This window comes from Bacillus sp. SSR7 (assembly GCF_055902415.1).
Window position 1 is genome coordinate 1 of sequence record NZ_JBVVXV010000007.1, and the last position, 57,671, is coordinate 57,671.

The following is a 57,671-nucleotide window of genomic DNA, read 5'->3' on the forward strand; positions in this document are numbered from 1 at the left end:
AAACAAGAAGAGCAACAAAAAGCAGAAGAAAAACGTAAACAAGAAGAGCAACAAAGAGCAGAAGAAGAGAAGCGTAAGCAAGAAGAGCAACAAAGAGTAGCTGAAGAAAAACGCAAGCAAGAAGAGAAGAAGGCTCAGCAACAGCAGTCTATACAACAAGAGAGAACACAAAAACAAGAAAAACCAACACAAGCAACAGGTGGGAAACCAACAAGATCACAAATTTCAGTTGGTTCACATGTAGTTATTCAATTGGATAATGACTATAGTAAAACTGTAAGTGGTGTTGTGAAAGACATTTTGACACATAGTGAAACACATACGTACGGAATTAAAGTTCGCTTACAAGATGGACAAATTGGCCGTGTTCAAAGTGTTAAATAATGAAAAAGAGATTTGACTTCTTTATCAAATAAATAAAAGTTAAAAACCCGGTTCTTTCGTAAAAGAACCGGGTTTTTACGTGCGGAATTTGCGTTTTGTTGGTGCTACCACACCTCTATCAAGTATAGATGTTTTTATAATTTGAAAGACGAGGAAATGAACGTGGAGGGAGTATTGGAAGCATGTTTGAGAAGATTAAATGAATAGAAAAGGAAATGTTTTTTAATTCTGGGTTATGGACCTATCCTCTCGCTCTAATTAACTAAAAGAAGAACTTTCCCATACCCATTAGACTACTAAGCATTCCAATTCCATTCATGGTGTTTTTTCCTACTGTAAGTAAGTTTCCGAGCATTCCTGGCTGACCATAACTTCCGTTATTCCCCCATCCCATGGGACTTACCTGCCCTCCCCATCCTGGAGAGTTTCCGAAAACACCCCAGTTATTGGTACCGAAGTTAAAAGCTTTAGCTGGCGGCGATAGTAAAGCGGCAAGATGACCTTGTGCGAACATCCCTGCATGATTGAATGGTTGGGCCCAGGGGATGGGAGGTTTTTGATAATTAAAACTTGCATTGCCTGGTAATGGAGTCCAATTAGCAGGATGTCCTTGAGGCATCAACCCTGCATAATGGATTGGCTGCCCCCAAGAGAAGGAAGGGGGCTCGGGATTGAAACCTGTATAATTGGTTGGTGAATCCCAACCATATGGATAGACTCGATAACTCCAATACTCAGGAACCTTCAGACCATTTATTCCCTCAGCTTTCGTTATTTGGGGTTGTGAATATAATGATGACATGGAAATTTGGTTATTATATTGTTCCTCTTCTCCCTTTGAATTCAAATACCAATATTGGTGCATAAGCTTATTCCCCTCACTTTAAAAATGTAATGTTAGACTTAGCCTATGTGATATTCCTTTTTATGGATGGTTACATAACTAGATTTCCAAGCCTGTATTTAAATGTTTATTAAGGTGTAATTAATAAAAAAGATTTTAAAATGTTATGTTGAGAAAGTAGAATTGCTAAAAAGAGAATATCCATTCGAAGAGTTTGGCAAAATACTGCAAGGGTAATATATTCTCGTGCAAATATGCAAACGAGTTAAATAAATCAATGGAATTGATAATGAAGGGGCAAATAAATATATGAGTGAAACGTTACATAAAAGAAAACCACCATATGTAATGCTTGTAATCCTTTTTATTGGTGCATTTGTGTCATTTCTAAATAACTCGCTTTTAAATGTAGCCTTGCCATCAATAATGAAGGATTTAGACATTAAAGATTATTCAACGATCCAGTGGCTTTCTACAGGGTATATGCTTGTAAGTGGCATATTAATTCCGGCATCAGCATTTTTAATAACCCGCTTCTCCAATAGGAGTTTATTTATTACATCTATGGTGATTTTTATTCTTGGTACGGCCTTAGCGGCTTTAGCGCCGAACTTTAGTCTATTACTTACTGGCCGGATGATTCAAGCGGCAGGTTCTTCAGTCATGGGGCCTTTGTTAATGAATATTATGCTAGTAAGCTTTCCAAGAGAAAAAAGGGGAACGGCAATGGGGATTTTTGGATTAGTTATGATTACAGCTCCTGCAATTGGACCGACACTATCAGGTTATATTGTAGAGTATTATGATTGGCGTTTGCTGTTTGAAATGATTTTACCGTTAGCAATCATTAGCTTACTGTTAGGGATTTGGAAATCAGAGAATGTCATGAGACAAAACAAAAATGCAAAACTTGATTATCTCTCATTACTATTATCTTCTGTCGGTTTTGGCGGTTTATTATATGGGTTCAGTTCTGCAAGCTCCGATGGTTGGACGAATAAAGTTGTTGTAACAACCTTAACCATAGGCGCTATTGCCCTAATTGCTTTCATTATCCGTCAATTAAAAATGAATGAACCGTTATTAGATTTACGTGTTTATAAGTACCCCATGTTTGCGCTTGCATCTGTAATTGCAATTGTCAATGCAGTGGCCATGTTTTCGGGTATGATTTTGACACCAGCTTATGTACAAAACGTCCGCGGTATTTCACCGCTGAGCTCTGGGCTAATGATGCTTCCAGGTGCGGTAATAATGGGGGTTATGTCACCAATTACAGGTAAACTATTTGATAAATATGGCCCTCGGATTCTTGGGATAGTAGGACTTTCCATTACAGCTGTTTCAACTTATATGCTGGCAAACCTGCAAATCGACTCTAGTCACACACATATTATTCTTATTTACACACTGCGGATGTTTGGGATGGCAATGGTGATGATGCCACTTATGACCAATGGCCTTAATCAATTGCCAACTCGTTTAAATCCGCACGGTACAGCTGTTAATAATACAGCTCAACAAGTGTCCGGTTCAATTGGTACTGCTATTCTTGTTACGATTATGAATTCTGTAACAAAAACAAAAGCTGAAAGTTTAATGGCCCATGTAGATCCAACAACCTTCACAGAAGCTACGAAGGCAATGTTAACGCAGAAGGCTTTATTATCCGGAATTCAGCATTCATTCTATGTAGCACTTGGCATGAATGTTGTTGCGCTACTATTAGTTTTTTTCGTTAAACGTGTAGATACAAGCCCGGAAGCTGTTGAGAGGTTAAATCGGTAGAGTGAAATAAAACTCTTGATAATGATTCCTACAAGTTTTTTGCTGCTAAGAAACTGATAATTAAAACGGAAAAAGAACTGAAAGAAACAATGAAATAATTATATATAGCAAAAAGGATTTGATATTCATATCAGATCCTTTTTCATTCGTAACAGAGTATACTTGCTTATCGTATTTGTTTGAATTGACATTAGAAACTACTCGTTTTCCAAATACTACAATCTTTAGCTCTCAACTTCTCATAAACATTATAATAATACGCTTTATTTTAATGTAGTATTTTTTCTGGAAGTTAGAAATCTAATAGCAACAAACAACTTAGATTACCAACCTTATAAGTAATATCATAATCGTGAATAGTTAGGGAAAAGATAAAATAAGGTAATCAATTACATATCTTTATCCCAGGCGATTCATTGCTATCTTCTTTTTATTGAATGGGATATTTTATCCCGCTATTTGCCGGGCAGTAAGACCCCACCTCAAAATTCAGCGGAAGCAAAGAAGTTAGGTGGGGAATCAACTGCCCGTAAAAGTCCGATTGGTGAGGGCTGATAATCCGTGGGGGATGAACAAAACCCCACGGATTAAAGTTTCACTTTATTTCATGCTTTTTTGAAAGGGTGTTTTTAATGGATAAAAAAGTATCTGCCATTCCGCAGCCGAAAACATACGGACCGCTGGGGAATCTCCCATTAATCGATAAAGATAAACCGACCTTATCTTTTATCAAGATAGCGGAAGAGTATGGTCCTATTTTTCAAATTCAAACTTTAAGTGATACGATCATTGTCGTTTCTGGACATGAACTGGTAGCAGAAGTCTGTGATGAAACACGGTTCGATAAAAGTATAGATGGTGCTTTAGCAAAGGTTCGTGCCTTTGCTGGAGACGGATTATTTACAAGCGAGACTCACGAGCCTAACTGGAAAAAAGCTCATAATATTTTGATGCCTACATTCAGCCAAAGAGCAATGAAAGATTACCATGCTATGATGGTCGATATTGCCGTGCAACTCGTTCAAAAATGGGCAAGACTGAATCCGAATGAAAATGTAGATGTCCCAGGGGATATGACTCGCCTTACATTAGATACAATTGGTCTATGTGGTTTTAATTATCGATTTAATAGCTTTTATCGTGAGACCCCTCATCCTTTTATTACTAGTATGACCCGTGCTCTAGATGAGGCGATGCACCAATTACAGAGGCTGGATATAGAAGATAAACTCATGTGGAGAACGAAACGTCAATTTCAGCATGATATCCAATCTATGTTTTCTTTAGTAGATAATATTATTGCAGAACGTAAAAGTAGTGGAAATCAGGAAGAAAATGATTTACTTTCCCGTATGTTACATGTGAAGGATCCGGAAACGGGTGAAAAATTAGATGATGAAAATATTCGTTTTCAAATTATCACTTTTTTAATAGCTGGGCATGAAACAACAAGTGGATTGTTGTCTTTTGCAATCTATTTTTTATTAAAGAATCCAGATAAATTGAAAAAAGCCTATGAAGAAGTAGACCGGGTTTTGACAGATCCTACTCCAACATACCAACAAGTTATGAAACTTAAGTATATACGGATGATTTTAAATGAATCGTTACGTCTATGGCCTACTGCTCCGGCATTCAGTCTCTATGCAAAAGAAGATACAGTGATTGGTGGGAAATATCCAATTAAAAAAGGAGAAAATCGTATTTCTGTCCTTATTCCACAACTACATAGGGATAAAGATGCGTGGGGAGACAATGTGGAAGAATTCCAACCTGAACGATTTGAAGAGCTGGATAAGGTTCCTCACCATGCTTATAAGCCATTTGGAAATGGCCAGAGAGCATGTATCGGTATGCAGTTTGCACTTCATGAAGCCACACTCGTAATGGGAATGCTTCTTCAACATTTTGAATTCATCGATTATGAAGACTATAAGCTGGACGTAAAACAAACATTAACGCTAAAGCCTGGTGATTTTAAAATTAAGATTGTACCTCGAAATCAAACTATTAGCCATACTACTGTTCTTGCGCCTACAGAGGAGAAACTGAAAAACCATGAAACCAAGCAGCAAGTTCAGAAGACTCCTTCCATTATTGGAGCCGATAATCTTTCGCTGCTTGTTCTGTATGGATCGGATACAGGGGTAGCAGAAGGTATTGCAAGAGAACTAGCAGATACAGCTAGTTTAGAAGGTGTTCAAACGGAAGTGGCAGCTCTTAACGACCGAATTGGAGGTCTGCCAAAAGAAGGGGCGGTTCTTATTGTAACTTCTTCTTATAATGGAAAGCCGCCAAGTAATGCAGGGCAGTTTGTGCAATGGTTGGAGGAATTAAAACCGAATGAGCTAAAAGGTGTTCAATACGCAGTTTTTGGTTGTGGAGATCATAATTGGGCTAGTACCTATCAGCGAATTCCAAGATATATTGATGAGCAAATGGCCCAAAAAGGAGCAACAAGATTCTCTAAACGTGGAGAAGCGGATGCAAGCGGTGATTTTGAGGAACAACTCGAGCAATGGAAACAAAGTATGTGGTCTGATGCGATGAAGGCATTTGGATTGGAACTTAACAAAAATATGGAAAAAGAGCGCAGTACTTTGAGTCTGCAATTTGTCAGCCGTCTTGGAGGATCTCCTCTTGCGCGAACATATGAAGCAATTTATGCATCTATACTAGAAAATCGTGAACTTCAATCATCTAGCAGTGAAAGAAGCACACGACATATTGAAATATCCTTGCCAGAAGGAGCTACGTATCAAGAAGGAGACCACCTTGGGGTGCTGCCAATTAATAGTGAGAAAAATGTCAACCGAATTTTAAAACGCTTTGGATTAAACGGGAAGGATCAAGTCATACTGAGTGCAAGTGGACGAAGTGTAAATCACATACCTTTAGACAGTCCTGTTCGTTTATATGACCTTCTTAGTTATAGTGTTGAAGTGCAAGAAGCAGCTACTCGAGCACAAATACGAGAAATGGTGGCATTCACAGCATGCCCTCCTCATAAAAAGGAATTGGAATCATTACTGGAAGACGGAGTTTATCATGAACAAATATTAAAGAAACGTATTTCAATGTTAGATCTTCTTGAAAAGTATGAGGCTTGTGAAATCCGATTTGAACGCTTTTTAGAACTTCTTCCGGCGCTCAAACCGCGTTACTATTCTATTTCAAGTTCTCCACTTGTTGCACAGGATCGTCTGAGCATTACGGTTGGTGTTGTAAATGCGCCTGCATGGAGTGGGGAAGGGACATATGAAGGAGTCGCTTCTAATTATTTAGCTCAGCGTCATAATAAAGATGAGATTATCTGTTTCATTCGAACGCCACAATCAAACTTTCAATTACCTGAAAATCCAGAAACACCAATTATTATGGTTGGGCCAGGTACTGGAATTGCACCATTCCGTGGATTCCTGCAAGCGCGTCGCGTTCAAAAGCAAAAAGGTATGAACTTAGGACAAGCACATCTATACTTTGGTTGTCGTCATCCTGAAAAGGATTATCTCTATCGTACAGAACTAGAAAATGATGAAAGAGATGGACTAATCTCTTTACACACAGCTTTTTCTCGCTTAGAAGGACATCCTAAAACATATGTACAACATGTAATAAAAGAAGATAGAATCCATTTAATTTCGTTATTAGATAATGGAGCTCATCTTTATATATGTGGTGATGGAAGTAAAATGGCTCCTGACGTAGAAGATACCCTTTGTCAAGCCTATCAAGAAATTCATGAAGTCAGTGAACAAGAAGCAAGGAATTGGTTGGATCGTCTGCAAGATGAAGGGCGATATGGAAAAGATGTTTGGGCTGGTATATGAATGTTTCTTAATTAGATAACTAATATGTAACGAATGAACTTCTTTCGAATAAGTGAATAACTCATTTATAAAAATCCCGTATTTTCATGGAATACGGGATTTTCTTATTTTTAATAAGCTCAGCTGATACTGTAGAAAAATAGATGATTTATTTGACAATTAAAATGACCTGCTATAATATACATGCCATAGCATGTAATTAATAAAATGAATACATTCACTGTGAATAATTGACTGGTATGCTATACTCTTTTATATATTAATTTATAGAGGTGATATATGAACTTACATGATTTAATAGGCTATCTTGTTCATCGTACTGATGTGAAAATGACGAATTATTTTACGAAGAAATTAAAGCCTTTCGGAGTTACGCCAGAGCAGTGGGGAATTATTAGTGTTCTTTGTAGCCAAAGAGCCACTACTCAAAAAGAGTTAGCAGAAGCGATTGATAAAGATCAAACTACTGTCGTAAGAATGATACAGTCAATGGAGAGAAAAGGGATTGTAAAGAAGGCTTTGAATGATCAAGATAGGCGTTCACACAACCTGTTTTTAACTGAAAAAGGTGACGAGTTAAAGAAAACGATCTTGCCTGTCGTGACAGACGCTCACCATTTCGTGACGAGTAATTTGAGCGAGGAAGAGATTAAAGTATTACAATCATTATTAAACAAATTGTATGATACACGCTATTAATACTTGTTCCTTATTGATGCTACGCTATTCATAAGGAACAAACTTTGTTTTATGTATTATATATGCTATAGCATATATTGTTGGTTGTTTCGAGGGATGGGGGAGATAGCTTTATTTTGTATGATATTTGATTCAGGTTCATTTTTTTACCTAGTACCAGTCAAATTTTCGTATCATATATGCTATAGCATATAAATTTATCAAATAAATAAGAAAGATGTGATTGCTATTTTAATATTAATCAATGTAGTAAAAGTTGTATTGTTTCTGTTCTTTTTAATGACAGGAACGAAAATTATATCTGGGAAAATGGCAGATGAGTTTAAACGATTTGGTTTACCTTCGTTTTTTAATTTCTTAACCGGAGCTTTTGAGATTGTAGGAGCAATTGGAATGTTGATAGGAATTTGGATTCCAACAGTAGCTTTATTAGCAGGATTGTTGTTAGGCGGTACGATGCTTGCAGCTGCATTAACTCTTATCGTATTAGCGAGAGATCCCTTTAAGAAAGCGATACCTGCACTTGTTTTGTTTGTCCTTAGTTTAGGGATAAGTTGTTATCATATTTTTTAAACATAATCTAAAGCCGTTAAACTATATGCGTACAAGTTGCTATCATTTTGTAATTATTTTATAAAAGGGGTTGTGAAAATGCAGGTGAAATTTTAAATGAGTGCAGGAATAATAGAAGCACTCATTTAAGATATTATCTGCATTCGAATTGAAAAATATTGAAAATAGGAGTGAGCGAAGATGGCATATTTATTACAAGTTGATTTTCCGTTTGAAGGTCCTTTTGGTGAAGAAATGGAAAAAGCATTTTTTGATTTAGCAAAAAGTATTAACGAAGAAGAAGGGTTCCATTGGAAAATATGGACAGAGAATGAAGAAACGAAAGAAGCTGGAGGCATCTATGTATTTGAAGAAAAACAAGATGCTGAAACATACGCTGAAATGCACAAGAACAGACTTGAAGCAGCTGGTGTTAAAGATATTAGAGTAAGAATTTTTAACATTAATGAAAAGTTAACGGAACTGAATCGTGGGTATATTAAATAATTCCGACAGTCGGAGCAAGCTTAAAAAGGAGGGGATAATCCCCTTCTTTTTTACTCTTAAATTGATGGTGAGGGGACTCACACAAAAAAATCCTTCGCAAAATTTGCGAGAGAAAAGGAGAGATAAAGGTATTTTAACCTTATTTCTCTTTTTCTATATTCATTTATTTTCAGGTAAGGAGTTGATTAGTTATTACTATCTTATAAGAACGTGAAGAAGTGTTGATGCCGGCTAGAACTGTTGTAAAGGTTGAAGGGGGAATCCAAGGAAATAGCAGAGATGCGCATGTTGATTTGGCGCAGGGGTATTAATCCATCTTCTATGAAATTGTGGGATTATATAATCATTTATTATCCTGGAGATTTTAAAATAAAACCTACCTAATTATAGAAGTGATTTGAACGTAAGGAAATTGTAAGAAATGGATAAGAAAAAAGAAATTTTTATTGTATAGGATACAAATATAGAGAAGCGTAAAAGAGGGAGGGTAAATAGGATACATTTATACGAAAAACAAACTAGTAATAAGAGAATTCTATTGGTGGCAATTACTGAAAGAACAGCAACTAAAATAAATACTCACTACAGTTCCTGTAGGAAAGGGAGGAATCAATGGATAGGGTCTAGGAATCTATGAAATTAAACTTCTTAACGTTGTCTCGATATGGGGACATACAGGTGTTATTCCATGATTTGATACTTTTGCTGGAGGGGCATATGTTGAAGGCAATTTGAACAGTATGGGTAGAGGCGAGAATACTGGTCTTTTTAAAAGTGTTTTACTTGTTGAATTTAGACAGTAGGGATAAAGCTAGAATAGTAGTTTATGTGATGTTTGTAATTGAACAAATAAAAGATGAAATTGATTATTTATCTAAGGAGGCATTTTTTTATGGAAAATAAATTATCTGGGGTGTTAGCCGCTACCTTAGCTCTAACGATGAGCCTACCAACAGGAGCGATAGCGTCTTCTAGCAGTAAGACTCCGGTTGTATCTAGCCAAGAAGTTGCTAGCAAAGATTTGGAGAAGATTGCTGCAGAGAATGCTGCACTGCTCACGAAGTCCTATGAGACGACTAGCGTACAGTATGCGCTGATTGATAATGGTAAACTTATTTTGTCAGGACAGACAGGTAAGAACGACATAGAAGGGAAAGAACCACTAACCAAAGATACTCTATACGGAATTGGTTCAACCAGTAAAGTATATACGGCTGCTGCTGTTATGAAACTAGTAGACGAAGGAAAAGTTGATTTGGATGCTCCTGTTGCCCGCTATATTCCTGATTTCAAAATGAAAGATAAACGATATAAGCGTATTACACCGCGTATGCTGTTGAATCACTCCTCGGGTTTGCAAGGTTCGACGTTCAATAATGCATTTTCATTTAAAGATAATGATGCTTATGCCCATGATATCTTGTTGCAACAATTGTCCAACCAAAACTTGAAGGCAGACCCTGGTGAGTTCTCAGTATACTGTAATGACGGTTTTACACTGGCTGAGATCTTGGTAGAAAGAGTCAGTGGTATGAGTTTCACTAAATTTCTACATCAAAAGTTTACAGAGCCATTAGAACTGAATCATACGATAACATCGCAAGACAAATGGGAAGACGAAAAGCGGGCTGGACTGTATTCTCCGACATACCAGGGACAGCTTCCAAGTGAAATGGTGAATGTGATTGGTACGGGAGGAATCTCTTCTACTGCAGAAGATGTGGTGCGATTCTCACAAATATTTATGGGACAGGGAAAAGAAATTCTCTCTAATAAAGCGGTCAAGGCGATGGAACAAGAAGAATATAAAAAAGGAATGTGGCCGGGAGATAGCGGAAATATGTTCAACTATGGTCTTGGCTGGGATAGTGTGAAACTATACCCATTCAGTGAATATGGGATAAAAGCGTTGACTAAGGGTGGGGATACGATACTGCAACATGCTACATTGGTCGTGCTTCCGGAACAGAAGATGGCAGCAGCTGTATTGTCCTCCGGCGGCACCAGCATGACAAATCAACTGTTAGCAAACAAATTACTGCTAGCCAGGCTTAAAGAGAAAGGGACAATTAAGGATATAAAACCAGATAAATCCTTCGGCAAACCAGTCAAGGCTAAAGTACCTCAAGACGTGGTAAAAAAAGCGGGTTTTTATGGAAATAGCCGCAGCCATTTCAAAATAGAAATTACGAATAAGGGAGAACTATTTTTACCAACTAAACCGGAAGAAAAATATGTATATACGGCGGATGGCAGCTTTATAAATGAGATGGGTACCTCCAAGCTTAACTTTGTCACTGAGAAGAATGGAAAAGTTTATTTGAAAGAGAGCACATATGAATTATCGCCAGGATTGGGGCAAAATGTGCTGACTCACTATTTAGCCCAGAAATTAGAAAACAATGTGTTACCGAAGAAAACAGCTGCTACATGGGCGAAGCGTGAGGGTGGCAAGTTCTACCTCGTTAACGAAAAATTTAATTCTATGAACTATCTAGGACAACTAATGCCTCTTAACACACAAATTACAATCAAGGATGGGTATTGGGACGGCAAAAAAATTACAGGTCCGAATACGGCGACTCATCAAATTCAGATCCCTGTGATGAATGGGAGAGATACAAAGGAAGCCCATTTTTATACAGAGGATGGCACGGAATATATAGAGATGGCCAGCTTTTTATACGTCAGTGAATCTAATGTAAAATCCCTTGATACAGGTCAATTATCGAAAGTTACACTGCAAAAAAATGGGCATGCGAAATGGTTTACGATTCCGCAAGAGGCAGCAGGGAAAACGATGACTGTGGAGTTGCCATCAGGAAGTTCATTCGCGGTGTATGATGCGAATGGAGTATGCGTCAATTTTACTGTTGTTAGTGACAATAACAAAGTGAAACTACCAGAGAAAGGAAACGTTGTATTTGCTGGTGCACCGAATTCCGAATTTACAGTCGCATTGAACTAGCTACAACTCGGGTTAGACTTCAATAAAACAGTACGACATGGAAAAGAGACTTTATTTGTATCTTAAGTATTCCCTTAAATGATATTACACTTAAACTCTTAGCTTGATAGCAATGTGGCGCTACCCATTAAAAAAGAAATAGGAGTGGATATCCTATTTCTTTTTATTAATATAATAAAATGTAATAACTAAATCCAAAGTAATGATAATAATTAGAAGTAACAAGTGTATAAGCGCATCAGTTTTCCAGTTTAGTAAAGATTTGATAAAGAAATCCCACTCTGTTTCATGATCTACCCAATTTCGTTGCAGTCCTAACACCATTCCATTTATGAAATAGACAATGCTTAATAGAATCCTTCCAACAAATAAAGCAGCTACTTTTATATTCCACTTCTTTATCAATATTATATAAAGAAGTGGAAATAGTATAAGTACCCAAAAAACGATAATAAAAACTGTATTCATCAGTTTCTACTCCTTATGTGGATCATAAAGTTATGATCCCGTTAATTGTGGACTGACTAAAGCTTCGTTTTATCTCTCCGTCTCAAAAAACTCAATCCACTCTCCATCAGGACCAGCAAAGAATATGTAACGTGTTCCATCTGGTAATGTTTCAATTTCTTCTCCTAGTAAAAAGGTTACTTTATGTTTTTTTATTCTTTCGATTTCATCTTCTAATGAATCCACTTTAAAGCAAATGTGATGTACTTTTCCTTCTGCTGGAAGAGAAGAGTTGTAGCCTTCAATGAGTTCCAGTATCGTTTCCTTTGATTCTTCCACACCTAAAAAAGCGAGTTTTAAGTCTGGATTCGGGTGATCCATACGTTTAATGAGCTGTAAGCCGACTACTTCTTCATAAAATGAAATAGATGTTTCTAAGTTTGTAACCATAAGTCCGACGTGTTCGATTCTTCTAACTGGCATGTAGATTCCTTCTTTCTGAAAATTATATACAATATATTATTGAAAATTAAGAAAATAAGCAAGATAAAAACCTTACAAATTTTAGCGTGTTATATGGTATAGTGAGAAAGTATGTTTGGGGAGAAGGAAGGAGATTATACGATGAATACACCTACTCAAACTCCTTCATTATCAGAAACGATGAAAGAGTGGCATTATGCATTAGCGTATGAAATTAAACATTGGAAAACGATAGGTGGTAGTAAAATTTCTATCATGAATGGTCGTTTTTTATATACAGATTATGAAAGTACAGTATACGTATTTCAGCTTATTTCGGAAGTAAGCTTACCTGAAGGTTCACCAATTCGAATTGAGTTCGATGGTGAGGAAGCGACAGGAGAAGTATTATCTGTACATGGATTAGAAATAGAACTGAAATTAAATGATTATATACAAGGTGAAATAAGAGAAGCGGTTTTATACAGTGAACCGTGGCAATTGTTAGAGCAACTGCAAGAGCGATTGAAAGAAGCACGTAAAGATAAGCTAAAACGTAATCGTATAAAGCGTCTTGTTGATGGGACGAGCAGTCCGAAACATATGGAGAAGATGAAAAATCCGAAAAATGAATTGGCGTATCGCGCGTTTTATAATCCGACAACGTACGTATGGGGACCACCTGGAACAGGGAAGTCTTACAATTTATCACGTATTATTTCAGCTCATTATCAAAAAGGGAAATCGGTACTTGTGTTAGCCCATAGTAATGCGGCAGTGGACGTATTAATGAGTGAAGTAACGAAACAAATTGAAAAGAAAAAGAAATGGACACCTGGTGAAATTGTTCGTTACGGTTATAGTCAACATGAACATATACGAAATCATGAAACGTTACTTGCGTCGAAGTTAGTTGAAACGACGAACGGATCTTGGGGAGAAGAGAGACTCTATTTAGAAGAGACACGACAAGATCTTCGTGAAAAGATTTTATCGTATAAAGCAACATCTGCTGATAAGAAGCGTATACAAGAGATTGAAAGTGATCTTCGAAAGCAAAAAGCGAAAATTAAAGAAGTAGAAAAAGAATACATTGAAAATGCGAAAGTAATCGGCGCAACTTTATCGAAATGTGCCATTGATTCACTTATTTATGAGCGTACATTTGATTTAGTTGTCGTAGATGAAGTAAGTATGGCATATGTTCCGCAAATTGCATTAGCTGCTTCACTTGGAAAACGCATCGTCGTATGTGGTGATTTTTTACAGTTACCTCCAATTGCGATGGCGAATCATGAACTCGTTCGAAAATGGCTTGGGGAAGATATGTTCTACCATGCCGGGATTGTTGAGTCTGTCAATAAATCAGAAGCACATCCAAACCTGTTTATGTTGCAGGAACAAAGACGTATGCATGCGGATATATCTAAGTTTACAAACTCATTTATTTATAAAAATAGAGTTTATGACCATCCGTCTGTTTCAGAACGTAAAGAACTTGCGCAATTGCAACCTTTCGCAAATGAGGCGAGCGTTTTATTTGATACGAGTCTAATGGGTGCATTTTCGTTAAAAGACGCTGCTTCAGGATCTCGTTTTAACATTATGTCTGGTTTAGTAGCGATGCAAATGATGTTAATCGGATTGTTAGACGGTGTGCAATCAATTGGTATTGTGACACCTTACAGAGCGCAGTCACGATTCTTATCAACGTGTATTAGAGAAATGTTACAGAGAACGAAATATCAAAACATACCTGTTTTAGCGGCAACGGTTCATAAGTTCCAAGGTTCAGAAAGAGATATGATGATTTTTGATACAGTGGATAGTTATCCGCAAGAACGACCTGGCGTGTTATTCTTTGACCATAAAAACCATCGTCTCGTCAATGTAGCAGTGACAAGAGCGAGAGGGAAGTTCATTCAATTATCAGATTGCCATTATATGCGTAAAAATCTTTCAAGAAAACAAGCGTTGTCACAATTAACAGCTCATATAGAACGTCACGGAGATGTGTATGATCGTACGACATCAAGACAATTGTGGGAACGAAAAATTTCGAAACGTTTACGCTGGTTTATGGAAATAAATCTTGAAGAACCGAAAGGGCTATTGAAAGATATTTTAGCTGCAAAACGAAAAATTATTATTTCACTTCCAAGTACGAAGCAAGTGGATAAGCGAGTATGGCAAGCATTAATGCGTACAAATGCGCAAATAACAGTGTATAGTGATGGACCAGTTCAACTGAAAAATGTAAAGTTACAAAGGCAAAATAAAGCATTCCCGTTTATCGTAATCGATGATGAAATCTTTTGGGCAGGCGCACCACTCACATCTCAAATGATGTTTGAAGGTAGTACGGAATTCCCGTACGTATGTGCGAGACTGCAAGCACCTGAGACAATTGGTGTATTAAAAGGATTTTTAGATATCCGGTAAATTCGGATAGGAATTCCTTGACTTTTATTTAAAATGAACTTAGAATGAATGTAATTTAATATAATTTTATGAAAATTCTTATCACGAGAGGTGGAGGGACTGGCCCTATGATACCTCGGCAGCGGATTCTTTATGAATACTGTGCCAATTCCAGCAAGGTAACTTGAAAGATAAGAAAGAAGCTCATTTTGACTGTATATACAGAAGCCTCTTTCTATCTTTTAGAAAGAGGCTTTTTTACGTGAAAATAAAAGGAGGAAGAAAAATGGGAGCTACAGGAGTAACATCACAAAGAAAAACAATTGAAGAGAGTATTGAAAGAAATAAGGAAAAGTACATAGAAACAAGTCACGATATTCATGCGAATCCGGAGATTGGTAACCAAGAGTTTTACGCATCAAGAACGTTAAGTTTATTGCTAGGGAGTGCAGGATTTCAATTACAACACAATATAGCTGGACATGAAACGGGATTTATCGCGCGAAAAAGCTCTGGAAAACAAGGACCAGCAATCGCATTTCTAGCGGAGTATGATGCTTTACCAGGACTTGGCCATGCGTGTGGTCACAATTTAATCGGCACAATTAGTGTTGCAGCAGCAATTGCATTATCAGAAACGCTTGAAGAAATTGGCGGGGAAGTTGTCGTATTCGGAACACCAGCTGAAGAAGGAGGACCGAACGGTAGCGCAAAATCGAGTTATGTAAAGGCAGGTTTATTTAAAAACATTGATGCGGCGCTTATGATTCATCCGAGTGGAAAAACAGCAACAACGAGTCCTTCACTAGCAGTCGATCCACTTGATTTTCATTTTTACGGAAAAACAGCTCATGCCGCAGCTTCACCAGAAGAAGGGATTAACGCATTAGATGCGGTTATCCAGCTGTATAACAGTATTAACGCACTTCGCCAACAACTTCCATCAGACGTGAAAATTCATGGCGTCATTACAGAGGGAGGAAAAGCACCTAACATTATTCCAGACTACGCAGCAGCAAGATTCTTCATCCGTGCAGCAACGCGAAAAAGATGTGCGGAAGTAACAGAAAAAGTAAAAAATATCGCACAAGGGGCAGCGTTAGCAACAGGCACAAAAGTAAAAATCCATCAATTCCAAAATGAAATCGATGAACTACTCGTAACAAAAACATATAACGACATCGTAGCTGAAGAACTAGAATTACTAGGTGAAGATGTAAACCGTAAAGAAAGACTCGGCATCGGCTCAACCGACGCAGGAAACGTAAGTCAAGTCGTACCAACCATTCACCCGTACATTAAAATCGGCCCAGATGACTTAATTGCACATACGAATGAATTTAGAGAAGCAGCGCGTTCAGAATTAGGAGATAAAGCATTAATTACATCCGCAAAAGCATTAGCGAATACGGCGTATCGATTAATTACGGAAGAAGGGTTGTTAGAGAAGGTGAAGGAAGAGTTTAGAGAGGCGCAGAGGAATCAGGGATAAGTGGTTAAAGGGAGTGGATGATCCACTCCCTTTTCTTTTTTGAGAAAATTTGATGCCAATTCGCTTATTCCTTTATCAGAACGACAATTTCTCCTCGAACTCACTCTTTAATACAATTAAAGGAGACGATAATCCAAATTGCATTAAAGAGTCTAAAAATGTAGCGAGAGAATCCATCGAATCGCTCATGACCTTCATCATATAATTAAACTCCCCGCTAATTCGATATAAATCTGTTACTTCAGAAGCGGTATTACAATATTGGATAAAATCAGAGCATTGGCTCGTTTTAAACATAACGAATGCTTGAATGTTTTTATTAATTTTAGAAGGCTCAAATTTCGTTCGGTAAGCCGCTATAACTCCTTGATCTTCAAGTTTATTAATACGCTCTTTTACAGCAGGCTGCGTCATGGATATGATCCGTCCTATTTCTGAAACGGAAATTCTCGCATTTTCATATAACAAGTTCATAATTTTATGATCGATTTCATCCAGTTTTACTGCGTTTTGCATTGTGTAGCCTCCTTGTTGTGTTTTCTAAAGTGAATTACAAATTATAACTATAATATCATAAGTAAACAAACTAAATTACCTATAAATCTGTATTTATAATTATTGGTGTTTACATGAAAATATAAGTATAGGTTTTTATCAAACGGAAATTTAGGAAGGATGGAAAAAAATGAAGAATCTTGATGGGAAAGTAGCATTAGTAACAGGGGCGAGTCGCGGAATTGGCCGTGCCATTGCAAAGAGATTGGCGAAAGGCGGGGCATTAGTAGCGATTCACTACGGCCGAAATAAAACAGCTGCAGATGAAACGATTAGTGAGATTGAATCTAATGGAGGAAAGGCATTCTTAATTGAAGCTCAGCTCAATTCAATTGATGGTGTCAAAAAGCTAGTAGAACAATTAAAGAATGAATTACAAATAAGAGTTGGTACAGCAGAGATTGATATTTTAGTAAACAATGCAGGGATAGGTACACAAGGAACAATTGAAAATACGACCGAAGGGATTTTTGATGAAATTATGGCTGTAAATATTAAGGCGCCGTTCTTCTTGATTCAGCAAACATTACCATTACTGCGAGCAGAAGGACGCATTATCAACATTTCATCAGCTGAAGTACGACTTGGTTTTACAGGCTCAATTGCATACGGTTTAAGTAAAGGGGCATTAAATACGATGACACTTCCTCTTGCTAAACATCTCGGAGAAAGAGGTATAACAGTGAATACAATTATGCCTGGATATACGAAGACAGATATGAATGCGAAATTGCTAGATAATCCAGAAATACGAAATTTTGCTACGAATTCATCTGTGTTCGGACGAATAGGGCAAGTTGAAGATATTGCAGATGCAGTAGCATTCCTTGCTTCCTCTGATAGTCGCTGGGTAACGGGGCAAATTTTAGATGTTTCTGGAGGGTTTTGCTTATAGGGGCACTACTCCATACCCATCAAGCTAATCAAGTAAATTACTAGTTATGAAACGATCCTTGTTTCATAACTAGTAATTTATAGAAAGGTAGGGATGATAAAGAAGTCTATTAAAACGTGATTTTTTCGCTAGGAAATTTGAATAAGGGGCTATTTTTCATTATTCGTAATCTAACATAATCAAATTGTATTTTACAGTAACAATAAAATAAAATTATTGACCGCATGGTACAAAAAGGGTATTCTATTCATGTTATCTTTAAAATGAGAGGAGGATACGATTGAATAAACGCGGCAGACCTCGAGAGTTTGATTATTCCTCAATTGTAGATGTTGCAATGAAAACATTTTGGTTAAGAGGATATGAAGGGTGTTCTACACAAGATTTATGCAGTGACACAGGACTTGGAAAAGGAAGTCTATACAATACTTTCGGTAGTAAACATGAACTGTATAAACAAGTATTAGAACGCTACCATGAAATTGGGATTAGGGAACAAAGGAAATTGTTACATACTCCAATTCCAGTTAAAAAACGATTAAGTAATTTTTTTGAATGGGCATTGAAAGAAGACTTTGAGAATATGGATCAAAAAGGATGTTTATTGATTAATGCCAGTATAGAACGTGCTAAAAACGATTTAATGGTACAAGAAATTTTCTCGAAGCATGTTGAACTTCTTAAACAAGCTATTGAAACAGTGATGGAGGAAGGATTGCAAACAGGTGAAATTTCAAAGAAGCAATCAGCTGAGGAATTAGCTAGTCTGCTTTTAAGCAGTTATTACGGATTCCGTGTTCTTAATGTATCGATGCAAAATCGGATGTTGTCTGAACAAGTTATCAAAGGAACAATAGAGTCTATTTGTGGCGCTTAGTGCGCTCTTTTTTCGCACTATTTTTGTACCAATCATTACAATAATGAATAAGGAGTGTTTTTATGCCATCGATTATTTATTTATTAGCTTTAGCAATCTTTTGTATGACTACATCAGAATTTATGGTTGCAGGTATGATGAATGAACTTGCTCTTGCATTCCAGGTTCCTGTATCATCTATTGGGTATTTAATTTCAGCTTATGCAGGAGCAATGGTAATAGGAGGCCCCATTTTAACTGCAATCCTCTTACAAATGCGCAGCAAACAAGCATTATTGTTTTTAATGTTCATATTTTTAATTGGTCAATCACTCGGAGCTATTGCTTGGAACTATGATATTATGATGATTTCACGTATTATAACTGGTATTGCTTCAGCTTCAGCTTTTGGAGTTGCGATTTCCTTTTCTGCGACATTAGTTCACTCTGATTCAAGGGGAAAAGCTGCATCAATTGTACTTGCAGGTTTAATGTTCGCAACTGTATTAGGTTTACCTATAACAACCGTTATTTCGCAATATTTTGGCTGGCGTATTAGTTTTGGGGCAGTTTCGGTTCTTGTGCTAGTATCAGGGATTATGATTCAACGGTTATTACCATCATCTTCAAATAAAGAGCAATTAAATTGGAAAGACGAACTTCTGCGATTTAAGAATATTCATCTTTGGGCAGCGTACGTAACAAGTATGTTCATTATTGGTGGTACGTTTGCAGCATTTAGTTATTTTACTCCGATATTTACAAATGTCACAGGCTTTTCAAGTGCAAGTATTCCATATTTACTTGCTCTCTATGGTAGTGCGACGGTAATTGGAAATATAATAATTGGCAAGTTTGCTGATAAATTTACAATGAAAATACTTATGGGTGGATTAATTATATTAATCATAGCGTTGTCTGTATTTGCTTTAAGTGCGGAGAATAAATACATTGCAGTTATGGCTACGATTTTTATTGGTTTAACTGGTGTAGCATTGAATCCAGCTATGGTTGCGAGGGTGATGAAAACAGCTAGTAATGGAATAATGATAAATACCGTTCATAGTTCTTTTATTACGCTAGGTATTGTTATTGGTTCGTCACTAGGTGGTCTTGGGATCAGTAAAGGATATGGTTTTGTATCTCCGCTATGGATTGGAGCTTGTTTAGCTATCCTTGGGGTAATTTCATTATTCCCATATTTACATAAAGGAAAGGTAGATTAAGATGTTTAAAATTTCTTTATATGGGGTACCGCCACATCGCTATCAAGCTAATATTTTCATATCCCCCTAAATTAAAATTTTCTTTCTCTACAGATAGTTATTCTGAGAAGCCGCTCATTTTTTTGTTTTTGGGGCATTTCTTTTTCTTAAGTTGATGGGCATGTATGGTGACCTCTATTAGACGATAGTGAATGAACAATTTCGGGGCTCAGTTCAAATTTATTCAAAGTAAGATTTTTTTTTGCAGTAAAATCAATGTTAGTGGAACTTTTTTAATCAAACTTTTTTCTAAATGAACATAAATACTTGCAATATTTAAATTAGTACTATATAGTTCTAGTTATGACAAAGGTAAAATTAATGAATCAAAAACGTGTAATTGAAGTAGCTGCAACATTATTTTTAGAAAAAGGATTTGCTTATACAAGTATGGATGAATTAGTACGTGTAAGCAAAGTTTCAAAGTCTAATGTGTATTATCACTTTTCTAATAAGGAAGTATTATTAGAAGCGGTCGTTGATTATTGGATTGAAATGTATCAATCTGCAATTGATGACGTACTTTCTCAGAATCAATTTTTAGTTGAAGATCGTATCCAACTGTTTTTAAAGCAATTATCACAAGGAGTTCAGTCGAGAGAGTATAAGGGGAGCTGTCCATTTATTACTCTTTATATTCAAAGTCCTAAACAGGCCACGCAAATAAAAGAAAAAATAGGTCTTTTTTTTACAGGATTACAAAAGAAAGTTTCTCTATTACTTAAACAAGGGGTAGAGAATGGAGAATTCAGAAATACGATTCATATTGATGAGGTTGCATCACTTTTTATTACAAATCTTGAAGGAGCGTTATTTATTTCAGAAACATTGAAGGATGCAACTGTAATTACGAAAACAGCAGATCATTTTTTAAAATTGCTTCGATAAAAGAAGCATTTTTTTTACATTAAATTAGTACTGATTAGTACTAAAAGGGGGATTTTATATGAGAACAGTATTTTTAACTGGTGGAACAGGCTTTATTGGAAAGCAAGTAGTGAAAGAATTAGCCAAAGAGGATGTTAAAATTCTTCTTTTAGTAAGGTCGAAAAGTAAAGCAATACGCCTTTTTCAAGAAAGAGGCATCTTAAAAAAGGCAGTTATGCACTTTATTGAAGGTGATTTGACGAAAATAGATTTAGGTCTAAGTGCTGAAGATAAGGAGAGGGTATTGAAAACGGATGTGATTATTCACGCAGGAGGCCCCATGGATATTCAAGCGACAAGTAAAGAGGCAGCGTCCGTATTTTTAAATGGCGCCAAACACATTAGTGAATTAGCTAAAAGTATTCATCAATTGAAGGGCTTGCAACAATTTATTCATGTTGTAGGTTATATGAGTCCCTTTGATGATAAAAATAGCAAGATTGCAATTGATGTGTTTCAAGAAGGAAACAATTATTTGAAAATAAAAAATCCATATGAGAGAACAAAATTTTTAGCAGATCTTTATATCCGTCAGCACGCATCAGCAGTAGGTTATCCTCTTTCTGTAATTAATCCGCCAACTGTAGTCGGTAGTAGTAAAACAGGGAGTACAGAGCAGATAGCAGGATTAGGTTTGCTTGTGATGAGTATGCGAAGAGGGCTCATGCCAGTGATTCCTGGAGGTAAGGGATATAGGTTACCACTTATTTCAAACGATGAGCTTGCGAAGTTTATTGTGCAGGTTTTCAGATTGGAGCAACCGACTATTCAAACATATACACTTGTTGAAGACAAACAGCACGATCAGAACATTGCTGAATTATTAAGTATTATGTCGGAAAGTATGAATATGAGGGCACCAAAAATCTCTGTTCCAATGCCACTTATGAAAGCAATTATGAATAGTGGAGTAAGTAAAATAACAAAAATTCCTTCTGATGGACTGAATTTTATTACAAACCGAAAATTTTCAGATGTTTCAGCGAAAAAAATTATGGGAGGAGATTGGTTTAAGAAGACGAGTGTAATGAAATTTTTCCCTGCCGTAGTAGCTGATCTGGATTATCGAATGATGTATCAAAATGGCCAGCATAATCATGTATTTAAACGAACATTATGCGATAACAATACCCTTTACCAATTACAAGGAGAGGGTCAACCGTTTATATTATTACATGGTTTATTGAGTGATGGAGAGGATTTATTTCCTTTAGCACAAGAGCTTCATGAAAAAACTGGTCAACCTGTATGGATTTTGGATCTTCCAGGTTTGGGACGTTCTCCTTTTAAACGAGAGAAAAATCTTCTAGATATCTATTTGAATGTAGTGAAAAAGTTATTGGAGAAAGCTACGAATGGTGCACATCTAATTGGCCATTCATTCGGTGCGTTTATTCTTCTAGAAGCATTGGTACAAGAGTACATAGATAAGAAGTATGCAATCACTTTACTTCAGCCACCTGTTGCTAAAAAAAATGCTAAATCGCTAAATGTTCCTCAATTTATGAACAAATGGACATTAAAATTGGCAACTACTAATTTGATAGGGCGTTATTTATTAAGTAATGGTTTGTTTGAAAGTATGGAGAGTATCCCTGAACATTATATTGAAAAAATAAGTAACAGTTTTACTTCCCCTAGAATTTTAAATACTACGGTTCAGCTTAACAGTTTACTACTGAAAAACGATCAAGGTGATTTCAATGAAGTAACAAAGTATAATCTTCACATTATTTGGGGGGAGTATGACAGAGGCTATTCTGCTCCATCGCATCTTGGTAAGGTTGATTTTGTTCCATATGGCCATCATTTTCCTCTTAGCCATCCGAGTGAAACGGCAACATTAGTAATAAAAAATAGTAATACTAGCAGATGAGAGTGTGGGATAAATAAAAAGTGTGTAGTAAGATCGTTGTGTCTTTGAAATAAAATCGTACTGTTTGGGGTCCCGCCCCATGCCAATCAAGCTAAGAAAAGCAAATACCCCAAAACGAGAAAATGGGCATCTCCAGGTGAAAATGCGTAATTTTTTTTGTTTTAGGGGCATTATAAAGCCTTCAAGTTGATGGATGTGGGGTACCGCCACAATACTATCAATATAAGCAGTATACCCCGTTGTATCTGTACTGGATTTATCAAAAGAGGATGCTGAAATGATACCATTGCTTCTGGCTTGTATAGCAGAGGCATTTATTCATTTCAATCCAGATTCTTTTTTAGCTAAGGATGAATTTGATCTCTTATATTGGTGTAGAAAGAACTTCAAAGGATTTCATAGTATCTCTGATGATGGATTCTTACAGGATTTTAAGCAGGTATACGAATGTTATCAAGCATTGCAGAACGTTGGGAAACAAGAGAACAATATAAAAATAAATATGTAATAGCAAGGAGAAGAGCAACGCATGTATAATATACTTAAACGTCAATATAATTACTTTATCCGAGGAGTGATTCGGATTAACGAAGAAGTACAAAGGGAATTGGACCTATTGGCTCAAAAGATTCGTGAAACTGTGTCTTCTGTCCAAAAAATCATCCTTTTTGGCTCTCATGCATATGGCACACCAAATGAAGACAGTGAATTTGATCTCTGTATTGTTGTAGAAGGTGTAGGAGCAAGAAAAAGGGGAGTCATTAATCGTATCAATTGGGGTATTTACGATGTTATGGAAACACCAGTTGATTTTTTAGTGTATGGGCCAGAAGAGTTTCTAGAACGTGCTAGTCGTACCGTAACTATGGAACATAAGATTGCACTAAACGGTAGAACAGTCCCAAAAACTCATAACCTTTTAATGCTGCACAAATCGTGTCGGAAATTAGATGAGGAATCCTCATTGATTTTAGAACAGTGCGTGCAGCTAAATGGTTATGCTACAGATATTCGTTTATCCGTATTTTGAATCACTTACTGTTTAAGATAGATTAATGACTATACAACATGCTCAAAAAGTACTGAGTTTTTATAAAGAAAAGTTAAACATGCTAAATATGCATGAAATCGTAATCGATTAAACATAGAGGATATACATAAAAGAGAGTGCCTATAAAGGGACTCTCTTTTTCTATCTAAAAAAGAGGAGGAATGCTTCATAGTAGAATGAAATGATACTTTGCTATGGGGATAACAATATAATGATGGATAATTATCACACAATTGTTGTTTTGTAGGTACAGTGGCGGTACTTTTAATTAAAGCACAAGGAATCAATCACGATGCATTTCTTTTAGTACCTGTTCGCGAAGCAGAGGAATGCCTTCTTCTCGAAACCAAGCACCTACACGTGAAAAAGTAGAAATATGAGGCACAAATGATAAACCACAAAACTCATGAAAAAAAGGTTATCATACAATCCGTCCCTTCTGTAGATAGTTCAGGTTACTCTTATTCTTTCAGGAGAACGAATTTCTTTATGTATGTATTTTTGAATATTTGTGAGCTTTATAACACCATTTCTATACTTTAATATCTGAAAAATCTGTCACGAAATATTCCGAATTTTGAAGTTGCTAATTACATATGATTCCATTTATTATAATTATTGAGCCGGCTCCAAATAATGGAAGTTTTCTGTTATAGCAAAGTAATTTTCAATGTTTATCAACTTATTTTCATAAAGCTATTTTATATCAGAATCCACTTTCATTTTATTTTATATGAAAACAAAGCAACTATAAAAGAGGGGGATTTAAAAATGGAAAAAAAATCTTTTAAAATCCGTTCAGTTAATGACAATGAACAGCTTTGGACAAAGTTAGCTGATCAAATGGAAACACTTGAAAACAGGGATGAAATGAAATGCTTCAACTGCTCAATTTGTTGTGATAATTGCTGCTTTAATTGTTGCTTCCAAATCTAATTTATACTTACAGTAAATAAACACTTGAAATACTTATACCTTTTAATAAACTTAGTTACTAAATTCATTATTTTCTGTTCTTGCCTAGCAAGAACAGAAAATAATTATACAAGGGTGATTTGATGATTATTAACAAGTATCATTTACGATATCCTTTAAACGAGGAAGTTCTAATGATTAATACCTTAACTGGTGCTGTAGATTTTTTTTCTCATGACTTAATTAATTTTATTGATACATTGTCATATAGAGATTATAAAAATTTAACTAACGAAGAGAAAAATGCTACTAAAATTTTAATTGATAGAGGTTACGTATTTAAGAACACAGAGGATCGGGACCATAGACTATGGCAGGCTAAAAATATTGTAGACGCTGGAAATGAAATGCAGTATGTTATTTGCCCTACATATACATGTAACTTTCGTTGCCCATATTGTTTTGAAAGCCATAGCCTTCATGAGAAAATAACAGCTTTAACCGAAGAACAACTCCAAGCAGTTATGCAAGCCATAGACATCTTTCATAAAGAAAGTGGTTATAAAATCGGTATGATTAACCTTTTTGGAGGCGAACCACTCCTTCCTTTTACTAAAAAAATAGTCAAACAAATCTGTGAAGAAGCTGTTAAGCGTAACTTCAAAATTGGTTGCAATACAAATGGCTATCACCTTTCTTCTTTTGTAGAGATTTTCCAAAACTACCGTGATCGACTGAGTATTATGGTTACAGTTGATGGACCGAAGAATATTCATGATCAACGACGTATTATGACGGGAGGTCAAGGTACATTTGATCAAATTCAAAAAGGTATTTGTGATTCACTTAATCATGGCATTCGTACCATTGTAAGAGTCAATATAGACCAAACAAATATTGATTATGTTTCACTTCTTGTAGACTATTACAAAAAAAACAAGTTATTTGAAAATGAAAATTTCTCAATTTCTTTTTCACCTGTCACAGATCATACATGTAAAGGCTTAGGAGAAGATTTAATGAAGGGTTATGAAATTGTAAAAAAATTACAAAAAAATATTCCTGATTTTGAAAAATTAGAAAAACAAAAATCTCTTAACTTCGGAGCTGATATGTACCGTTTCTTTAAACCAATTATGCAGTTAGATTCAGAATTAAAAAATAAAATTGAAATGGTTGTTCCCAATATAGTCTATTGTGAATCTGCTGAAGGGAAACGAGTTGTATTTGGACCTGATAACCATATATATGCTTGTCCTGATTTAGTTGGAAGATCAGAGTTCAAAATCGGCGATTATTTCCCTAAATTCTCTCGCCAAGATTGGAAGTGGGAAAAGTGGAAACAATTCAATTCCTTTACCATTCCACAATGTAAATCTTGTGCCTCATCACCTATATGTGGAGGAGGGTGTGCTGCTGAAGCTCTTATAGTTCATGGGAACTTGAATCAACCAAACTGTCCACAAACAGATAAACAGGTTTTCGAATATTTAAAAACTATTAAAGAAGAGATTTCAATATAAGGAGAGGAACTAAGCTATGATAGCAAGTACCTATAATTCAACATATAAATTATCTGATGGAAATTACGTTCTAATCAATTCACTAAGTGGCGCACTCGATGTAATTAATACAGACATAAAAAAAGTATTAGATGATATTAAGCGTAATAAAAAATTAACTCTTTATCCTGAATTAGAAGAACTTCTCTCATTTTTAACAAAACGTGGCTATCTTTTTAATGACCGTGATGAAGAATTAAATAAACTTACTATTATTCGTGATCGGATGACTGAATCTTTAGCAAATAGTAATTCGGGAGTTACATTCAACGTATGCACAACATATATGTGTAACCTTAGATGTCCTTATTGTTACCAAGGTCATGAAATACATAAAATTTCACATGCTTTAACCCCTGCTGAAGTAGACAAAATGTTCCAAGCAGTTGATAACATTTTGTCTATGGAGAATGAACGTGGTCGATTTGAGAATGCAACCCACCGCATGATGTTATATGGTGGTGAACCATTGCTTCCAACAACTCGAAAGACAGTTGAACAAGTTGTTAAACGTGGAATAGAAGAATACGGTTTTCGTATGTACGCCATTACAAATGGTACATTCTTGCATGAATTCTTAGATTTTCTAGAGCCTTACAAAGAGAACTGGGATTATTTTCAAATCTCTATTGATGGACCGAAACATATTCATGATCAACGACGTATTACAGCTGGTGGCACAGGAACATTCGATCGAATTGCTGCTAATATTTCACTGGCATTAGAGCGTGGTTTCGCAGTAGGCTTACGTACTAATGTGAATAAAGATAATCTTGCATATGTAAAAGAATTAGCAACCTTTATCGAAGATCAACATTGGAATACTTATCCTAATTTTGGTTGGCAGGTATCTCCTGTTACTGATCATTACGGAGATAATCTACCAAATCACCTTCCAGAGCATGAATTACTCGCCGAAATTTATAATATTTTCGGAGATTTAGAAGAATTTATGGATAAATTTAACGCAAAACTGGGTACAGACCTTAACATTCGTACTTCTAGAATCCGTCAAGCCATACGAACTTTTGACTGGGAGAAGGTAAGTGAACTTGATTCCTGCTCTTCTGTCATGCATAGTTTACCTTATTTTAAAGAATGTAGTGCGAGAGAACAGCGTTTCTATGCATTTGGTGCAGAAGGTTTAATATACGCTTGTCCTGAGGCCGTAGGTAAGCCAGAAACTGCAGTGGGTTCCTTTTTTCCTGAATACAATTTAGATGCTGATAAGCATGCTATTTGGGATCAAGATATTACTGACTCCGAACAGTGTAGTAGTTGTAGTATCTCACTATTTTGTGGTGGAGGATGTGCTTATGCTAATTTAATGCGAAATGGTGCCATTAATAAACCTTACTGTAATGATTCACATCAAACCATTTCGACTTATATTAAGAAAAATGAAACTGCCTTTTTAGAACTAATTAAATAAAAAGATATAACTCCACAAATACCTTCACCATTGTGGGGTTACTTTCTCTTAAAGGATGTGATCAATTTGACAGCATCGCAAAATATCTTTCCAAAGTTAATTCCATACGAAGTTTATAATATGGATGTTTGGGAGGAGGGGCCTCGTTATTTAATAAAATTTGATAACGGATTACAATTAAAAGTCACTGAATCACTGAGAAATTTATTCAATTATATGGATGGAACCACATCCATAGGAGATATATGTACAATGGTACAAACGAATCACGATGGCAATATTACTATAAATGAGTTAACAGAACTGATAAATGAACATCTATTACCAAAAGGGGTTTTAGTTGGTTCTGAAAAAAAAGCATCTCATCACTCTGCAATTACATTTAGAATAGCAATATTCCACGCTTCTTACTTAAAAAAGGCATCCAAATATTTCGAATTCTTATTCTTTCGGGGCGTATTTGTTTTATTTAGTATTTTCTTCAGTATAAGTCTAATACATTATTTTTTTCAGGCTAATACTGAAAATATATCAAACACATTTGGATCCGTTTATAAATTTACTATTGCAATTTTGCTGCTATTATTTTCCATGATTATCCATGAACTTGGTCATATAGTTGCTGCTTATCGATATAAAATACAACCTAAAGACGTCGGAATGGGTCTTTATATGATGCGGCCTGTTTTATTTGTTGATTTAAGTGATACCTGGCGATTGCCTAGACGACAAAGAGTAGTTATTGACCTGGGCGGAATTTACTTTGAATTATGGATATTTATATTATTTGAGTTGTGTTATTTTATTTCAGGATTCCAGGAATTTTTTGTAGCAAATCAATTCATACTCATTACAGTTCTATATAACTTATATCCATTTTTACAATATGACGGTTTTTGGGTTCTTACTGACATTCTAGGAATTGCAAACTTGCATACTAGAACCTTCCAATTGGTGAAAAGTGGTCTCCTGGGATACTTTTTTTTCAAGCCTGATTATCGAAAGCAATTTAATGATACAATTAAGAGGATGAACAGGCACTATAAAATAGCATTTCTTACATATGCTAGTATATATTTTTGTTCAGTTATCACTGCTATCTGGTTCATTCTTCGATATACCATCTATTTATTCACATCGCTAGATTCGTTCACATGGGGAAATGCAAAAGGTGCCATTATTGTAATAATTATAGTTTTAATTAGAACAATAGTTGTCTTTACATTAAAATTTAAAAGGGCCGGGAGGGAAAAGGATGATAAACAAACAAACCATCCTTCAAGTAGAAAAAATCAAGAAAGCTTATGAAACCGAAGCAGGAACAATTCAAATTTTAAAAGGGCTTAGCACTAAATTTTATTCTGGAGAGATTGTTAGTATTATTGGTCCTAGTGGAAGCGGAAAATCCACACTACTTGGAATACTGGGATCATTGGATACCCCTACCGAAGGACGTATTATTATTGAACAACAAGATATTACCTCCATGTCAGAAGAAAAGCTAGCTGATTTCCGTGCAAAAAAGATTGGTTTTGTTTTTCAATCGTATAATTTAATCACAACAATGACCGCTCAAGAAAATGTTATGATGGCACTTATGTGCGCTGGAGTAAGAAGCCAAAAAGAAATGATAACAAAGTCTAGGGAAATGTTGGACCTTGTTGGGATGAAAGAACGATATCATCATTTACCAAGCCAGCTATCTGGAGGTCAACAACAGCGTGTAGCAATTGCTCGTGCATTAGTAAATAATCCAGCCATTGTTATTGCTGATGAACCAACTGGGAACTTAGATTCCAAAACAGGAAAAAATATTTTGGACTTAATTTTTCAACTACGTGACCAACTCCAGATGACGTTTATTATTGCTACACATGATACGCATGTGGCAAAACTTTCAGATCGTGTTTTAAAAATGGAAGATGGCCTCCTCGTTCAAGAAACCTTTAACGACCATACAAAATCTAGTGAGCAAGAAGGTGGCATAACACCATGCTACTAAAATCTGCACTACGTAGTTTAGCACGTAATCGTTTAAGAACTTTTTTTACTGTGTTCAGTATTTTAATAGGAGTAGCTAGTTTCTTTTCTATGTCTATGTTGGTAGAGCTGGTTCCGCGATCTATTCACGAATCCTCTAAAATTCTTTTAGGAGGGGATGTGTCAGTTCAATCCTATTTAAAACCGATGGATCGCGAAACTCTTATTTCTTCCATTCCTAAAGAAGAACAGAAAGCGCTCACAACTTCTTTATTAGGTCAAAGTATGGTCAAATCTGATCGGAAAACAACAAGTTTAATTGTAAAGGGAATTGAAACGAACCACTATCCTTTCTTTGGTGATAATCTGTTTCCTAATATTCGTACTTTACATAAAGATGAACTACTACTTTCCAAAAATACAGCTGACCGTTTGCAAGTCAAAGTAGGAGATAGAGTTGAGATTCCTAACCGTTCTACTGGGGCAATGACCTCTTATAAAATTAGTGGTTTAGTAGAAGGTGTCCAAGAATCCTATGGCGATGCTTCGATTTTTGGAACTGCCTATTTACATTTAGATCAAGCACAGCAGCTTTTAAATGTACCTGCAGGCACAATTAATGAAGCATTAATCTTATTAAATGAAAATGTTAATATCTCTTCTTTTAAAAAGAATATTCAAAAACAATTACCACAAAGTAGTGTAATAGATGTTCAGGATAAGGAGCTAGAGAAACAGAAAGATTTACGGATGTTGTTACCATTTCTTCAGCTTTTCAGTATATTAGCTCTTGGAATTGCCGCTATTACTACTTCTAATACAATGAAAGTCATTATTGCTTCACGTACGCATGATATCGCTGTTATGAAGTCCGTAGGAATGAAAACTAAATATATTATTCGATATTTTCTATTAGAAGCATTATGGCTAGCGATTCTCGGAACAGTTGGTGGGATTGTACTCGGCTTATTAGCTAGTGTTTGGCTGACGTCCTATCTAGCAGATGTGCTTTCACTACCGCTACATTGGGGAATTTCATGGTCCGTAATTTTTACAACAATTATTGTGGGATTAATTGTAACCTTCTTAGCTTCTTGGATACCAGTAAAAAGTGGAATGTGTGTATCACCACTTCAAATGTTACGTGATACTGAGAACACAAGTGTGAATTATGCTTTACCATTTAAAAAGAAATTTCAACTTTTTATATTTACTTGTGGCATTCTTTCTATTTATGTTTACAATATAGCTTTCACAACAAATACAAATGGCAACGCAGTCTTTAAGTGGTTTCTTGCTCTTTTACTTACAACTGCAGTTCTGTTATTTATTTTTACTTTTGTCCGATTTATAGGGTTTATATATTCTTTATTATTCAGATTAATTGGCGCCATGAAAAGCATAATGCCACAAAGCCTCTTTCTTGCTTTACACAACATGGCTACTACAAGTAAACGAAATGGTTTATTGGCAGTTACCTTAACTATTGGTGTTGTTTCTGTTGTCTCTAGTCATGTATTTGCAGACAATTTAATTGAGTCAGTTCAAGGTCAATTGGAAAGAGAGGCAATGGGAAATATCCTTATTACAAGTTCCATTCATGACGAAGGGAACGTTGAAAAGCAGCTACAATCTATTAAGGACATAAAAGGATCGAAAAAAGGTTATCAATTAGATGGAAGACTCCAAAATATTAACGGAGTGGACGCAGCATCTATATTCATGAAAAATATAAAAGATGATAAATTTTTTAGCTCAACTAAAATTTCAATAGAAGGGGTAGATACCTCTCTTAACTCTAGATCCTATATGATATCTGAAGGGCGTGATTTAGCTCTATCGGATGCAAAGGGGAAAAAAGCAATTCTTTTGGACAGCTATAAGAAATTAGGTGTAAAAGTCGGTGATACAGTTGACATTCAAATTGGAAATGAATTAGTAAACTGCGAAATTATAGGTTTCTTTAAATCTGGTGTAGTTAAAACCGTTGGCATCCGTATTCCAACTGAAACATTAGCTACATATGGGAAACCAAGCCGAATTACTTATTCCTTAGATAGTGATCCTAAAAAAACAAATACTATATTAACAGAATTAAATGAAAAACTTCCTGGTTCAGCAATGGCATATTCAATTGCCGCTACAGCAATCGATAGTCTTCAGTATATTATTCAAATGCAAAGTGCTTTCTTCTCAATTGTAGCGTTGTTCGCATTTTTAACAGCTGTTCTTACAATTGGAAATCAAGTTGTCATTCGCTTAATGCAACAGACACGAGATGTTGCTATTATGAAAACAGTTGGTATGTCTTCTAGTAATTTGATGAAGTCTATCTTATTAGAAAACACGATTATCTCCCTATCGGCTGGATTAGTTGGCGCTGGAATTGCCCTAGCCTTTTCAGGCATCACTTTACGCTTCTTATTCCAAATGCCGATGAAAATAGATATGACTTGGTCCATTTTAGGTATACTTTTATCTGTTATAACAACAATAATTGTTGTATGGATAGCAGCAAAACAATCATTATCGGCTAAACCTATACACCTTTTACAAAATAAATAAAGAAAGAAAAAAGTGTATTTTGATTATCTAGTCAAAATACGCTTTTTCTATTTTCTTTAAAACAACACATATCCTATGTTTATCAGGTTAAAATTAAAGAATACCCCAGAACGAAAATCTGGGGATCCCTCCCTCACATGCTTGTTCCCATTTAAAAACTGGATTAGATTAAACCTAGTTGATTTAAACGTGTTTCTTATCTCTTATCTTTCTAATTTATTGATTAATAAAATGTAGACTGATCATTAGGTTTTATATTATAAATAGTTTTTATTAAAATAAAGTATTAGACTCAATAGTAGCTATGTAATTATTATACAGTTAATAAGAACAATTCTGAGAAGATGTACGTAGTAATAAAATGGGAGAGGAATAATTTGAATCAAAATAAACCGATAGAAACAGAAGAAAAAATATCTATCATACAAAAAATGAAAAAATGGGCTAGAAACTAAAAAAAACAACTTCTTGTACTTTATTTGGCATATCGAGATGAACGAGTCCCTTGGTATGCTAAATTATTTACAATGCTTGTTGTTGCGTATGCTTTTAGTCCTATAGATTTAATCCCAGACTTCATTCCAATCTTGGGGTATCTTGATGATTTGATTCTTGTACCATTAGGTGTATACTTGGCATTAAAACTTATTCCTAAAGAAGTGTTGGAGGATTGTAAAAGAAAGGTAGAGGAAAGACAGATAACAAGAAAACCAAAGAATTGGATAACAGGCATTATTATCATTACTCTCTGGATCCTTGTCTTTGTATGGGCTGTAAAAATTGCAAACCTGATTATTTTCAGGATGGAAGAATAAAGAAAGGTACAGAGTATATACAGCTAGATATGGAGGTATTAATGAGCTCTCTCCAAACAGGACAAACATATGGAATATCCGATGCCTATGTAGGTATGACTGATAAAGTACTAACCCGTGTAATTTTTATAAATTAATATATGTATTATCTTATAAAAAAACTCAGCAGGATTTATTCTGATGAGTTTTTTGTTTATATAATTTATCAATAATTATTCTTTTTTCTCCGGCTGATAGGAAAGAATAACGACACCTGAACTGGTCGTTCTTGTTTCTATAAGTTTTAATGCTTTCGAATTGCTCTGGTCTTTAAAGAGACGCTTTCCGCTTCCTACGATAACGGGATTGACTATAAAGTGATATTCATCAATGAGGTCATGTTGCATTAATGTTTGTGTAAGATCACTGCTGCCATAGATTAAAAGGTTCTGACCGGGCTGTTCCTTCAGTTTCGATATTTCTTCTACAATATTACCCTTGATAAGATCTGCATTCCATTCGGTTTTTTCCAAAGTTGTTGAGGCAACAAATTTAGGCATGCTGTTCATTTTATCAGCAAAACCTTCTTCATCAGTCATAGAAGGCCAGGCAGCTGCAAAACCTTGATAGGTTACTCGCCCTAGTAGAAGAGCTTCACTTTCAAACAGTAAATTGGATTGAAACTTTGCCACTTCTTCATTGAAGTATGGAGCAGTCCAAGCTGGTTCCTCCATGACACCATCTAGTGAGAGGTACATCGATACAATTATCTGTCCCATTGTGTTCTCCTTTAGTTTTAAATTGAGATTTTTATATAGTGGTAATACAATTATTAATTCTTGAGCTAGAGAAATTCTCCCTTTTTAATAGTTTCGACAAAATGTATTTATGTATGTTTTGGAATAATCTAATATTAATAACTTTGAAATATTGTATAACTTCTAATTTTTATGCATTATTGATTAGCATTGCTTATTGTGCTAACGAATCAGGATAGTGTGGCGACCGACTAAATAGTTTCTTATCCTCAATTATTAGAAGGGAAGTTTTATCATTTCGCGAATTGATTAGACATAGACGAGTGCTATAATTTTCTATATATACATAAAGAGGTGACTACGCATGAATCAAAGACCGTCAGAAGAAGAATACGCTGGGAGCTCCGGCGAATATATCCGTTTGGTGCCAGACGGTAACATCATCGACATTCTGCTCGCTCAGGAAAAGCAAATGACCGAGCTCCTGGCATCGTTGACCGAAAGCCAGGCCGCATATCGGTATGCGGAAGGAAAATGGACACTGAAAGAAGTTGTGGGCCACATTACAGACGCGGAACGCGTCATGACCTACCGCCTGCTCCGGTTCGCAAGAGGAGATCAGACGCCGCTGACCGGTTTCGATCAGGAATTGTTCATTCCTCCTTTCGGAAGCTGGACAACCGCGCAATTGGCCGAAGACTACCGGGCCGTACGGCAATCAACGATTACATTGCTGCGCGGGCTACCAGCGGAGGCGTGGACCCGTAAGGGCACAGCCAACAACCTAAGCATTACGGCGCGCGCCCTCGCGTACGGCATTGCAGGACACGAGCTTCATCACATGGGGGTTATCCGAAACCGGTACTTGAGTTAATCGTCGGCTGAGGCCTTTGGAATGGAACTAACACCACTCATACAACCTTAGATACCGTTCTTATTAGGGTCCCGCCCCAAAACCATCAACTTAAGGATTTAGACTATTTTTGAAATAAAAAGCACGTTACTATTCTCTTATGTTAATGAGAAAGGGTAACGTGCTTTTTATGAATATGCACCAAAAACAAGAGTTATATCGATTTTTCTCATTTTGGGGTATTTGTTTTTCTTAGATTGAGGGTGACGGGGCACAACTCTATAATGATCAAATTAAAATTAAAATTAAAAATAGTTATAGAGACTCCATTTCTCGGAAATGTTGTAACTATTAAGTTGTAAAAAGAACCATAGTTTTTCATTTTTGAAAAGGCTATGGTCTTTTTTAGTTGTAGCAAAGTTATGACGCGAGAAAGTTTTTTTGATTAATCAAAAAAACTTGATTAACTAGTTGCATAAAGAACTAAACAGTGTATATACTATAAACATCAAAAAAAGTTGATGAAGGGAAGTGAACTACAATGGCACAAGATTTCCAGTTCTATGAGAAAAAGTTTAAAGCGTTGGCTGATCAGAAACGTCTAGAAATCATGTATGAACTTTGTCAGCGAGGCCAGACGTGTGTATGTGATTTAACAGAGATTTTTGAAATGACACAATCTAAGTTGTCCTATCATTTAAAGATTTTATTAGACGCAGGTTTAATTGTGAAAGAAACAAAAGGTACGTGGAGTTATTATGATTTAAATGATACGGAAGTAAATAATTTATTATCAGAAGAATTGTGCTGTATCTTTAGAAAAACAGGAAAAGGTAGCTGCTGTTAAAATTTTGCACTATTCATCAAAAAAACTTGATTAATGATATATAAAGAGGAGGAATAAGGTATGAGATATGTTCACGTTGGTATAAACGTTACGAATTTAGAGAAGTCTATTAAATTTTACGAAAAGGTATTTGGTGTATCGCCAGTTAAGGTGAAAACGGATTATGCAAAATTTTTATTAGAGACGCCAGGGCTTAATTTCACGCTGAACGTACGAGATGAGGTGAATGGAAACCAGGTAAATCATTTTGGTTTCCAAGTGGATACAGCTGAAGAAATTACATTACATAAAGAAAGATTAGAAAAAGAAGGTTTCTTTGCGCGAGATGAGATGGATACGACTTGTTGCTATGCAGTACAAGATAAGTTTTGGGTAACAGACCCTGATGGGAATGAGTGGGAATTCTTTTATACGAAAGCACATAGTGATGTTCACAAAATTGAAGAGTCATCTTGTTGCACGACTTCAAATGAGGTAGCTAAAAATTCTTGTTGTTAATAGGAGAGGGAAAATAAAATGAAACGTTTATCTTTTCTAGACCGATATTTAACACTATGGATCTTTCTAGCGATGGCTGTTGGGATTGGTTTAGGGTTTGTGTTCCCTAGTGTAGTAGACGGACTGAATACATTACAAGTTGGAACGACGTCTATTCCGCTTGCTGTTGGTTTAATTGTCATGATGTATCCACCATTAGCGAAAGTTCGCTATGAGGAAATGGGCCGAGTATTTAAAGATGTTAAAGTGTTAGTTTTATCATTAGTACAAAACTGGATTATTGGTCCGGTACTTATGTTTGTGTTAGCAATTATTTTTCTTCCTGATAAACCAGAATACATGGTCGGACTTATTATGATTGGATTAGCACGTTGCATAGCAATGGTAATTGTTTGGAACGATCTAGCTGATGGGGATAAAGAATATGCGGCAGGTTTAGTTGCTTTTAATTCGGTATTCCAAATGCTCTTTTTCTCAGTTTATGCATACGTTTTTGTAACCGTAATTCCAGAATGGTTAGGAATTGAAGGTGCTATTGTCGATATTACAATGATAGAAGTAGCAAAATCAGTATGTATCTATTTAGGAATTCCTTTTATAGCAGGTATGTTGACACGCTTTGTACTCGTTAAGTTAAAAGGAAGACAGTGGTATGAAAAGGTGTTTATACCTAAAATTAGTCCACTTACACTACTCGCATTGCTATTTACGATCATCGTTATGTTCTCTTTAAAAGGAGAGATGATTGTTAGCGTGCCACTAGATGTGGTAAGAATAGCGATTCCGTTATTAATCTATTTTATCGTAATGTTTTTTGTTTCTTTCTTTATGGGAAGAAAAATTGGTGCAAACTATCCGGTGACTACAACATTAGCATTTACAGCAGGTAGTAATAACTTTGAATTAGCGATTGCTGTAGCAGTTGGTGTATTTGGTATTCATTCGGGCGCAGCATTTGCAGCTGTTATTGGTCCTTTAGTTGAAGTACCTGTCATGATTGCACTTGTAAACGTCGCTTTTTGGTTTAAGCGTAAATATTTTAATGACCAACCAGAATAATTTAAAAACAAAGGCGGAAAACAACATGGAAAACAAAAAAATAATCTATTTTTTATGTACTGGAAATTCATGCCGAAGCCAAATGGCAGAAGCATGGGGTAAACAGTATTTAGGAGATAAGTGGAATGTATATTCTGCAGGAATCGAAGCACACGGAGTAAATCCAAATGCTATTAAAGCAATGAACGAAGTAAATATCGACATAACAAATCAAACATCAGATATAATTGATGCAAACATTTTAAATCGTGCTGATTTAGTCGTTACGCTTTGTAGTCATGCAGATGCTGTATGCCCATCTACTCCGCCGCATGTGCATCGTGTTCACTGGGGATTTGATGATCCAGCAGGAAAAGAATGGTCTGAATTTCAACGTGTTCGTGATGAAATTGGTGAACGTATAAAGCGATTTGCTGAAACAGGGGAGTAAATAAAGGAAAGAGTCAATCTTCTATCTTATAGGGGATTAGCTCTTTCTTTATTGTACATAGTCATGACTATGTTGGTTCGCATAAATTACCGAAAAATATAGAGTATTCTGTTGGATTGATAAAGTTAGAGATGTATTTAATCATGTAGGTGTTCACAAATAATAAATTCATTTAAAAGATAATATAGTTGTTTAGAATTAGAGATGGTATGATAAATAATCACGCTATCTTCCTTATTTTATGTATAATTAAATAACGGGATTTTTGGATATTAAAATAAAGGGTAGTATATTAGTGTAAGGGGGAGAATGATGGATAAGTTGTTACAAGAAATTGTAAATTGGTTAAGGATGAGCGATGAACAAATTGTTATTGGTATTTCGGGACATGGTGCAGCTGGAAAAACAACGTTTGCTAATAGACTCGTAAACCTACTAAATCAAAATGAAATAAATTATATTAATACAGATCCTTACATTGTCAGTTCGGATATCCGTAAGCATGCAGTGATTCACTATACATATCAAAATGAAAATCATCGTTATAAAATGACAGCTTGTCATCCAGCGGCACATCATTTGACAGCTTTAGAAAGAGATATTCAGATGGTTAGAGCTGGGCTAGATTTTTATACGATAGATACGCATTACATGAAAAGTAAGTTAATTTCTTCGAAAAATAAAGTAACAATTGTGGAGGGAATGAGTGCTGCATTTATTAATCCTGATTTATTTGATTTGAAAATTTATTTTTATACAAATGGCGAAACGGAACTAATGAGAAGATCGAGCCGGGATATAGCTGAAAGGGGAGCCGATATAAATTATTTAAGGCAGTCTCATGAAGAACGCCGTATTCAATATGAAGTATTTATGCATCCGTATAGTAAGCGTTTTGATATCATTATCAAAACCTCTGATGAAACAATATGTTTAGAAAAGAATACATTTGAGTTTTATAAAGTTTAAATGAAAATCCTCACTTTATTAATTGCATTATAACGATTAATTTTTCTTACTGAGTACTTGTATTGAATAAATGTATTATTTAATAATACATTCACTATAAAATAACTAAATTTTTAAAAAGATTTAGTAGCCTTCTTTCATCTACATAGATAGAAGGCTACTGTAATTTTTGTGGCAAAATTACATAACTTTATTATTACTATACAGTAGAGGATGATTTTTATTTGAATAAATTACGTGTATCTTAAAAAAACTCACTTTAAAAGGTTTTTATTCGGAAGTACAAAAACGAATTTTTTACATAAAGGGAGAATCGGATGAAACACATAATAAGAAATGTAGTAATGAATTATTTTAAAGAAATTCATTCACTAGCACTGGAAGAACAATTACATAATAATAGTTGGCATACAGATTCACACTATAAAATCATGGTGAATGGAAAGCGATATTCCGCAAGATTTATAAATAGTAAGCGAACAATCAATCCAGCCTTTGGGGCATTATCAAACGAACAACTGAGAGAGCAAGTACGGTTTACGTATTATGTACGCAAACATGGAATTCCTTTTATGCAGATAAGCAAGAATAGGGAAGGAGAGCCATTTACACTTGTCACTTGGAATGATGAAGAATACCGATTTGTATTGTCTGATTGGATTGAAGGAGAACATGTTACGCATTGTACAAAAGCTATCGCAAAAGCCTTCGGAAAGGAAGCAAGAAAGATTCATGATATTTCTTACGCATTTCAAAGCTCGATTTTTCAAAAGAAATCTCATTTGGATGGGTATACCCAGTTTATTCATATGCTAAAAAGTAAGGCAAGCACATGTGGAGAATTACGAGAGTATATAGATCTCGCTACATATCATATAGAGTGTGCATATACGAGTGAATTAGAGTTTATTGTACAGACAGATTTAAATCCTTTGAATGTTTTATGGGACTCAAGTGAACAGGTAAAAGGAATTGTAGATTTTGAATCTATTGGCTATGTAGACCGCATTGAAGGATTGTCATTTTTAATAAAATGGTATTCTCGAACAGAAGGAATACATTCGCATGAAGTATGTTCAAGTGTTGCTAGTGCATTTTTAGAAGGGTATAAGGCTGATAATATTGTAACATCAAATGATTACAAAAGACTTTCTTCGTTACTATGGTTATCCGGTAGTTTAAATTGGAATTTTGTGAAGAAAACACTAAGTGTAATAAGTGATAAGAGGAAATTAGAAGAACATTTGGAAGTTTATAGAGTGAGGGGAGAAAGACTATCTTCATTATTAATTTGTACATAACATGTATTCTCCTAATTGGGGATTCAAATAAGAAACCATATGAGGTGTTCTAAAAATGAAAATACAAATTGTATTGTTTGATGGCTTTGGTGAGCTTGTTTCTTTCGCACCGTTTGAGGTACTGAAAAGAGCGATAGAAGAAGGGGCTCCGTTTACAGTTGAATTCGTTTCAAGTGAACCAAAACAAGAAGTTACTACCTCGTTCGGAGTTACGGTTCAATTACATGATTTTTTACGAATGGATAATCGTCCAGATTTGTTAATTGTACCTGGTGGTGGCTGGAATCATAAAGCAAAGCACGGGGCACGAAAGCAAGCAGAGCTTGGTACTTTAACCAAAATGATTAGAGAGATGCACAATGAAGGAACGATTGTTGCTGGTGTTTGTACAGGAGGTATGCTACTAGCTGCATCCGGTATATTGAATGATAAAAAGGCAACAATGCATCATTTGGCGCAGAGTGAAATGAATAAATATGGAGCAGAACTTCTTCCTTACAGAATTGTGGATCAAGGGGCTATTATTACTGCAAGGGGAGTTACTTCAGGAATTGATTTAGGACTTTGGATTACGGAAAAGTTCGCAAGTTCTAAAATTGCAGCAGCTGTTGAATATAGAATGGAATATGAGCGGCGGGGAGTTGTGTGGGAATGATTTTTTATTCGCTTAATCATATTTTTGTAGATATTGTAAAAGAGTAAGAGCCAATTCATACGAGCAGGCTCTTTTTTTATGTATTCATTCTCTATGTTTAATAATTGGGCTGAATATAGCCTAATTTTATCCCGCTTTAACGGGCAATAAGACCCCTACCTCAAAATTCAGCGGAAGCAAAGAAATTAGGTGGGGGATCAACTATCCGTAAAAGTCCGATTGGTGAGGGCTGATTAAAGTTTCACTTTATTCCTTTCGTGACAGCTTCTAAAATAAGGGGATTTCAACATAATGGACATAAACGGTGCTTATACATGTAAAGTAAGAGGCCATGAAAATGAATAAAGACTGCTAATTTTCGTGTTTTTTGATTATGTAGAAATAGGGGGATGACATGGAAGACAATAAGCCTAAGAAAATTTTATTTATTCAATCAGGTATTCCTTTTTATTACCCAATGATCGAAGAAGCAATTTTGAATAGTTTACAAAAGGTGAACAGTAATACAATTATGGTAAACCCGGAACGAGCGATAGAAACCGCATTAAAAATGAAACCGGATTTTATTTTGGTACTCGGTGGTTTAAATGAGGGAATTATTAGTGTCATGCCAGTACTAAAGAGTGCGGGTTTTACTACTGGACTTTGGTTGACAGATGATCCGTATTATACGGATGTAACACAACATCTTGTTCCGTATTATGATTACATATTTACGCAAGATTTAAATTGTATCAAGTTTTATAGGGGGATAGGATGTAACAATGTGTTTCATCTCCCTTTAGCAGCAAATCAAGAGGTGTTTAAACCTTCTCTTAAAGAAGATACATATAAGTATGATCTTAGTTTTATAGGCACAGCGTTTGAAAATAGAATTCACTTTGTTGATTCGATTGCAGAGTATGTAGCAGAAAAAAACACAAAAATTGTAGGGTTTGGTTGGGAGAAGTTAAAGAATTATGAAAGGTTAAAGGATAAAATACAACTCCTGCCACTTGCTAAGTATGAAGATGCATTGCAATATTACGTAGCTACTAAAATTAATATAAATTTACATCGTTCACCAAATGATAAAGAATTGAATTGTAATGCCGCAAACATCCAAGCCTATTCAGTAAATAATAGGACGTTTGAAATTAATGCTGTAGGTTCTTTTCAATTAACTGATATACGACCAGATGTAGCGAAGCATTACATACCTGGTGTTGAAATAGAAACGTTTAATAGTGCACGGGAGTTTATACAAAAAGCGGAGTATTATTTGGAACATGTACAAGAAAGAAAACAAATAGCAAAAAATGGGCTGGATAGGACTTTGAAACATCACACATATGATAAACGAATCATACAATTGTTGAACTATATTAATTTGAGAGGTGTGAAGATGTAGTCTAACCCTATTAGCATTGGTAAACATGAAGTTAAGCATTTGGTGCTTTTAACTAGAGTTGCCGCTCGCATTCTATAAATATCATTTACGAAAAAGGGATTCGGATAATTTTGTCGAATTTATTTATTCTGAAAAAAATGTCGCATTTAAACTAGCTTACATCTGAGCATTAGAGGGGATTAAAAATGAATCACTTTTTTGTGGAATTTGGTGAATACCAAGCAAGTGTTTGTGAATGGGGGGATAAAAGTAATCCTCAAATCATTTGTTTTCATGGTTTAGGAAGTACAAAATTAAGTTTTATCGAAATAGCGAAACTTTTAAAGGATAACTATCATATTGTATCGTTTGATCTACCTGGACACGGGAAAACACCAAGTTTCGGGAAAGATGAAGATTACGGTGCATCTCATTTAACAAAGTGGGTAGTAGCATTACTTGAGCAAATAGGAAAAGAAACATTTCATATAGTAGCACATTCATGGGGCGTGAGCGTTGCGCTTCACTATGCAGCCGAACGTCCAGAGAAAGTGAATAAAATGGTTTTATTAGATGGTGGTTATCATCATGGCAAAATGAATGCGGACTATTTTGCGCAGCTATATAAAGATGCGAAAGAAGGAGAGTGTCCACCACGATCATTAGAAGAAGAAATCACTCATTACGAAAAAGATTTTGATGAATATATTTTTGACAGTAAAGAAGCATTCATCCAATCAGAAAAACTGGCTTACAGCAGGTGGTCACCATTACTAGAACGTGCGGTTTATGATTTAATGAGAGAAGACGATAGTAAAATAAAATGGCATGCTACTGGCGATACCGCTAGAGGTGTAATTAAGTTTCAATATACGGTGTATAAAACATTGAAACCGCATAAAATTAAAAGCGATATTTTATTATTGTATTGCGACCTTCCCGATAAGTATTTAGAAATAAGAGAATTGCAGATGGCAGAATTTAAGAAGCGTATTAATATTACGACTAAGCTTTACAAAGATACAGGGCATTTAATGCATTGGGATAGACCAGAAAAGATTGCCGCAGATGTTTTAAAATGGTTCATATAAAGAAAGTCCGTTGTTCGAATGTGAGCAACGGATTTTCTCTTGAAAAACTTAATGTAGTTGTCATAGCCAGTTCCTTTTAAATAGACGCAATAAAACCGAGTTATAAGTTCAAAAGGCAAAAAGTGATGAGAATAAAGAATTAACAAAGCAAGCCAATGCATTGCAAGGTAAGATTCAACAAGAATTTTTAGCTACATTTAATAAATTGAACATGAATGATATTACTGGCGATGTAAAAGAATCCCGTAAATCTTTAGATGATCTTATGGCTTGGATAAAACAATCTGACCTATTAAAATCTCAAAAGGATTTTGTTGATACGTTACCTGAAAAAGAATTAAGTATCTCTAAACTAGAGGAAAGTAAAAAATAAAGAAAAGAGGTTGCTTAAAGGTAACTATTCAGCGACTTTTGGGACAACCTCTTCTTTTTGTTGTAGATTTCAAAGAAAATTTAGAATGAAATAAAAATATAGTCACCTACCTATTATTCAATAATGAAAAGAAAAGGAGGTAGCGAAATGCAACTGAAGTATGGGAAGCACATTAATATATTATCTATTGTTCTAACTTTGTTCTCTTTTTCTGTAATTGTATGTTTCTCTACCTGGTTGAGTAGATATTCAATTTCCAACCTTTCTACAATGCTTAAGGTAACAATGTTGAGTGCATTTATTCTTGGAATTATAGGGTTTAGACAAGAGAAAAGCGCACTAGCGATTATAATTATGGGAATATGTGCCTTTGCTCTAGTCGTTCTATATACTTATGCGGCTATAAGTTTTCTTGAGCATTAAACACCATAAAAAAGAAACGAACATTTTTGTTCGTTTCTTTTTTGGGAATGATTATTATAAAATAGCCTCTTCTAATGATTGAGTGCTGAATTCAAGAATTGATTTTTGAATGTTATTTTCATTGTCTTTTACAATGATATATGGAACGCCCTGTACGTTAAAGGATTCAAACTCTTCTTTTTCTTATGGGGTATTAGGGGTACTCCCACATGGCTATCAACCTAAGAAATTAATTGTTCCCCAAAACGAAAAAAATGAACTAAATTCCCATAAATAACTGTAAAAGGTAAAAATGCCGTTATGGGGGTACCTTAAAATCTTAGCTTGATGGGTATAGGGTGGTACCCCTTTAACAAAATAAGCTGATTTTTTCTATCCCTCGTGAATTTCTTTAATGCTTTTTCCTTCTAAAAATGCATGTCCTGTTTTAATTTTTTCTACTGTTTCAAATCCATATTTTTCATACACTTTTTCTACTCTTTCGTTAATTGGAATCACCCAAAGATTATCTATTCCTCTATGCATTACTTCACTTTGAATAAAATGAATAAGTTCACCTATTAACCCTTTACCTCTAAACTTTTCAATTGTAGCTACACTTTCCATTCGGGCCTGTTTTTCATGTTTAAAAATACAAGCAATGGAACATGCTACTCCATTGTATCTAAGTAGATAATGAGTGAATGCTGGATGTTGGAATTCATCTTGAAAAGCTTTTTTTCTAACTTCGCCTCCTCCAAACTCTTTTATATTACATTCAATATCTAAAGCTTCTTCAAAATTTAATTCAGATACCTTTTCAATAGTAACTTTTTCATTTTTATCTTTTTTAGTTAATTTCTTATTCCATAATTGGACTGGACTTATTAATTCTTCAAATCCAAAATTCTTTATTTGTAATTCAGAAATCAGTTTTTCTTGCATATCTAAGTTGTATATATAAAATCTAGGTACTATATTTTTAGTCTTATAGAAATGGACTACTTCATCTACTACCATTTGTGGATTTAAACTTACTACACTTACATGTGCATGATTCGCATCATAATAATATGGATTACTTTCATTACAAAATATAGAACCCCATGATTTCTCTATTTGGCTAGTAAAGGTTTCAAGATATGCAAAATCAAGCTCAAGAACATTTTTTAGACTAGTCATACAATATTCCCTCTTTTCTATTTATTTCTTCAATATCTTTTGTACTTTATTATACATTTAAATATCTTAATTTTCAGTTTTGTTAGTTGGGATATATCTCATACCCTTCAAAAAATATCTTCAAGAAAAAATGAAATTAACAAATTGTAAGTAGCGGGTTCGCTGCTTTTTTATTTTGAATAGTAAAAGGAACCATAATAGGCTCCTTAATTCGATTCAGAAGTTGTGTAGTTTTTCTTGAAGATATCTTTTATGTTAATAATTAAGGATATAAGGAATCCAGCAGCTAGGATACCGTTTACCCAGTAATATGTATTCCCGGATGTAAATTTATTATAAAAGGAATCGACATTATAATATACTAGGAGCACTGAAAAGATAGTAGAGCATACTAACATACCAAAACTTTTCATGCTGTTCACCTCAATTCTAAATTTTACGACTTTTTATACAATTATACATTTAAATAAAGAGATTTACAAGAGAATTACCATAAGGAAGAGTTGGACAAATGAAACTAACTAAACAAGAAGAAATGGTTGGCATAGGTAAGTTAATCAATAATATTATCGGATTGGAATTAGTAAAATAACGTATTGATCCGCAGAAACTAGAAAAAGCAGTTTCGATGTATAACGAAATGAACGATAACACAACACAAAAACAAAAACGAGAGGCGCTTATTAGGGGGCACCATACATCACCATCAAACCAAAATTTTATAGTATCCCCAGAACGAAATTTTGTGCTAACTTGTAACAAAAAAGCTCATTTTTTCGTTTTGGGGTAATTCTAAATTCTTAAGTTGATGGGCATGGGATTACATCACCGAAAGTGAAAAATTGTAAGTTGAGAGTCGGTAACCTTGTTCAATAATATAGGGTTTTCTGGACAAATGTGTTTAGCAGAAAGACGTATAAAAAATGAATGGAGCAAAACTTAACAAAATCGTTATTTTAATAAAAAAATCGCGTACAAAAATGTACACGATTATATAGAAACCATGTCTTGTCTGTTCATTTCATTCTATGTTTATTGTATGTAAAACGTGATACATCGCAATACATTAAAAGAGCACTCTTAAAAGTGCTCTATGACTAAAATTAATATTGAAAAAGAACACCCAAGATATTGTATGTCTGCTCTTTAGAGATGTGTGGATGAAAAACAAAATCTTTATTTAATAAAAAAAAAAACGATTGTCTGCGGGGGTTCTAAGGGTAATTGTCAAGTAATGACGTACTCGACTAATTCACCATATCATGAATTTTTATGGTAAAAATACTGGTGAATTTGTCCAAATGAATGAGGGCATCATTTTCGACAAAAACGCTATTTTGCACAACAAAGCAGCTAGCTAAAGTAGGTAACTGCTCTGTCGTACGGTTTTAGAAGTACAACTAGATACAGATATACGTTGTAACAAAAAGTTACAACTATATTATAAACAAATATCAAAATAATATGCATGAAAGAAAACTGAACAAAAATTTCATTTTGTTTTAGTTTAAAAGGAAAAAAAGAGCACTTTATTAAGTGCTCTCGTGACGAGATTCATTTTGTAACGACTATTTTATAAAGAAAGGAACGCAGAATATTATATGCGCGTTCAGTTAATTGAGTGCTTTTTACAAACAAAGAGCAGCTAGCAAAAACTAACTGCTCGGCGGGCTCTCCAATAGGGGGAAAGGAGAAAGGTTAGGGACTTCATTAAATGAGTTATGGCCATCGCCTATCTATATTATTGACAAAATATTAAGTTTTATTCAGAGGGGAACTCATAATCTATAAATTAGATTATGATATTCGCTATTACCCATATCGCCCAGCATCCATAACGGGTGCTTTTTTCTTTGTTATATAGAAATTACACATTAAACGTATTTAAATACTGTTTTAGGTATAACATGAATTGACTCACCAATGGTACAGATAACAGATGTTTTTCTATTTAGATTAGATGTTAAATGTACCGTGAAACTCTTGGAAATACAATGCTGGAAAAATATAATGATATTGATATATTACAGAAGAAGGCGCAATTGTAGGAGTAAAGGGGATATGCCCAGGTTGCATACCATATTGACCATATGAAGGATGGTGAAGTAAATGTTGCCAAGTCGAAGTTGGAGCTACAAAAATCCTCATCGGGAAAGGATTCATAATATAATCACTCCTAAAGTAGCATTCATGTAATAGGGTATGCACTTACTGAATATAGATGTGCATAATCTAGGTTTATAAACATAATAATCAACGGACAGAAAATAGGGTTACTAATCTTATGATGTGTTCATTATGGGTGTTTTATTTTACTATGTAGATAGAACAAACATGTGTATAGCAATTATCGCAGGCGCTGCCGTGATCTGGTGGTGTCTTGCTTGTTGTCAAGCAAAGATAAGGGGTAAATAAAAAAAGAGAGCTAATGCCCTCTTTTTTTGATCTGGTAATTAATCGCAGATTGGTATTCCAAGCACTCTTAGAGCTAATGCAACTTGAAGAGAAATCTCTAATCTAGCAATTTCAATACCAGCTACTGAAAGAACTAAAAAAGGTTGTCCATTTACAAACACAACGCAACTATCCATGGTTACGCCTCCTTTCTAGTAATCTAATATAGTATATGAATTAATCATTAATATGTAATAGTTGGATTAATTGATTTTATAGAATTGATAGATTTGCCCATTTAAACAAAACAAACGAACACAACGATTGAAAATAGAGGGGGAAGATAGACTCGCAAATTGAAATATTATTAGTCTAAAACACAAAACATAGACTAGTAAACAAGCTGTTTTCCCTTTTTAATCATAGAATAAGATGAATTCTATTTTTAGAGGAGGGAATCATATCTATGGGATGGAATAATAATTTTGGGCATTCCCGAGATCGTAATAACTTTTGGGATGATTTAGTATTTTGCGGATGTGGTCGTAGACGTAGAAGAAACGATTTTAACAATTGTCATTGTAGACGTGACTGTGATTGTGATGAGTGTCGTCGCAGACGTAATCATGACCGCGACCACGATCGTGAACATAATCATGATCATGGTGATCATCGAGATTGGTAAAATCTTTTGAAAGAGTGCACATCTTAATCGCACTCTTTTTTATTATGTTTTTATGAATACTTATTAACTCGAAGGATACAGTTTTAATTTGATTTAACATCTGACAAAATGAATGAACACAACGAACAAAAATAGAGGTGAAGAATCGTGAACTCTAACGTTACATTTTCCATGCAAATGAATGGCGAAAGCAAAGATGCTACGGCTTATGTTAGTGGTATTGCAAATATATCTGCAATTCTGTTAGCTAACGCAGATAGACATATAGTTGATAAGTTGATAGCTCAAGTTGACATAGAAGAGAAGATGTTCATCGAAGCTACTTTAGCAGGATTAAAACATCATTCTCAATAAGTACAGTGTCTCAAAAACATTTTATTAATTAGCATGATATACCATCACATCATCAGAAAGACTAATATAAATTAGTATCCATACAATAAAAAACGTCATCATTTCTAATCTGGCCTGTTTAGAAATGATGACGTTTTTTTGTATTTAAAGGTATTAAAATTTCTTAAGTTGATGGGCATGTGGCGGATCCCTATTTTCAGCTTGTTTCAATTCCTTTCTTACTAGATATCCACTCATTTGCCCATGTATTGGCGGAAAAATTCTATTTGTTCGTTGTTAAGTATTGTTGCTTCGTCTTTTCTTAAGTCAAGGTGGAATACATGACCGCTAGTTTTGTCATTATGACCATATTCCTTGTAAATATAATGAAGTCCTGCGGATTCTAATTTACTAAGGAAAACAGGTTGAATCCCAACCAATCCATCATTAACACTACAAGTCACAAAGGACTGAGGAAAAGATGACGTAATGTTTGACTGAAAATCCATTTCCTTTTCATATTTATAAATTTCAGTTCCAAGGTAGTCCTTCATCAAAGCATTTAAAAGACTCCTGTACCATTCTTTCGTTTCTTTGTTTTTTATTCTATCGAGAGGATCATACATTCCGTGGTTTAATCCCATTGCTTTTATTTTTATATCAGGCATTTTGAAGTCAAACAGTTTTGCATACTTTAAATTAGTTATAATTGCTGCATACTGACTTGCAATCTGGGCTCCCGCTGAATCACCTACAATAAACAAATTATTTAAGTCCATATGAAACTTTGTTGAATTATTCTTCACCCAATGAAAAACCGAATTTACATCTTCCAGAGCCGCTGGAAATTTATATTTTGGTGCAAGACGGTAGTTGAAGTTTACTACCGTAAACCCGTACTGGGCTAAATTCATGCAGTAAAATTGATAAGCTTCCTTGTTCCCGTACACCCAGCCACCACCATGAATCGATATAATTACTGGCAAGGGTTTGTCCGTATCCTTTGGATAATACACGTCAAGCAAATGGTCTTCACTTTTATCCCCGTAGTAATCAAGGTTGTCAAACCTTTCTATATTTTCTGGGGTAGTTAACCCTTTATCTCTTTTAGCATCACCCTTTTTAAATATCACATTTAATAAAACTGATGTTAATGACATTTTTCCACACCTCTTTTTGTGCAATGAGAATTATTTAACGGATTATTTTTTTTTGGGAATTATATTTCGATAGAAGAAATAATTTATTCTTGTTCTATTAATCCGCCCCTTTAATGGAATAAGGAATGATTATTTGTTCCTTTCCCATAGCTTTCTATAGTCACCTTTAGGGAGGCATATTAATTTACTAGAAGAATACCATATTAATTTGGATAATGTAGTATCATTAGATTCTTTAAGATCACTAAAACTCTCTTGCGTTGTTAAAAACAAGGAAATCGTTTTAAATAGGGGCTTATCGTTGTATATCCGCATTTTCCTGATGGTATCCCATGCTCATCAACTCAAGAATTTTATAACATCTCCAGGATGAAAATTCCATGTGTTTTTGACAGACAACGGCTTATTTTTTCGTTTTGGGGGTATTTGCTTTTCTTAGCTTGATGGCGATGGGGTACTACCCCATATTAGAAAAAACGATATTTTGATGCAAAGTTATGGTGCAAGCAAGAGCATTACAGTTCTATCACCAATTCATTTTTTGATATAATGGATGCGTGGCAGAAAACAGATAGAAAGATACTGCTAGTAATTTATACTTAAATGTAGGGAGATTGAACAGAGTTATGGGGACAGAAAAAGAAATTAGTTCCGCTAAATTAATATGGAAGATGACGCGCCCGCATACGTTAACGGCGACGTTTTCTCCTGTGATTTTAGGAACAGTGGCATCACTTTATGTTGCCAAAATTGATTGGCTTTTATTTATTGCGATGATGGTTGCATGTTTGGCATTGCAAATCGCAACGAATTTATTTAATGAGTACTATGATTTCAAACGTGGATTAGATACAGCTGATTCTGTTGGAATTGGTGGCGGAATTGTCCGTCATGGATTGAAACCAAAAAATGTTTTAACAGTTGCGCTTTTATTGTATGTAGTAGCAGCATTTATTGGAGTTTATATTTGTATGAATAGTAGCTGGTGGTTAGTTGTCATCGGTTTAATTGGAATGGCGGTTGGCTATTTATATACAGGTGGTCCATTACCAATTGCGTACACTCCGTTTGGGGAATTAGTTTCTGGATTGTTGATGGGGACATGCTTTGTACTTATTGCTTTCTTTATTCAAACGAATACGATAACGACTGAAAGTGTATTAATTTCCATTCCAATTGGAATTTTAGTCGGTGCAATCAACATGTCAAATAACATCCGAGATATCGAAGAAGATATGAAAGGTGGAAGAAAGACATTAGTAATCCTCCTTGGGAGAGAAAAAGCAATAGTAACACTAGCTGTAGCCTTTTTCGTTGCTTATTTATGGATCGCGGTAATTGTATTGATGGGTTATATAAGCCCTTGGGCATTAGTGATGTTCCTAGGTTTGAGAAAGCCAATCTCCGCCATTCAAAGTTTCCAAAAAGGAGCAAAGGATCCAGGGTATATGCGCATCGCAATGAAATCAACAGCGATGACAAATACGATTTTTGGCTTTTTATTATCAGCAGGATTATTAATAAGTTACTGGTTTTAAATAAAAATATTGTTAAGTAACTTAACCCCAATTTCTCAATTTTAATATGGAGAGATTGGGGTTTTTATTTTGACTATGTTTAACGTTAAGAGCATTTTCATTTGAAATGAAAATACCAATACATTGCAACTTCATCACTTGTCATATCCAAACCTTTATAAACAAGAAAATCAAACCCACCAATTACAAATCCACATTTTTCATAAAATTTACACGCTGCGACATTATTATTTTGCGTTTCAAGCATGATACCCGTCATATTGTCTTTCTTTGCCCATTTCTTTGCTTGATCAACTAATCTTTTACCAACCCCGAGTGTACGATATTTTTTATCCACCGTTATATCTTCTATGTAAGCATAGTGATTCCAATTCTTTTTCAATACTATGAATCCAATGATTTGGTTATGTAACAGTGCTATGTAAATTACTTGATTAGGGTTATTAATATATTCATTGTACTCGAGTTCTTCATTATCATTTTGATTTTGTAAATAACTTTTTTCATAACTCGGAACGTCTTCTACTGTATATTCTATGCGTCTATTTACTTTTGAAAGAGAAAGAATTAACCGAGCATTCACTATAAAACTATCATCAATCTCCGGGAAATTGTCTACATCATTTTTTTCTAACTTTCTAATTAAAAGGTTCATCGGAGTACCCCCAAATAATAAAATTTCCTCTGGTTTTTTATGTAATTCAAATGAATTGCAATGACAAAATTATAATAGACTTTTAATAGTAAGGCTATCATTACAAGTTCTTCCTGAAATCATTAAATTTTATAAAGAGAAAGGGTATGAATTTAGGGTATACAATGATGAGGGCCATTTTCGTTTAAACTTCTAGAAAAATCAACGTCTATAGTATAAGCTTATTTCTTTTAAAAAGTGTTTTTATTATTAAATCAATAACTAAGACAAAAGTCGATTTAATATTTTATAAAGAAATCGGCTTTTTCTTTTATGTATTACGTTACAAGAGCTTTCTTATTTTACCCGGAATGTCCTTTTTAGAAATGCATGCAACAGAGCTTTTATAGTAAGAGTATTTTGTTGGGGATGATCAAAAAAAATCTATATTGTAATATAAAAAATTACTATGATTTGAAAGGATACCTTGCAACAATCCCAATAAATCTTTCTCAATAATTGAAAATAAAATCAATCCAGATTATTATATTGTTATTGTAAATTTATTTTATTAAAGGAGGATACATAAATGAAAAACTCAAAAGGCTCTATTGAATCAGAGATAAGTAAAGCAATTACGCACTGGGAAAAGGACTACCTAGGACGCGGGTCTATATCCGTTAAGACAGATATATTACGGGATATGATTATCGTAAATTTACAAGGTATTTTAACACCGGCTGAATATACTGTTTGCGAAACGAAAGACGGTATGCTAACGATAAAGAAAAATCGTTCGGAGCTAGTTGAATCTGGAATTGATGATTTGAAAGAGATTATACTCGAATTAACTGGAGAGAAAGTGAAAAGCTTTCATACGGATATAAGCTCTCGTACAGGTGAACGAGTAATGATTTTTAAATTGTTTCATAATCTTGAGGAGAAATTTTAAAAATTAAAACCACCGTAGGGCTAGTGGGAGATAATTAAGAAACCTAAAAGTTTTGCACTTTAGTTACATTTATTAACATGATAATAATTAAAAATTTGAAGTTATTTACGTATAATAAATCTTAAAAACTGATAAAAAAATTGACAAACTGCTTAATATGGTTTATCTTATAATTGTTTTAAAAATTAATAGATACTTATTTTAACGGTTTGCTATAATTAAGGCTTTAGCATTTTTTTAATATGTAATATTGACTAAATGAAAAAGTTTCTTAATTGAAAGATAGCGCATAACGTAAATTGATATATTGATTGCATAATCTAGGAGATCAGAGATATACTGTTATTTTTCATAGGAGTAATACATACATTATTAACCTCTATAAAATGGGAGCTCTTCAAAAAACTTTATTGAAGTTAGTTGAAGTGAAACCGACAATCTCCATAATTCAATGATGATATAAAATCATTGAATTATGGAAGTTGTCGGTTTTTTTTATGGAAAAAACGATGTACGAAAAAGAGTGAATAAAAATTGAAATTAAAAAACTATCGTAATGAAAAGGAATTTTTATAGGTTATTTTCGTTTAGAAGGGAGTATTGTACATGTTAATTTCGCTAAGTTCATCAACACTGTTAATATTATTTTTTATCGCGCTTAGTGCTTCTTGTCTAAGTGGATTATTGTTATTACATGCAAGGATGCCTTTACGTTTTGTTCATATCCATATTGGTATCGCTGCATTGCCTTCATTGGTTTCTTTACTCGCACTTGTTAATCACAATGGAGATAGAGTTGTAGGGCCTTGGCATCTAGATATTTTAGCTTGGTTAATGGCTTTCTTCGTTCTTACAATTGGTTTAATCATTCAGCGATTTTCTGTACGTTATTTAATGGGAGATCGCTCATATCGAAAATACTTTTCACTTTTTACATTTACTACAGGTGTATCTTCGGTTGCATGGTTAAGTGATGATCTTCGCTTCATGCTTATTTGTTGGGGAGCAACTCTTATAGGATTGGTTCTACTCATAGGGCTAAATAAAGGGTGGAAAGTAGTTAGTGAAGCAACAAAAATTTCTAGTTATTTATTTACAATAAGCTGGATTGCGTTGTTATCAGCTATCATCTGGATGTTTCAAATAACTGGACAGTGGCAGTTAACATCAGTTTTAACGAATGAAAATGTAGCTCAATTTGGAACATTGGAGAAAACAGGAATTAACTTATTGATTATAGTAGCTGTGATAATTCCAGCAGCACAATGGCCTTTTCAGAGATGGCTAATTGAATCAGCCGTTGCTCCAACTCCTGTTTCTGCTATTATGCATGCGGGGTTAGTAAATGCTGGCGGTATCATGTTAACTAGATTTTCGCCACTGTTTCATGATGATATTGCACAAATCATTTTACTAATTTTCTCTAGTATTTCTGTCTTAATCGGAACAGGAATTAGCCTAGTTCAGGTTGATTATAAACGTCAGCTAGTGGGATCAACGATTGCACAAATGGGATTTATGCTGATTCAATGCGCATTAGGAGCTTATTTAGCGGCTGTTATTCATTTAATTTTACATGGTTTGTTTAAAGCTACACTGTTTTTACAAGCTGGTTCTTCCGTACAACGTTTTGGGGAAGTGAAGCAGTCTAATGAAAAAATGTCCAATTTATGGATGATAGTCGGGCGTGTTTTCGGATTATTTATAGTGATTGCATTTTGGTTTACGACTTCTGGAGAAGGGTATCAATTCGTTAGTGCGTTCGTCTTAGGGTGGTCATTATACTTTTCATGGAAACAGCTTGTTGTTTTTGGAGAGGGAAGAATGGGAAGAATTGTTGGCCTATTTATTTTAGCTGGATTTTCTCTCATTTACTTTACAGTTCATAATTCTCTTTATAAATGGTTGCATACTGACATGTATCAAAGCGTTCAACCTTCAGCTCCAGCCGTTATTTTTGTTATATGTCTCTTATTATTTGGTAGTGCTATTAGTACTCTCGTTACTCGTAACCAATCCTCTACTATATTTGCTGTAATGTATCTTTGGTTCGTTCGAGTAGGTGAGGCGAGACGAAAGTCAGTAGAAAGTCATCCAAGCTATCTGAAACATTATGTATCAAAGGGAGGTAATCAGTGATGGGCATATCGTCAATCGTAACGAAAGAAACTTTAAAAAAGAAAGAGACAAACATTGAAGTACAAGAAAATAATATGAATGATTTAGTTGAATCTGCTAGCCGAGTGATTGCACCACTTTGGCCGATTGCTACATTTGCAGCTCATCACCCTTGGATGGGGCTTGAAAAACAATCATTTGAACAAGTTGCAGATTGGTTAAAAGAAATTCGTAATGTGGATATATATCCGAGTGCTTCTATGATTCATTCGGCAAAGGCAAAAGGGGAGATTGAGGAATCATTTTTACAAAGTGGCTTGTCTCGTTGGCTTGATTCACAATCTTTTCATATCCCGCGAACGAAAGCGGAGCGTTTTTGCCAAGAAGCTTTAAAGTTAGAAAGATTACCTTCTAGTTTGTTATCATCGCCAGAATTAAATAAATTAGCAGAAGAAATAAGTTATATAAATACAGGGAGTATGAAAGACTCTTCTTTGCAATTAATCAGTTCACTTATAGAGAATCAAAAGGGTGAAAACCTATCTGATATTCTTAATTATCACATCATTAAATGGTGTAAATTATATTTGGATGACTCCGGGGCAAGCTGGACGATGCCAAACCGAAAGAAAGGCTTGTATCGTGCATGGCACCACCTTATTACATTTGATCCAGCGCTCAGTAAAAATGAGCGTAAAGTTTTAAAAGATTGGCCACAAGATGCCCAGGGAGCTTTAATAAAAGCATTATCTGAACTAGGAATTTCTGAATCTAACAAGCGAGCTTACCTTGAAGGGCACTTGCTTGCTTTGCCTGGATGGGCAGGAATGATACGATGGCGTTCCCAACAATCAATTCAGGAACAGGAACTTATGATTGAATATTTAGCAGTTCGAATTTCTATGGAGCTAGCCATTGTAAAACCTTATTTACCTATAAAAAATCTAAAGGTTGAGAAAAAAGTTGAGGTTGTCCCACTTATAGCTTCTTGGATCTATTGGGGGGATATTTCAACACGGGAATGGTTACAAATGTCTGCCGCTGAACAAAGCGAATTATTAACAGTTGCTTATCGTTTTGATGAAAATCTTCGCAGGAAACTTTGGCTGGAAGCTTGGGAACAGACGCATGCTGAGCAATTAAGGGAGAAGATCGCTTCTAAACAACGTGCAACGAATGATAAAAAACATGTATTAGCTCAATTAGCATTCTGTATTGATGTACGTTCAGAACCTTTTCGTCGTCACCTAGAAAAATTAGGTCCGTTCGAAACGTTTGGAATAGCCGGTTTCTTCGGGTTACCAATTGCGACTAGTGAACTAGGTAGTAATGACAGTCATCCTTCTTTGCCAGTTATATTAAAACCGAAACATCAAATAAAAGAACTCACGGATGAAAAGGAATTTAAAAATTATAAACAACGCAAGAAGATAGACAGCTCAGTAAGTTATACGTTTAAGACGATGAAACAAAATGTATTGACAAGTATGTTACTACCTGAAGTAAGTGGCCCTTTACTTGGCCTACAAATGGTGACAAGAAGTTTTGTGCCAAGAAGAGTAGGTAGTTTCCTTCGTAACCTTCGTAAAACGATGTTACAAAAACCCGATACAATATTCTCACTTAATCATGTTCATGATACAAAATGTGAGATACCGATCGGTTTTACGAAAGAAGAAAAAGTGAACTATGTGCGTCAAGCTTTAAAAATGGTGGGATTAACAGAAAAATTCGCGCCTTTAGTTGTAATGTGCGGACATAGTAGTCAAAGTACGAACAACCCTTATGCTGCAGCGCTTGAGTGTGGTGCTTGTGGCGGAGCAGCAGGAGGGTTCAATGCAAGAGTTTTTGCTACATTATGTAATCTTCCAGAAGTAAGAGAGGCATTGTCTGCTGAAGGCATTAAAATTCCTGAGGATACCATTTTTGCAGCAGCTGAACATAAAACAACAGTGGATGAATTGGAATGGATTTACGTCCCAAAACTTTCGGAAGCTGCGCAAGAAGCATTTGATTGTATTGAGTCGGTTGTGCCAAATGTGAGCCAACATGCAAACAGAGAGCGTTTAACACAATTACCTAATTTTAAAATGAAAATAAAAAATCCGAGTAAAGAGGCACATCGATTTGCAGAAGATTGGAGTGAAATACGTCCAGAATGGGGATTAGCCCGTAATGCATCTTTTATTATCGGACAGCGAGAATTAACGCAGGATTGTGACTTAGAAGGTAGGGCTTTCCTTCATAATTATGATTGGAAACAGGATGAAAATGGCGATATATTAGCTAGCATCATAGCGGGACCAGGAACAGTAGCGCAGTGGATCAATCTACAATATTACGCTTCAACTGTAGCCCCTCATTATTATGGTAGTGGGAATAAAACAACACAAACCGTAACGGCAGGTCTCGGTGTTATGCAGGGAAATGCAAGTGATTTGTTATCAGGCTTACCTTGGCAATCCGTAATGCAGTCAGATAGTGAGACGTATCACTCACCACTTCGTTTACTCATTGTAATTCAAGCGCCTACTAAATATATAGAACGTTTGCTAAAGAATGATTTCACATTTCGAGAAAAAGTTAAAAATGGGTGGGTTAGACTGGCGAGTGTTGATCCAGAAGGACAATGGAAAAATTGGTAACAATCATGTCATGAATAATCAACTATCGTTACTAGTTTAAAAGTTTCATAAATACAATCATGAAGAAGGAGTGCTATATATGAATGCAAAGAATAAAAAGGTTTTATTGTTAACAGACATTGAACACGGAATAGAGCCTATTATCAAACAAGTAACTAACGTTCAACGAGAAAACATGTTGACTATACACAGCTACGATTCTGTAATTGTACATCCTTATGGAGATATAATGAGATCTATTATTATTGCTATTTATGAAGAAAATGTGGAAGAAATTTTTGTTGTCGGAATAGAGGATAAAGAAACTAATGTAGTTAATCTACAAATTCAACGTGATTCCATAAAAAATAACAAGGAA

At 35.0% G+C, this 57,671-nt stretch carries 51 protein-coding genes, 6 pseudogenes and 1 riboswitch (1 of these 58 running past the window's edge); of the genes and pseudogenes, 45 read left to right on the forward strand and 12 right to left on the reverse strand.

All coding sequences use genetic code 11. The annotated features are described in order from the left end of the window. On the forward strand, positions 1 to 384 hold a 384-nt coding region (locus tag AC0NJG_RS14475; protein WP_474063175.1), incomplete at its 5' end, for a YwbE family protein. Between the two features lie 262 nt (positions 385 to 646). Here the strand turns inward: AC0NJG_RS14475 and AC0NJG_RS14480 are convergent. Further along, complete coding sequence (locus AC0NJG_RS14480; protein WP_087996080.1) at positions 647 to 1,249, reverse strand: hypothetical protein; 603 nt, start codon at positions 1,247 to 1,249, stop codon at positions 647 to 649. Between the two features lie 288 nt (positions 1,250 to 1,537). On the opposite strand from AC0NJG_RS14480, the gene AC0NJG_RS14485 reads away from it, so the two are divergent. The 6 genes from AC0NJG_RS14485 to AC0NJG_RS14510 all read left to right on the forward strand — a co-directional run bounded on the left by AC0NJG_RS14485 (position 1,538) and on the right by AC0NJG_RS14510 (position 11,572). Beyond that, positions 1,538 to 3,016: a DHA2 family efflux MFS transporter permease subunit gene (locus AC0NJG_RS14485; RefSeq protein WP_088327768.1), complete on the forward strand. Its 1,479-nt coding sequence runs from the start codon at positions 1,538 to 1,540 to the stop codon at positions 3,014 to 3,016. A 632-nt stretch (positions 3,017 to 3,648) separates the two neighbouring features. Continuing rightward, the gene (gene cypD / locus AC0NJG_RS14490; protein ID WP_088327769.1) at positions 3,649 to 6,846 is read left to right on the forward strand and encodes a bifunctional P-450/NADPH--P450 reductase; all 3,198 of its coding nucleotides are present in this window, start codon (positions 3,649 to 3,651) and stop codon (positions 6,844 to 6,846) included. Between the two features lie 279 nt (positions 6,847 to 7,125). Beyond that, positions 7,126 to 7,545 (forward strand): MarR family winged helix-turn-helix transcriptional regulator, encoded by a 420-nt coding sequence (locus AC0NJG_RS14495; protein ID WP_001048550.1) that lies wholly within the window; start codon positions 7,126 to 7,128, stop codon positions 7,543 to 7,545. Between the two features lie 222 nt (positions 7,546 to 7,767). Continuing rightward, a complete protein-coding gene (locus tag AC0NJG_RS14500; protein ID WP_087953729.1) occupies positions 7,768 to 8,118 on the forward strand; it encodes a DoxX family protein in 351 nt (116 codons plus the stop codon). Between the two features lie 180 nt (positions 8,119 to 8,298). Continuing rightward, a complete protein-coding gene (locus AC0NJG_RS14505) occupies positions 8,299 to 8,604 on the forward strand; it encodes a monooxygenase (RefSeq protein WP_087953161.1) in 306 nt (101 codons plus the stop codon). Positions 8,605 to 9,496: 892 nt separating this feature from the next. Continuing rightward, positions 9,497 to 11,572 (forward strand): serine hydrolase domain-containing protein, encoded by a 2,076-nt coding sequence (locus AC0NJG_RS14510; RefSeq protein WP_474063176.1) that lies wholly within the window; start codon positions 9,497 to 9,499, stop codon positions 11,570 to 11,572. Between the two features lie 153 nt (positions 11,573 to 11,725). On the opposite strand, the gene AC0NJG_RS14515 is transcribed toward AC0NJG_RS14510, so the two are convergent. After that, the gene (locus AC0NJG_RS14515) at positions 11,726 to 12,040 is read right to left on the reverse strand and encodes a hypothetical protein (RefSeq protein ID WP_129075286.1); all 315 of its coding nucleotides are present in this window, start codon (positions 12,038 to 12,040) and stop codon (positions 11,726 to 11,728) included. A gap of 69 nt (positions 12,041 to 12,109) precedes the next feature. Further along, entirely contained in the window at positions 12,110 to 12,502 is a 393-nt protein-coding gene (locus AC0NJG_RS14520; protein WP_087953164.1) for a VOC family protein, read from the reverse strand. A 111-nt stretch (positions 12,503 to 12,613) separates the two neighbouring features. Between AC0NJG_RS14520 and AC0NJG_RS14525 the strand changes: the two genes are divergently transcribed. Further along, on the forward strand, positions 12,614 to 14,923 hold the full coding sequence (locus AC0NJG_RS14525) for an AAA domain-containing protein (RefSeq protein WP_140421266.1): 2,310 nt from the start codon (positions 12,614 to 12,616) through the stop codon (positions 14,921 to 14,923). A 75-nt stretch (positions 14,924 to 14,998) separates the two neighbouring features. Continuing rightward, a riboswitch (SAM riboswitch) is annotated at positions 14,999 to 15,100 on the forward strand. A gap of 88 nt (positions 15,101 to 15,188) precedes the next feature. Next, positions 15,189 to 16,394 (forward strand): M20 family metallopeptidase, encoded by a 1,206-nt coding sequence (locus tag AC0NJG_RS14530; RefSeq protein ID WP_087953166.1) that lies wholly within the window; start codon positions 15,189 to 15,191, stop codon positions 16,392 to 16,394. Between the two features lie 75 nt (positions 16,395 to 16,469). On the opposite strand, the gene AC0NJG_RS14535 is transcribed toward AC0NJG_RS14530, so the two are convergent. After that, positions 16,470 to 16,910 (reverse strand): Lrp/AsnC family transcriptional regulator, encoded by a 441-nt coding sequence (locus AC0NJG_RS14535; protein WP_016717953.1) that lies wholly within the window; start codon positions 16,908 to 16,910, stop codon positions 16,470 to 16,472. A 169-nt stretch (positions 16,911 to 17,079) separates the two neighbouring features. On the opposite strand from AC0NJG_RS14535, the gene AC0NJG_RS14540 reads away from it, so the two are divergent. From AC0NJG_RS14540 to AC0NJG_RS14575, 8 genes and pseudogenes are all read left to right on the forward strand, one after another. After that, complete coding sequence (locus AC0NJG_RS14540) at positions 17,080 to 17,844, forward strand: SDR family oxidoreductase (RefSeq protein ID WP_143881297.1); 765 nt, start codon at positions 17,080 to 17,082, stop codon at positions 17,842 to 17,844. A gap of 280 nt (positions 17,845 to 18,124) precedes the next feature. Then, complete coding sequence (locus AC0NJG_RS14545) at positions 18,125 to 18,721, forward strand: TetR/AcrR family transcriptional regulator (RefSeq protein ID WP_087953168.1); 597 nt, start codon at positions 18,125 to 18,127, stop codon at positions 18,719 to 18,721. Between the two features lie 62 nt (positions 18,722 to 18,783). Further along, on the forward strand, positions 18,784 to 19,926 hold the full coding sequence (locus tag AC0NJG_RS14550) for an MFS transporter (protein WP_087953169.1): 1,143 nt from the start codon (positions 18,784 to 18,786) through the stop codon (positions 19,924 to 19,926). A 360-nt stretch (positions 19,927 to 20,286) separates the two neighbouring features. Continuing rightward, positions 20,287 to 20,853 carry a TetR/AcrR family transcriptional regulator gene (locus AC0NJG_RS14555; protein WP_001072309.1) on the forward strand — a complete coding sequence of 189 codons (567 nt, stop codon included), beginning with the start codon at positions 20,287 to 20,289 and terminating at the stop codon, positions 20,851 to 20,853. 58 nt (positions 20,854 to 20,911) lie between these two features. Further along, positions 20,912 to 22,768, forward strand: a complete 1,857-nt coding sequence (locus tag AC0NJG_RS14560; protein ID WP_087953170.1) for an alpha/beta fold hydrolase — start codon at positions 20,912 to 20,914, stop codon at positions 22,766 to 22,768. A 194-nt stretch (positions 22,769 to 22,962) separates the two neighbouring features. Then, positions 22,963 to 23,276 (forward strand): annotated as a pseudogene (locus AC0NJG_RS14565) (hypothetical protein); the annotation flags it as partial. A 21-nt stretch (positions 23,277 to 23,297) separates the two neighbouring features. Further along, positions 23,298 to 23,669, forward strand: a pseudogene (locus AC0NJG_RS14570) (nucleotidyltransferase domain-containing protein); the annotation flags it as partial. Further along, positions 23,646 to 23,910 (forward strand): annotated as a pseudogene (locus AC0NJG_RS14575) (HEPN domain-containing protein); the annotation flags it as partial. The pseudogenes AC0NJG_RS14570 and AC0NJG_RS14575, both read left to right, overlap by 24 nt. A 163-nt stretch (positions 23,911 to 24,073) precedes the next feature. On the opposite strand, the pseudogene AC0NJG_RS14580 reads toward AC0NJG_RS14575, so the two are convergent. Continuing rightward, positions 24,074 to 24,237 (reverse strand): annotated as a pseudogene (locus tag AC0NJG_RS14580) (ISNCY family transposase); the annotation flags it as partial. Positions 24,238 to 24,590: 353 nt separating this feature from the next. On the opposite strand from AC0NJG_RS14580, the gene AC0NJG_RS14585 reads away from it, so the two are divergent. The 8 genes and pseudogenes from AC0NJG_RS14585 to AC0NJG_RS14620 form a co-directional block, all read left to right on the forward strand. Further along, positions 24,591 to 24,755 (forward strand): hypothetical protein, encoded by a 165-nt coding sequence (locus tag AC0NJG_RS14585; protein ID WP_000412664.1) that lies wholly within the window; start codon positions 24,591 to 24,593, stop codon positions 24,753 to 24,755. A 173-nt stretch (positions 24,756 to 24,928) separates the two neighbouring features. Then, entirely contained in the window at positions 24,929 to 26,257 is a 1,329-nt protein-coding gene (locus AC0NJG_RS14590; RefSeq protein WP_227585587.1) for a radical SAM/SPASM domain-containing protein, read from the forward strand. A gap of 265 nt (positions 26,258 to 26,522) precedes the next feature. Then, positions 26,523 to 27,728, forward strand: a complete 1,206-nt coding sequence (locus tag AC0NJG_RS14595) for a radical SAM/SPASM domain-containing protein (RefSeq protein WP_250670627.1) — start codon at positions 26,523 to 26,525, stop codon at positions 27,726 to 27,728. Between the two features lie 66 nt (positions 27,729 to 27,794). Continuing rightward, positions 27,795 to 29,036, forward strand: a complete 1,242-nt coding sequence (locus AC0NJG_RS14600) for a zinc metalloprotease (protein WP_016717946.1) — start codon at positions 27,795 to 27,797, stop codon at positions 29,034 to 29,036. Then, complete coding sequence (locus AC0NJG_RS14605; protein WP_000608860.1) at positions 28,984 to 29,730, forward strand: ABC transporter ATP-binding protein; 747 nt, start codon at positions 28,984 to 28,986, stop codon at positions 29,728 to 29,730. The genes AC0NJG_RS14600 and AC0NJG_RS14605 overlap by 53 nt, the downstream gene beginning before the upstream one ends. Beyond that, positions 29,721 to 32,273: an ABC transporter permease gene (locus AC0NJG_RS14610; RefSeq protein WP_000925105.1), complete on the forward strand. Its 2,553-nt coding sequence runs from the start codon at positions 29,721 to 29,723 to the stop codon at positions 32,271 to 32,273. Before AC0NJG_RS14605 ends, AC0NJG_RS14610 begins: the two co-directional genes overlap by 10 nt. 479 nt (positions 32,274 to 32,752) lie before the next feature. Beyond that, entirely contained in the window at positions 32,753 to 33,088 is a 336-nt protein-coding gene (locus tag AC0NJG_RS14615) for a YkvA family protein (RefSeq protein ID WP_254912609.1), read from the forward strand. Beyond that, positions 33,049 to 33,213: pseudogene (locus AC0NJG_RS14620) on the forward strand (IS4 family transposase); the annotation flags it as partial. The gene AC0NJG_RS14615 and the pseudogene AC0NJG_RS14620, both read left to right, overlap by 40 nt. A gap of 87 nt (positions 33,214 to 33,300) precedes the next feature. On the opposite strand, the gene AC0NJG_RS14625 reads toward AC0NJG_RS14620, so the two are convergent. Further along, positions 33,301 to 33,846 (reverse strand): dihydrofolate reductase family protein, encoded by a 546-nt coding sequence (locus AC0NJG_RS14625; RefSeq protein ID WP_474063177.1) that lies wholly within the window; start codon positions 33,844 to 33,846, stop codon positions 33,301 to 33,303. Positions 33,847 to 34,189: 343 nt separating this feature from the next. On the opposite strand from AC0NJG_RS14625, the gene AC0NJG_RS14630 reads away from it, so the two are divergent. The 12 genes from AC0NJG_RS14630 (at position 34,190) to AC0NJG_RS14685 (ending at position 43,693) form a co-directional block, all read left to right on the forward strand. Further along, the gene (locus tag AC0NJG_RS14630) at positions 34,190 to 34,699 is read left to right on the forward strand and encodes a DinB family protein (RefSeq protein ID WP_074568200.1); all 510 of its coding nucleotides are present in this window, start codon (positions 34,190 to 34,192) and stop codon (positions 34,697 to 34,699) included. Between the two features lie 520 nt (positions 34,700 to 35,219). Next, the gene (gene arsR / locus AC0NJG_RS14635; RefSeq protein ID WP_074568201.1) at positions 35,220 to 35,525 is read left to right on the forward strand and encodes an arsenical resistance operon transcriptional regulator ArsR; all 306 of its coding nucleotides are present in this window, start codon (positions 35,220 to 35,222) and stop codon (positions 35,523 to 35,525) included. 60 nt (positions 35,526 to 35,585) lie between these two features. After that, complete coding sequence (locus AC0NJG_RS14640; RefSeq protein ID WP_429680966.1) at positions 35,586 to 36,023, forward strand: ArsI/CadI family heavy metal resistance metalloenzyme; 438 nt, start codon at positions 35,586 to 35,588, stop codon at positions 36,021 to 36,023. Positions 36,024 to 36,041: 18 nt separating this feature from the next. Continuing rightward, entirely contained in the window at positions 36,042 to 37,082 is a 1,041-nt protein-coding gene (gene arsB, locus AC0NJG_RS14645) for an ACR3 family arsenite efflux transporter (protein ID WP_087953174.1), read from the forward strand. Positions 37,083 to 37,107: 25 nt separating this feature from the next. Further along, the gene (gene arsC / locus AC0NJG_RS14650) at positions 37,108 to 37,512 is read left to right on the forward strand and encodes an arsenate reductase (thioredoxin) (protein ID WP_143881294.1); all 405 of its coding nucleotides are present in this window, start codon (positions 37,108 to 37,110) and stop codon (positions 37,510 to 37,512) included. Positions 37,513 to 37,824: 312 nt separating this feature from the next. Beyond that, a complete protein-coding gene (locus tag AC0NJG_RS14655; RefSeq protein WP_071725944.1) occupies positions 37,825 to 38,481 on the forward strand; it encodes a uridine kinase family protein in 657 nt (218 codons plus the stop codon). Positions 38,482 to 38,798: 317 nt separating this feature from the next. Next, positions 38,799 to 39,782 carry a phosphotransferase gene (locus AC0NJG_RS14660; protein WP_142940696.1) on the forward strand — a complete coding sequence of 328 codons (984 nt, stop codon included), beginning with the start codon at positions 38,799 to 38,801 and terminating at the stop codon, positions 39,780 to 39,782. Between the two features lie 55 nt (positions 39,783 to 39,837). Continuing rightward, the gene (locus tag AC0NJG_RS14665) at positions 39,838 to 40,437 is read left to right on the forward strand and encodes a DJ-1/PfpI family protein (RefSeq protein WP_087932059.1); all 600 of its coding nucleotides are present in this window, start codon (positions 39,838 to 39,840) and stop codon (positions 40,435 to 40,437) included. Positions 40,438 to 40,831: 394 nt separating this feature from the next. Beyond that, complete coding sequence (locus AC0NJG_RS14670) at positions 40,832 to 41,827, forward strand: CgeB family protein (RefSeq protein ID WP_087953176.1); 996 nt, start codon at positions 40,832 to 40,834, stop codon at positions 41,825 to 41,827. 185 nt (positions 41,828 to 42,012) lie between these two features. Beyond that, positions 42,013 to 42,897, forward strand: coding sequence for an alpha/beta fold hydrolase (locus AC0NJG_RS14675; RefSeq protein ID WP_474063178.1), 885 nt, complete (start codon positions 42,013 to 42,015; stop codon positions 42,895 to 42,897). A 160-nt stretch (positions 42,898 to 43,057) separates the two neighbouring features. Next, complete coding sequence (locus AC0NJG_RS14680) at positions 43,058 to 43,270, forward strand: hypothetical protein (RefSeq protein ID WP_087994210.1); 213 nt, start codon at positions 43,058 to 43,060, stop codon at positions 43,268 to 43,270. 147 nt (positions 43,271 to 43,417) lie between these two features. Continuing rightward, entirely contained in the window at positions 43,418 to 43,693 is a 276-nt protein-coding gene (locus AC0NJG_RS14685) for a hypothetical protein (protein ID WP_474063179.1), read from the forward strand. Positions 43,694 to 44,065: 372 nt separating this feature from the next. On the opposite strand, the gene AC0NJG_RS14690 is transcribed toward AC0NJG_RS14685, so the two are convergent. The 4 genes from AC0NJG_RS14690 to AC0NJG_RS14705 all read right to left on the reverse strand — a co-directional run bounded on the left by AC0NJG_RS14690 (position 44,066) and on the right by AC0NJG_RS14705 (position 47,445). Further along, the gene (locus AC0NJG_RS14690) at positions 44,066 to 44,854 is read right to left on the reverse strand and encodes a GNAT family N-acetyltransferase (protein ID WP_474063180.1); all 789 of its coding nucleotides are present in this window, start codon (positions 44,852 to 44,854) and stop codon (positions 44,066 to 44,068) included. Positions 44,855 to 45,060: 206 nt separating this feature from the next. Further along, positions 45,061 to 45,267: a hypothetical protein gene (locus AC0NJG_RS14695; protein ID WP_087953181.1), complete on the reverse strand. Its 207-nt coding sequence runs from the start codon at positions 45,265 to 45,267 to the stop codon at positions 45,061 to 45,063. A 1,543-nt stretch (positions 45,268 to 46,810) separates the two neighbouring features. Next, on the reverse strand, positions 46,811 to 47,017 hold the full coding sequence (locus AC0NJG_RS14700; protein WP_029438876.1) for a hypothetical protein: 207 nt from the start codon (positions 47,015 to 47,017) through the stop codon (positions 46,811 to 46,813). Between the two features lie 290 nt (positions 47,018 to 47,307). Then, positions 47,308 to 47,445: a DUF3956 domain-containing protein gene (locus tag AC0NJG_RS14705; protein ID WP_000376554.1), complete on the reverse strand. Its 138-nt coding sequence runs from the start codon at positions 47,443 to 47,445 to the stop codon at positions 47,308 to 47,310. Between the two features lie 269 nt (positions 47,446 to 47,714). Between AC0NJG_RS14705 and AC0NJG_RS14710 the strand changes: the two genes are divergently transcribed. After that, positions 47,715 to 47,933, forward strand: coding sequence for a hypothetical protein (locus AC0NJG_RS14710; RefSeq protein ID WP_474063181.1), 219 nt, complete (start codon positions 47,715 to 47,717; stop codon positions 47,931 to 47,933). A gap of 171 nt (positions 47,934 to 48,104) precedes the next feature. Further along, complete coding sequence (locus tag AC0NJG_RS14715; protein WP_087953732.1) at positions 48,105 to 48,287, forward strand: hypothetical protein; 183 nt, start codon at positions 48,105 to 48,107, stop codon at positions 48,285 to 48,287. A 233-nt stretch (positions 48,288 to 48,520) separates the two neighbouring features. Here the strand turns inward: AC0NJG_RS14715 and AC0NJG_RS14720 are convergent, their stop codons facing one another. Continuing rightward, positions 48,521 to 49,426, reverse strand: a complete 906-nt coding sequence (locus AC0NJG_RS14720) for an alpha/beta hydrolase (RefSeq protein ID WP_087953182.1) — start codon at positions 49,424 to 49,426, stop codon at positions 48,521 to 48,523. Positions 49,427 to 50,052: 626 nt separating this feature from the next. Here AC0NJG_RS14720 and menA point away from each other — a divergent pair. After that, positions 50,053 to 50,964: a 1,4-dihydroxy-2-naphthoate polyprenyltransferase gene (menA, locus tag AC0NJG_RS14725; protein ID WP_087953183.1), complete on the forward strand. Its 912-nt coding sequence runs from the start codon at positions 50,053 to 50,055 to the stop codon at positions 50,962 to 50,964. 97 nt (positions 50,965 to 51,061) lie between these two features. Here menA and satA read toward each other — a convergent pair whose 3' ends face one another. Beyond that, positions 51,062 to 51,619: a streptothricin N-acetyltransferase SatA gene (satA, locus tag AC0NJG_RS14730; protein ID WP_087953184.1), complete on the reverse strand. Its 558-nt coding sequence runs from the start codon at positions 51,617 to 51,619 to the stop codon at positions 51,062 to 51,064. Positions 51,620 to 51,716: 97 nt separating this feature from the next. Between satA and AC0NJG_RS14735 the strand changes: the two are divergent. From AC0NJG_RS14735 to AC0NJG_RS14755, 5 genes and pseudogenes are all read left to right on the forward strand, one after another. Beyond that, a pseudogene (locus tag AC0NJG_RS14735) lies at positions 51,717 to 51,815 on the forward strand (peptidoglycan N-acetylglucosamine deacetylase); the annotation flags it as partial. Between the two features lie 372 nt (positions 51,816 to 52,187). Continuing rightward, the gene (locus tag AC0NJG_RS14740) at positions 52,188 to 52,550 is read left to right on the forward strand and encodes a Na-translocating system protein MpsC family protein (protein WP_000798158.1); all 363 of its coding nucleotides are present in this window, start codon (positions 52,188 to 52,190) and stop codon (positions 52,548 to 52,550) included. 606 nt (positions 52,551 to 53,156) lie between these two features. Continuing rightward, positions 53,157 to 54,689 carry an NADH dehydrogenase subunit 5 gene (locus AC0NJG_RS14745; RefSeq protein WP_474063182.1) on the forward strand — a complete coding sequence of 511 codons (1,533 nt, stop codon included), beginning with the start codon at positions 53,157 to 53,159 and terminating at the stop codon, positions 54,687 to 54,689. Beyond that, complete coding sequence (locus tag AC0NJG_RS14750) at positions 54,689 to 57,313, forward strand: DUF2309 domain-containing protein (RefSeq protein ID WP_474063183.1); 2,625 nt, start codon at positions 54,689 to 54,691, stop codon at positions 57,311 to 57,313. The genes AC0NJG_RS14745 and AC0NJG_RS14750 overlap by 1 nt, the downstream gene beginning before the upstream one ends. Before the next feature lie 79 nt (positions 57,314 to 57,392). Beyond that, positions 57,393 to 57,671, forward strand: partial view of a carbonic anhydrase gene (locus tag AC0NJG_RS14755; protein ID WP_088328261.1) — the 5' portion only. The gene runs 243 nt beyond the window's last position; the window shows 279 of its 522 coding nt (coding positions 1–279); the start codon lies at positions 57,393 to 57,395; its stop codon lies off the right edge, out of view.

Coding starts and splice junctions, on each gene's coding strand:
- AC0NJG_RS14480 (WP_087996080.1), bottom strand. CDS start 1,249: ATGCACCAATATTGGTATTTGAATTCAAAGGGAGAAGAGGAACAATAT.
- AC0NJG_RS14485 (WP_088327768.1), top strand. CDS start 1,538: ATGAGTGAAACGTTACATAAAAGAAAACCACCATATGTAATGCTTGTA.
- cypD (WP_088327769.1), top strand. CDS start 3,649: ATGGATAAAAAAGTATCTGCCATTCCGCAGCCGAAAACATACGGACCG.
- AC0NJG_RS14495 (WP_001048550.1), top strand. CDS start 7,126: ATGAACTTACATGATTTAATAGGCTATCTTGTTCATCGTACTGATGTG.
- AC0NJG_RS14505 (WP_087953161.1), top strand. CDS start 8,299: ATGGCATATTTATTACAAGTTGATTTTCCGTTTGAAGGTCCTTTTGGT.
- AC0NJG_RS14510 (WP_474063176.1), top strand. CDS start 9,497: ATGGAAAATAAATTATCTGGGGTGTTAGCCGCTACCTTAGCTCTAACG.
- AC0NJG_RS14515 (WP_129075286.1), bottom strand. CDS start 12,040: ATGAATACAGTTTTTATTATCGTTTTTTGGGTACTTATACTATTTCCA.
- AC0NJG_RS14520 (WP_087953164.1), bottom strand. CDS start 12,502: ATGCCAGTTAGAAGAATCGAACACGTCGGACTTATGGTTACAAACTTA.
- AC0NJG_RS14525 (WP_140421266.1), top strand. CDS start 12,614: ATGTTTGGGGAGAAGGAAGGAGATTATACGATGAATACACCTACTCAA.
- AC0NJG_RS14530 (WP_087953166.1), top strand. CDS start 15,189: ATGGGAGCTACAGGAGTAACATCACAAAGAAAAACAATTGAAGAGAGT.
- AC0NJG_RS14535 (WP_016717953.1), bottom strand. CDS start 16,910: ATGCAAAACGCAGTAAAACTGGATGAAATCGATCATAAAATTATGAAC.
- AC0NJG_RS14540 (WP_143881297.1), top strand. CDS start 17,080: ATGAAGAATCTTGATGGGAAAGTAGCATTAGTAACAGGGGCGAGTCGC.
- AC0NJG_RS14550 (WP_087953169.1), top strand. CDS start 18,784: ATGCCATCGATTATTTATTTATTAGCTTTAGCAATCTTTTGTATGACT.
- AC0NJG_RS14555 (WP_001072309.1), top strand. CDS start 20,287: ATGAATCAAAAACGTGTAATTGAAGTAGCTGCAACATTATTTTTAGAA.
- AC0NJG_RS14560 (WP_087953170.1), top strand. CDS start 20,912: ATGAGAACAGTATTTTTAACTGGTGGAACAGGCTTTATTGGAAAGCAA.
- AC0NJG_RS14585 (WP_000412664.1), top strand. CDS start 24,591: ATGGAAAAAAAATCTTTTAAAATCCGTTCAGTTAATGACAATGAACAG.
- AC0NJG_RS14590 (WP_227585587.1), top strand. CDS start 24,929: ATGATTAATACCTTAACTGGTGCTGTAGATTTTTTTTCTCATGACTTA.
- AC0NJG_RS14595 (WP_250670627.1), top strand. CDS start 26,523: ATGACTGAATCTTTAGCAAATAGTAATTCGGGAGTTACATTCAACGTA.
- AC0NJG_RS14605 (WP_000608860.1), top strand. CDS start 28,984: ATGATAAACAAACAAACCATCCTTCAAGTAGAAAAAATCAAGAAAGCT.
- AC0NJG_RS14610 (WP_000925105.1), top strand. CDS start 29,721: ATGCTACTAAAATCTGCACTACGTAGTTTAGCACGTAATCGTTTAAGA.
- AC0NJG_RS14625 (WP_474063177.1), bottom strand. CDS start 33,846: ATGGGACAGATAATTGTATCGATGTACCTCTCACTAGATGGTGTCATG.
- AC0NJG_RS14630 (WP_074568200.1), top strand. CDS start 34,190: ATGAATCAAAGACCGTCAGAAGAAGAATACGCTGGGAGCTCCGGCGAA.
- arsR (WP_074568201.1), top strand. CDS start 35,220: ATGGCACAAGATTTCCAGTTCTATGAGAAAAAGTTTAAAGCGTTGGCT.
- AC0NJG_RS14640 (WP_429680966.1), top strand. CDS start 35,586: ATGAGATATGTTCACGTTGGTATAAACGTTACGAATTTAGAGAAGTCT.
- arsB (WP_087953174.1), top strand. CDS start 36,042: ATGAAACGTTTATCTTTTCTAGACCGATATTTAACACTATGGATCTTT.
- arsC (WP_143881294.1), top strand. CDS start 37,108: ATGGAAAACAAAAAAATAATCTATTTTTTATGTACTGGAAATTCATGC.
- AC0NJG_RS14655 (WP_071725944.1), top strand. CDS start 37,825: ATGGATAAGTTGTTACAAGAAATTGTAAATTGGTTAAGGATGAGCGAT.
- AC0NJG_RS14660 (WP_142940696.1), top strand. CDS start 38,799: ATGAAACACATAATAAGAAATGTAGTAATGAATTATTTTAAAGAAATT.
- AC0NJG_RS14665 (WP_087932059.1), top strand. CDS start 39,838: ATGAAAATACAAATTGTATTGTTTGATGGCTTTGGTGAGCTTGTTTCT.
- AC0NJG_RS14670 (WP_087953176.1), top strand. CDS start 40,832: ATGGAAGACAATAAGCCTAAGAAAATTTTATTTATTCAATCAGGTATT.
- AC0NJG_RS14675 (WP_474063178.1), top strand. CDS start 42,013: ATGAATCACTTTTTTGTGGAATTTGGTGAATACCAAGCAAGTGTTTGT.
- AC0NJG_RS14685 (WP_474063179.1), top strand. CDS start 43,418: ATGCAACTGAAGTATGGGAAGCACATTAATATATTATCTATTGTTCTA.
- AC0NJG_RS14690 (WP_474063180.1), bottom strand. CDS start 44,854: ATGACTAGTCTAAAAAATGTTCTTGAGCTTGATTTTGCATATCTTGAA.
- AC0NJG_RS14695 (WP_087953181.1), bottom strand. CDS start 45,267: ATGAAAAGTTTTGGTATGTTAGTATGCTCTACTATCTTTTCAGTGCTC.
- AC0NJG_RS14700 (WP_029438876.1), bottom strand. CDS start 47,017: ATGAATCCTTTCCCGATGAGGATTTTTGTAGCTCCAACTTCGACTTGG.
- AC0NJG_RS14705 (WP_000376554.1), bottom strand. CDS start 47,445: ATGGATAGTTGCGTTGTGTTTGTAAATGGACAACCTTTTTTAGTTCTT.
- AC0NJG_RS14710 (WP_474063181.1), top strand. CDS start 47,715: ATGGGATGGAATAATAATTTTGGGCATTCCCGAGATCGTAATAACTTT.
- AC0NJG_RS14715 (WP_087953732.1), top strand. CDS start 48,105: ATGCAAATGAATGGCGAAAGCAAAGATGCTACGGCTTATGTTAGTGGT.
- AC0NJG_RS14720 (WP_087953182.1), bottom strand. CDS start 49,426: ATGTCATTAACATCAGTTTTATTAAATGTGATATTTAAAAAGGGTGAT.
- menA (WP_087953183.1), top strand. CDS start 50,053: ATGGGGACAGAAAAAGAAATTAGTTCCGCTAAATTAATATGGAAGATG.
- satA (WP_087953184.1), bottom strand. CDS start 51,619: ATGAACCTTTTAATTAGAAAGTTAGAAAAAAATGATGTAGACAATTTC.
- AC0NJG_RS14740 (WP_000798158.1), top strand. CDS start 52,188: ATGAAAAACTCAAAAGGCTCTATTGAATCAGAGATAAGTAAAGCAATT.
- AC0NJG_RS14745 (WP_474063182.1), top strand. CDS start 53,157: ATGTTAATTTCGCTAAGTTCATCAACACTGTTAATATTATTTTTTATC.
- AC0NJG_RS14750 (WP_474063183.1), top strand. CDS start 54,689: ATGGGCATATCGTCAATCGTAACGAAAGAAACTTTAAAAAAGAAAGAG.